The organism is Kineosporia sp. NBRC 101731 (assembly GCF_030269305.1).
Taxonomy (GTDB): Bacteria; Actinomycetota; Actinomycetes; order Actinomycetales; family Kineosporiaceae; genus Kineosporia.
Window position 1 is genome coordinate 1 of record NZ_BSTC01000002.1, and the last position, 57,428, is coordinate 57,428.

Here is a 57,428-nt window from a genome sequence, read left to right on the forward strand (position 1 = left end):
CTCATGGAACCATCCTGGGCCACCGGCCCAGACACATCGACACTCAACGCAGGACTTCCGGATCTCGCCCCGTCAAGGGAAAGGGTTGTTCTGAGCCGCTGGCCTCAACTCACCCTGACAGACGGGGAAGTGCATCTTCAGTCACGTCAGCTCGGACCTTTAACACCGCAGTACTGGGAAGATCCCTAAGCTAGAACCTAGGTGCTACCGGCTCACGCCTGTGAGTGCTGCGTCAGAACTTTCTTTGGCCTCACCATCGACTGCCGGATCGCCTTTTGACATCAGCTTCCGGTCCGCGAGCCACCAGGCTACTAGTGCCATACCTGCCACTCTTCCCATAGATTGCAGGAGAGGGCCGCGAAGCAGGATGAACGAAAACCCTGCAAACATTGGCAATGACACCGCAATAACGGTCACGCGCCCGCTTGCTCGGGCAGCCATAAACATCTCGTCTGCCCGGCGTGCCAGCCAACCAACCGCAGCACCGATGATGATTACGCCGGGCATCCCGAAGTCGATCCACGCTTCAACCCAAGCGGGAGAGGACAGGTTTGTGGTGCCGACATAGATCTGTTCAGATGCAGCCTGACCTACCATCACGCCAGTGTCCAAAGGCTTTCCTGGCCAAAGGGTTCGAGGAACAGCGAATAGCACCGCGCCGAGGATCTGCCGACCGTGAGTGTGCCCGTACCGCTCGCCGTACCATATGCCGTTCGCCGTCATCGTCGACTGGTCGTAATCTTTGGTGCTGATCTTCTCGACTACACCGACAACCTGGATTTGACCCTCCTGGCCTCGGAAATAGTCACTGTAGGGAAAGAGCACTAAGGCCGTAATGATACCTGCGGGAATGATGAAGCGCATCGTCCGAGCCTTGAACCAGGGCATAGCAAAAGCAAATCCTATAAAGATCGTGAGCGCCCAGAACCTGGAACTGCTGATTGGGTTGTTCACAATCACGTTCAACGCAAGCAGCCAGAGTTTGAGTAGCTTCATCCCTGCGCTGCGCTTTTCGGGCTTTTTGTAAGTGATCACGATCCAGGTCACCAAGCAGATGAAGACCGGGACGGTCGCGCCCATACTAAAGAAAGCCGATGTCACCTGGGATCCACCGCCTCGGATCCCGGAATCGTTCATTGCTATAGCCAGGTCAGCGCGTGACTGAAAGAAAGATGCAGGTCCAAGCTTCGCAATATAGGCCAGCGTAATGATACTGGCAATGATAGTCAGAGATTTGAGTCGCGAAAGCGAAATTGGCTTCGCTTGTGTGACATCGAAGACGCGACGTTCGCGTGACCGCAAGTGCTGCCCAACCTCGAACGCGATGGCCCAGGCCAAGATCATGAGCTGCGCTTCGGGCAGAAATTCGATGTTAATCGTCACCGGCCACAAACTCGCGTGAGCCTGAGCGAGTGGAACAACCGCTCCAGAGATGTAAATCATCATCCAGCTGACGATGCTAACGATGCGCAGGTCACCGGTGTAGATGATGGTGGCTAGCCGGGAGACGGCGACGACCAGGATGATGAGTGTGATGGGGACTAGGCTTGGCGGTGCTCCAGGAGGGGAGCCTTCCAAAACCAGAAAACTGACTGGGATGCCCACGCCTGCCATGAACAACAGGCTCGCAATGCCAGGAGCGGTCGATTTTGGAGGTAGTACGAGACGGACGTCCTCCCGCTCAGTTAGTGAGTGCAGATCTCGTCCGCTTGCCCTGGTCAATGCAGTTGCACGCCCCTCCACTATCACCGGCCGTCTGACCGCAACTACCCAGAGTGCCGGATTTCGACTCGCCCATGACCCGCAAGCCCGAGGTTGGGACGTTCGACCGAGCGGAGAGTCGGGTCTTCGGTGGGGCCTGACAAGGCGGCTTGACCCAGCTGCATATCGGAGGCAGAACATGCCGCGCGAGCAGAACCAGATCGTGGTGCCTCAACGATGTCCGTCCCAGTAAGGCGGAGCCATCCCGGCCGTGACGCCATCCAGGATTCGGTCGATCTGGCCTCAACGAAGTCCGTCCCCGTAGGGCGGGAGCCAGCCCTCGTATTGCCGCCGAGTAGACCATCGGGCTCGGCGCCTCAACGAAGTCCGTCCCCGTAGGGCGGAGCCAGTCGCACGGGTTAGCGTCCTTAACATCTTCACACCTTTCCCTCAACGAAGTCCGTCCCCCGTAGGGCGGAGCCAGTGCCGCGCGCTGGTCACAGGTGCCCGGCTCGAGATCGCCTCAACGAAGTCCGTCCCCGTAGGGCGGAGCCAGCGGGCACCACGCTCGAGGCCGGCGCGATCGTCGTGCAGCCTCAACGAAGTCCGTCCCCGTAGGGCGGAGCCAGCGCGGCGGCGACGGCCACCGAGATCAAGCAACGCGAGCCTCAACGAAGTCCGTCCCCGTAGGGCGGAGCCAGCAAGACCGTGACGCAGCCCGTGGTCACCAGGAACGCGCCTCAACGAAGTCCGTCCCCGTAGGGCGGAGCCAGGTCTGGTCGCTGCGTTGACCAGGGCCCCCAGCAGCGCCTCAACGAAGTCCGTCCCCGTAGGGCGGAGCCAGGCGTATCGAGCTTCCTCCACATCGCCGTCTCACCGTGGCCTCAACGAAGTCCGTCCCCGTAGGGCGGAGCCAGCAGGCGCGTGGTGACCCAGGCACTTTCGGATTCCGGGCCTCAACGAAGTCCGTCCCCGTAGGGCGGAGCCAGGACCGAGTTCGTTCTCCGTGGGCGGTATCTCAATCCAGCCTCAACGAAGTCCGTCCCCGTAGGGCGGAGCCAGGGCTCGACCATTTTCACCCCGCTGACCTGCAGCGTCATCTCCATCTGCGAGCGCTCCTTTAATGTGGCTCAGCCTGAAGCTGTGTGTCCAGCTCGTCCATCGCAAAAAGGCCTCCTGACCTGGGCGCGAGCGCTCCAGCGTGAGGGCTTCGCCACCGGAGCGCTCGCGGGCACGGCGAACTGGTGCGGGCATCCGCTCGTCCATCTCCATCATCTTGGAAGGGGTCGGAACAACCCCATGCCGTAGTGGGAGAGCTGGCCGGCGACGAGCAGGCCTTGCTGGGCGGGTGTGATGTCGTCGGTGAACTCGACTCGCAGGTATTGCGCGTCGACGTGTGGCCCGCGTTGTCGTCGTTGGGGCAGTCGTTGGTATACGCCCATGACGGCGGGGCGCTCGTTGTCCGGCGTTGTGGTGGAGCGGCTGATGAGTGACACGTCTTTGATCGAGTCGCCCAGGCCGGGCGCTACGTAGTTCAGGTCGGTGCGCAGGCGTTTCAGGGCGTGGCGTACGGGGTCGTTCTTGCTGTGGCCGGTGGGGATGTACGGGGTGCTGCTGATCCAGGTTCGGCTGGTGCCGGTCCATTCCGGGGGGAGGAGTTCGTTGCCTCCTACGGCGGTCACGAGGACCTCGGTGGGGCGGCGTAGTCGGGCGTTCTGGTGGGAGAAGAGCTTGCGGATGCGGGTCAGGGCTTTCACCTCGTCGTCGGCCAGGCCGCCGGGTGACCAGACGATGATCTGGGCGATGCGACGGTGGGCGTCGGGGACGGTGAGGATATGGGCGTGCTGGTGGGTGCCCTTCAGCGGCTTGCCCTCCTTGTCCAGGCCAAGAAGATTGCTGGGATGGTCTTTTTCGCGGACGCCGTCGAGCTTCTTGGCGGCTGCGGCGTGCAGGAGGTCGGTGATCAGGGCGGTGTCCAGGTAGGCGGGCCGGCCTGGTTCGGCTACGTGGAAGCGCACGACGGTGATGGCCGGGTTGGTGGGGGCCGCGCCTGTCTGGGGCGCGGGGGCACGGGAGGTGTCCGGGGGCGCGTTGCGGTAGCTGATCTGGCGTGAGTCGGCCGGGTAGAGCAGGCCCTTGGTGCGGTGGTTGATGATTCTCGTGGTCAGGGAGTCGATATTGAGTGGTTGTTCCGGGGCCAGGAGGTGTTTCTCGTCGGTGTGGGTCAGGTCGGTGTCATGGGCCAGGGTCTCTTCGGGCACCCAGAGCTCTCCTTGCGCCTCGGCCGCTTTGTTCAGCACTTCCGCGGTGCAGAGGCTGTCGGCCCGCCCCAGGTAGGGCAACGACTCGCACAGGGTGACCAGCGCCTGGTGATGCTCGGGCTTTAGGTCGACGGGCCAGGTGATCAGCAGGGGTTCGCGGGGGTCGATCGCGGCGAAGGCGTCGAGGGTGCGGTCGGTCGACTTCTTGTCGCTGCTGGAGGCCCGGTCGGGGTAGTAGTGCCGGGTGTGGGCGATGAAGTGCTCGGGAACGAGGTACTCCGGCGGATCGGCCAGTTCGGCCAGCAGCTCGTGCACCACCTGCTCGTTCAGCTGGGGCTGGCGTTCCTTCCACACGGCATAGAGAGCCCGCAGGATTCTCCAGGGGGCCGGGGGCAGTTCGACCTGGCCCTCGTTCACGTGGGCGTTCCAAGGTGTGGCGTGGTAGCGGCCCAAGGTGAAGCGGACGGCGACGGTGGTGCTCACTTCTTACCGCTCCAGTGCACGACGATGGGGGCGCCGTCTCCGAGACTCGCTGCTGCGGCCGGGATGGCCTTGCGCAGTTGTGCGGTCAGCGTGTCCAGCGACGGTAGTTCGTTGTCGCGACGGTCGCGGATCTCGGTGTCGACCAGCTCGAGGTCGCAGGCGGTGCGCAGGCGCAGGCCGCCGTCCACCAGCGTCCGGATCTCCCACAGAGCCAGAGTCTCCAGCAGGTGAGTGGCTTCGGCCGGCAATCCGTAGGAACGCAGCAGTTCCACGTCGACCACGAACGAGGCCACGATGCTGGCCGCGGTGTACTCGACGCGGTGGAACGGGATCGAGCCGTATCCCTCGTTCGCGCCACCCAGCGACGACGCGGTCTCGTCGGAAAGGCTGTGCCGCACGAGGTCCGATTTACGGCCTCCCGAAGCCACCTCGGCCACATCGTGCGCCTCGATCACGGCGCCGATGGCCCGGGTGATGCGTGGCTGTGTCGGCCAGTTGGCCCGCCGGCTGACTTTGCCCTTGGAACTGCCGGCGAAGAAAACACCGTGCAGTAGGGAGAACGGGTCGATCGCCAGCACTGCGGCGGCCACAGCCCGGTAGTCCAGCGGAGTCTCGGCCTTGACGCCGATCTTCTCCAGCAGAACGGCGTCACCGCTGCGGCCGTCCCAGTCGCTGTCCCGCACATACGCGGAGAAGATGCGGTGGGCTTCCGTACGGCTGCTGGTGAGGTAGTCGGACTCGTCGGTGGCGGGTGCCCGGCGGATCTCGATGTAGGGCAGGCCATTCAGCAGCTCGACCGGCGCCTGGGCGGCATCGTCCCAGCCGGTTCCTTCGAGCCTGTTGGCCATCGACTGCACCGACTCCACGATCAGGCACTGTTGCGTCTTCAGCTCGGCGCCGATCCGGATCGGACGATCGAACGTCGCGGCACCGAGGTCGGGGAAGCCAGTGGGCTGGAAGGTCGAGCCCAGAACCGGGCGCAGCGCCACATCGAACACGTGACGCTTCACCGTTGAGGTGGTGCTCATTCCTGAGAATCCTCTCGTTTGAACGAAGGCACGATCTGTTGAAGGGCTTCTCGGTAGGCCCCGCTGGTCGCGGGAGCGAACAAAGCAGCGGCCAGACGCACGCCCCCCTTGCCATCAGCTGTGGGCGCGGCGAAGGCGTCTGTCTCCCGGGGCACACCCGCACCGGAGATCCGCAACCGCCGATGGGCTTCACGGCTCACGTCGTTCACCCGTCCCGCGCACAGGCGGGCCGGCCAGGTGTGATCCGGTCTCAGCAGCATCTCTTGAGGGCCGAAGGCATAGAACGGCAAGAGCAGTGCCAACGGACGCGGCCACCACCTCTGGTGTGCCTCTCGCGTGCGGTCACCCGACGCGTCCACCATTCGGGCTGTGTTTTCCCGATCTTCTGAGGTCCAGGCGAAGAGCAGCAGAGCGGTGAGGAGCTGCGCGAACAGATCGTCATCGAAATTGCCCTGTACGAAACGAATCAGTTCGTGCGGAGAGACCGGGGTACTTCCCTGCCACCGGGTGATCCGGCCCTGAACGGCCGGCCTGTCACTGTGGACGAGCGGGTCGGGGAGGGGTGTGTGCGCGAGCCGACGATGCACGTGGCCCAGCCTGGTCGGCATGTCCCGCGCTTCGATCAAGGGTGGACGATTCGACCAGGCCAGCCGCACCCGCGCTCGCGGTCCCTTCCCACTGCCCTGAGTCGGCTGGGTCGGCTCGATTGCCGAGAGGAGACAGCGCAGCGGCGATATCGCTGCCGACTTCGTCTCGTAGGTGGAGGCATAGGCGAGGGCCATCCGGAACTCTGCGCCGGCGGCCTGTTCGGGAGAGTTCTCGAACACTGCTGCGACCCACCCGGTGAGATCGCGCAGAATCAGCGGCCGCACCACTGCACGCACTGCTCCCGAGCGGGAGATCGTGGTGTGCAGCCGGGCAACGGTGCACAGCACGTCGATGATCGCGCCGGGTTTTCCTCGCGAGAAGGCGAGGATCGACGCGTCCACTGCTCGAAGGCCTCTCTGCACTTCTTGCGGCGCATGCGTCAGCGAGCGGAGCTGCTGCCGCCATCGGTCGAGGCCCTGCGTGAGCTGAACGCCGGAGCGGTGCTGCACGGGAACGGTGTCGACCACCACGGCGAAGGGGTTCTGCCCGAAGCGTTCCGCGACCACGACGCGGCGGAATCGGGTGAGGCCCTGGGCCACTCCCCGGCTGGACAGCGCTCGCGCCTGGTCGAGGCCGGTGCCGGCGGTGCGGCCGTTCCACTGGGAGCGTGCCTCACGGAAGATCTGGGTGATCTCTTCGATGCCGGCGGACTCGTCCCATTCGGGCAGCCACAGTTCGGCTTTCACGTCTTCCAGCGGAGCCGCGGTGCCGTAGCCGATGTTCGCCGGCCTCACCTGGAACGGCAGTGCGGTGCCGGTGTTGAGGGTGCCCTGCCGTCGTACGACGCCAGCGGTGAAGAACAGGGCGCCCTCGATGATGAACAGGAACGACCAGGGGTTGAGGAAGCCCTCCTTGTCGAGGTCTTCCCCGCCGCTGGAACTCACTCCCCCGGCCCGGCCGGGATCAAATTGGCCGACCGCCTCCCGCAGATACGGCAGCCCTTCGCGGCCGGTCAGCATCTGGAGCAGCCAGCCGGAGACCGGGCGCGGCGATCGGCCCTGGATGTCGCCGGCCAGAACGGTCAGGGCCCGGTCGATGTAGTTGGCCTGCAGTTCCTGGCGACCGAAGTTGCCGCCGGTGCCGAGAATCCGGCTGAACGCGAGCGCTGCTTCGCCGGAGCTGTTCTGGGCCGCTGCGGCAGTAGCGTCGAGCCAGGCGATGCTCTCGTCGGGAAGCAGGTTGCGGCACAGGGTCATGATCTCTGCCTTGTAGGCCTTGTCCCACAGGTCACCGTTGGCACCGGCCCACCCACGGGCATGACCGGCGCGGACGATGTCGAATCCGGTCTGCACCGCGCTCTTGAGCTGAGCCAGGCGGGGGTCGTCGCTGTCGAGCACCTTCTGCAGGCTGCGTTCGGCCTCGGCGCTCTTGCCGTTACGAGCGAATCCGGAGCCGGAGTTCCACGGCGAGACCAGGGGCAGGGGTTCGTAGACCGCTCCCAACCGTTCGGCGAGCTCTTCTGGTTCTTGCAGGGACTCGGTGAAGAGGGTGAACCGGCCATCGGGCCAGGCCGCCCGGGCCTGAGGATCGATGAGGCGAACGACGGCGCGCCAGACACCCAGAGCCTGCAGGTAGCCCCCGAGTGTGTCGCTGCGGCAGCCCTTGAGGATGGTGCTCACGTCACTCTCCTCCGGCTTCCGGCTTGTCGTATTCCTGGCTGGCCTGCCAGTCCGCGGCTCGGACCAGGGCTTCCAGAAAGGCCAGGCGGAAAGGGCCGAGGTCGGGGCGGTCGCGCAGCCGGCAGCTGCGCTGGGTCCAGGAATCACCGCCGATCTTGAGCGCGCTCGTGGAGATCTCGACCGGGTCGTGCGCGCGGCCATCAGGAGCGATCTGGGGAACCTGGTCGCCATGGTGAACGCTCTGCCGGGCGATGGGGTTGATGCCCAGCCGCACCTGGCCGTGGTGCGCGGCCACCAGGTAGGCGACCAGATCGGACTCCGGCCCGGTGTCATGCAGCATCAGGGCGCCCACCAGCTCGTGCCGCAGCCCGGCGCGACCGTCACGGAATCGGAGCCGGGCGCGGTTGCCGGACTTGGCCCAGAGCAAGGTGCGGTCTGCTTCTTCGGGGAGGTGCTCGCCCAGCGCTGCCTGGAACGCATCATGGGCCTTACCGATGTCGTGCTTCTCCCCCGCCAGCACGACTGCGGCCCAGTGGTCGGGCGACAGATCGGCGCCGGACTCGTAGATGGTTCTCAGCGCATCGGCCTTCCGGCGCACGTCAGCGCCGTGCTGGGCCAGGGTCACTCGCTCTGAGCAGGTTCGTTCAGGGGGCGTCGGTGGGGTGGTGGGCACCAAGGGCACAAGAATGAGGGACGCGGCATCCCACCCGGTCTCGGCGGTGTACCCGCCGTACCTGGTGTCCAGTACGAGGGTGGCTCCGGGCCTGATCTGGTCATCGGTGGCCCGGCGCCATTCGCCGATCGCCTGATCACGCACCCACGCGGAAACCCCCTTGATGCGCCCGGCCTTGCGCAGACCGGCAAGCAGCGACCGCAGCTGCCCGACCGGAACCTGACAGATCTCGTTGCGGTGCATCGCGCGTTCATCATTCGACAACGGCTGCGCCTCGAGATCCCGCCAGGCAACTCCCACCGTGCGCTCGTCCGCGTCCCGCACCCACCGGGAAACGTCGATGTCGTTGCCGTCCAGGTCAGGGCTGGTGTCGAACAGATCGATCAGGTCTTGCCGGCGGAGCACCGAGTACAGCGGCAGGTGCTCATCGACCTGGGCCTCTTGAAGCTGCGTCGAGGTGAGGTGCTGGTCTTCGTGGCTCCGCAGAAACTCGGCGCTGGCCTTGAGATCGGCCTCTTCGTAGGGGTGATGCCCGGCCCTACCCGGTGGCGTGACCCACCACAGCGCGGCCCCGTCGTCGTCACCTGCGCGATTGCAGCGCCCGGCCCGCTGCACCACCGACGACCAGGGCGCTGCCTCGGTGATGAGGGTCTGGCTGGTGACGTCGACGCCGGCTTCGAGTACCTGCGTGGCCACCACGACGGTGCCCTGCTCTCCGGGGTCTTGCAGCAGCTCTGCTGTCTTCTGCGCCCGGTCGAGCGGGCGGAAGCGGGAATGCACGAGGACCAGTCCCGGCTGCTCCTGGTGGGGAAGTTCCCCTATCCGCCTCTGAAGCTCGGCATGCACCTGCCGTGCCCGCTCCACCGTGTTGAGCAGCACGATGGTGCGCGTGGCCCTGACCTGGTGCCGGAGAACATGCCCGGCCAGCGCCTCGGGATACTTCTTAGCCTCCGTGGCCGTGAGCACCAGCTCTCTCACGTGCCGCGTTGCCTCAAGACGCTTCTTCAGTGGCCCTTTCCGATCGGCCGGCGACAGCTCGACGCGCCGGGCGCTGCTCAGCAGGTCGGGGTAGTCCGGCAACCCCGCCATCCGGTCGGAGCGCAGCGTCGCGGACATCCACATCGTGGTCGACGGAAGCGCCGAGCCCAGCTTGCGCCGCAGGCCTTCCAACTGGATCGATGTGCCCAGCCCAGGCCCCATCAACTGCACCTCGTCGAACACGAACTGCGCATCTGTGTGCAGCAATCCGAACGACATCGGCCAGGCCGTGCGCCCTTCCCCATATCCGCGCATCAGCAGCCTGGAGAGAACCATGTCTTGCGTGCCCACGAAGACGGCATCCGCGGCCGGATCAACCTTCCACGCCCGATCGTCGCTTGACTCTCCGCCCATGAGCTGGTGCAACGCCACAGGCGCCCAGCCCAGCTGATCGTGCAGGTTGTTCAGCCAGCGGTCGACAACGCCATGCGTCTGATTCACCAGGGACCGCTGGGGCAGGACAAGAATCAGCTTGCGCGGGGTGGCATCGCGCACCGCCGCCTCCGGATGCAAACGCTTGCGGTAGAGCCAGGGCAGCACCGAGGCCAGCGTCTTGCCCGTTCCCGTCGGAACCGAAAGCAGTTCTGGTAGGCCTTCTTCTGCAAGTCGACACTGGTAATCGTAGGGAACTGCATCCTCGTTGCACTCAGCGCGTTGCACGAAGGACGTGAAGTCCAGGGCCACGCCAACCTCCCGAGCCAAGATCCGGAATCTGATTCCACCGACTGTGCCGACGGAAAAGAGCGCCTGAACAGCGGTTTCGCAGTCCGCGTTACCGTCACTCAGCAAGCTGGATGCAACGTACACGGGCCCACCGACAATCTCGCCGGCTCACTCAAAACCGCCGATGCGAGGACATCTCGACAGACCATGGCACATCCGGGACCACCCCCAAGCTTTGTCCCTGGGGCATCGGGTCTTGGGGATGCCTCCACGTCCTGGCTATCCCGGTAAGGCCAAGCCAGGAGGTACCAGCTGTCTTTAGACCGACGACTGTCATCGTCTCAACGAAGTCCGTCCCCGAAGGGCGGAGCGAGTCGGGTGGGCATCGCGCATCTCGTGCAGGTGAAGCTCCCCTTAACGAAATCCGTCCCCGAAGGGCGGAGCGAGTGGTTTTCGCTGGCCGACGCAGCAGCGCCGAGGTAATCCCTCAACGAAGTCCGTCCCCGAAGAGCGGAGCGAGCAAGACCCTCGCCCTCACCTGGAACGTCCGCAACGCCCCTCAACGAAGTCCGGCCCCGAAGGACGGAGCGAGCCGGTACGCCCAGCAACGTGATGAGCGTGGTCGCCCCCCTCAACGAAGTCCGTCCCCGAAGGGCGGAGCGAGGAGTGCTCGACCCCCGAGATGTGGGTGAGGCTCTGGTCCCTCAACGAAGTCCGTCCCCGAAGGGCGGAGCGAGGGCTCGACCGATATCACCCTGCTGACCTGCAGCATTCCACCCCTGTGCGAGCGCTCCTCGCCGCGGACTCTGCATGAACCTGTCCTCCCAGCACTTCTAGAGCCAAAAAACCTCCTGAGCTGCATGCGAGCGCTCCAGCGTGAAGGTCTCCGCACCGGAGCGCTCGCATACACCACAACCTGATGTGGGCGTCCGCTGCCATCATCTCGCAGCGGGCCGGAACAGCCCCCATGCCGTAATCAATGGTCGACGGCCCGGTTCACGGGACGGCAGTTGGAGGATATGCCCGGACTGAGGCGACGAAAAGGTTTCTGACCTGGGAAGTGTCGATGGCTCGAGCAGATTCGCTCTGGAGCCCCGCAACGGGTCACTGCTCATTCGAGGGTGTCGACTTCCCCATACAACAAAGGACGCGAATCTCAATTGTGCGAACTTGTCATGCCACGTTCGTGCAACTGTCATCAAAAGTTTCACGCGCTGGATGCATCGGAAAACGGGGGGTTCGACGCGAACTTACGCGATAGCACCACCGTTCGCGCTGGGATAGCGATGTCAGCCGAAGATTGCGAATTTCACAAAACCCCAAGACCCTATGACTCGCCTGTGTAGACCAGTAATGTCCATTTTCGCCGGGTGGTTCCATTTCGCCCAACGTTCGTCGGCTCGATCATGGGGAGTTGTTGCTGGATATGCGTAGGCTTATTGCTGGTGCGGCCGTGAGTGTTCTTGGCGTGGGGCTGACCATCGGGGCTGGTGGTTCGGCCCATGCTGATGTCCTCGAAGAGCCGGGTGATACCGCAGGCGGGATTAGTGAGCCCAACACCTGGCCAGACCTTTCGGAGCCCGGTGCGAAGGAAGATCGAGCACAGGCGGAAGCAAAGCTAGCGCTGTCTGAGGCCATTTTCGTGTCTGCGACGGGGACCGGTTCCCAGGCGAGGGTGTCAAAGAGCGTTGCGCAGATGCTGGCCGACTATCAGGCTACCTTCGGCACCAAAGCGTTGAGCGAAGATACGGAGTCGGCACTACTTGAGGCAGCCCGGCCCGGTGGTTCCAGCACCAACTCCGACGGGGTTTCTACCAGAGCTGTGGACGCGCCCGAGCGCACTATATCGATGGCTCAGTATCCTCAGGCCAAGAACTACTATTGCGGACCGGCCGCTGCCCAGGCGCTACTCAAGGCCAAGAACTTTGGTGACAGTGCCGATAGCGGTCTGGCGCTCACGCAGGCCAACCTGGCACGAGATGAATACTTGACCACGGAGAAGAACGATGCGACGACTTGGGCCAGTTTCAGGATGCGCAAGGGCATGAATCGTTGGAGGGGTGACACATTCTTCGTCGAACTACCCAGTCCGTCAGGTTCTCGTTTTCAGTCAGCGGTTCTTACCGCTGTCAGCGGCGGGCACGGCGGTACAGTCGATGCTGTTGAGTATGCGGGCGGTTTGCACTACAACAACCATCCGTCCGATCGCACGATCGGACACTGGACCGCTATCTATGGCCACACCGCGGACGTGGTCAGTGTGAAGCTCGTTGATCCGTCAGCCTCCGATTCCGTTTCCTGGGGCCATCTGCCGGCCGAAAAGTTCCGATACAACACGAAGCAGTTCGCTGACAATTTCCTCGAGGCTAACGGAATGGTCTATTGATCCACGTTCGGCATCTCGCCAGTGCCATTTTGTGCTGCACAGTCGGGCTTGCAGGCTGCTCGGGGGCGTCGTCGGTAGCGGCGCAACCCCCGAGCAATTCTGCGTCGACGGCTGCGCCAAGTCCTGAGACATCGCCTGACCGGCCCCAGATTCAGATCGACCGAGAAATTGCCTTCATGATCGGAGTTTCGGATGCGGCTGCCGCTCAGTTCAGAGGGCCTCAGCGGACCCTGCATCCCAAGGCAGAAACGGCTGACCGAGTTGTTGTACCTACAGGGATCCCTTCAGAAACGACTTTTCTGACGACCGAGACAAAAGTGAACGCAATGAACGGCGCAGGTACTGCCCTCAGTTCATTCAGTCGGGTCGGCCTCTGGAGCGATGGCAAGGGATTCGTCGCCGTAGCCAAGACGGGAAAAGAGACAGCTGGTCCGATGGCGGGGGCAGAACGCCAGGTTATGGGGGCGACTCAGGCCGGCGACGATCTCGTGTGGATAGAAACCCCCAGCACGGATCTTGCATTCCTGGACTGGAGTCTGCGAACCGCCAAGTCCGATGGATCGAAGACCCGTGAACTGGCGCACAGCCAGATCCTCAAGGGCGATGCGCGTCCCCTGACCGTGACAGGTGGCACGTATCCCGTAGTCATCGGGGAATGGGTGTACTGGGCGGCATCGGTCGCCATCACAGCGGATCCCGATCCGGGAACCGCGGAGGATTGGGAGTTCAACATCCTCCGTACGAAGCTGTCAGAGAAGTCCAAGGTGGAGACCGTGGCAAGGAATGCGGTTATGCCGGCCGTGGCCGGTAGGGATCTGGTGTATGCGGCCCGCCAGAGTGAGACGTCGGACTCCTACGAAATTCATCGGATGGCGGTGTCTGGTGATGGATCAGATGAAATCCTCATTCGTGGAACTGTTTCCGGGACGTCGGACATTGTCGACTTGGCGGCATCGGAATCCTACGTTGCCTGGGGAGTTCGCTCGCCTGAGGTAGGCGAGGAGGGGTGGAGCAGAAAGTCTCTGCCCGGTCAGATCTTTGCCATGGATCTGGCCACCGAGGAAGTGAGCACTGTGGTTACGGCCGACGAGGTAGGCAGTGCGAATCTCTCCCTCACCAAGACGGGCGTTCTCTGGGGCAACGGTTCTGGCAACGGCGATCCCACCGAGTACTACCTGAACATGCCTACGCACAAGCTGTTCTCATTGGCCAAGAACCAAGGACACAGCGCCGTCGCAGGTGATCCTGCACATGACACCGTGATGTGGGCTAAGGGCACTGACGCCAAGACGCACCGAAGTCTTTGGCATGTGGCCGAGTTGGAAACCTCGAGCTGAAGCCCCCCGCCGGGCAGGCAATGGCCGGCAGGGACATCTGGAGGCCATGGTCGGCAGAGTGCTTCGAGGGAGTGATTAATGGCCTCTGCCGTCAAGGACGACGTCGGCCAGGCCGATCGTGCCCGGCGGCCGCCTGGTCAGGGCTCGCCGTAGCAGATCGCCCTGACCAGGGCCGTGGCCCGGATCTGACCCCCTCCGTCAGACCCGGGCCTCGTTCAGTAGTCCCGCCTTTCGCAGTTCTGCCAATCCTCGGGCGGCGTTGCTGCGCACGCTCGCATGAGCCATGCCGAGCGTCGCGGCAATTTCGTGGTCGTTCAGGCCCTCGTAGTACCTCAACACCAGCACGGCCCGATGTTTCGGTTTCAACCGGCCCAAAGCTGCCAGCAGTGAATCCCGTTCAGCCAGAACTCCGCTCTCGTCGGGCACCGGACGTTCCCCGATCAGGGCACTGTCAGACAGCGACTCGCGGTGAAACCCCCGACGCCAGAACGACGTCGCCGCGTTGACCAGCATCTGCTTCACATAGGCCTGCGGGTTGAGGGCAGCACTGACCGTGTCCCACTTCAGCAGCACCTTCGCCAGCACGTCCTGCAGCAGATCTTCCGCATCGGCGTTCGACCGCGTCAGACCCCGGGCCATCGACAGCAGCCGCGGCGAGTTGTCCCGCACGAATTCCTCGAAGCCAGGAGCTCGGTCAATCGACGGCTCCTGCCAGGGGCGCCTCACTGGACGGCCCCGGTCGCGCTCGGGAGATCGCTCGTTCCATCACCAGACAGGCGATGCAGTGGCCCCTCTTTTCCAGGTTCTGGCACCTCACCCACCAGCCGGGTGACCGCCGGGAAGAGCCAGGAGAACGTGTTGACAGACGTTCGACTGGCCAGGTCGCCCGCCGCCGAACCAACGTTCAGGATCACCACGGCGTCCCCCACCACCACGACATCGCTCGCCAGCGTCAGTCCCTCGGAGTTGGTTCCCGCCGTCTCGAGTGTCGGTAGATTGACTTCGCCGGACCAGGTCACCCTCTTGGGAGCCTCTCCCGGGGCATTGGCATCGCAACCGACCGATGCTGCCCGTAGTTGGTCGTGGACCTCGGTCGCCAGGTCTGGCCGGCCGGGCCACTGCAACACCGTCTCGGAGACCATCCAGGCCGGTACCTCGGCCTCCCCCTGCGAGACGTAAGTCTGCCTCCACCCCGTCTCTGGAGCCTCGACATCCAGCACCTCGGCATCACCGCAGACGTCCTGCGGGACCTTCTGACCGGAGACGTCTTCAGGATCGTCAAGACCGTCAAGATCGGCCAGGCCGAACGTTTCCCCGTCGAGGTATGGTGCACCGCCCTCAGCGGGCTGGGCGAGATCTTCCGGCCGTAGTAGAGACGCCTTGGTCAGCGGGGGAACGGTCAAGGCCTTGGTAGCGGACGGCGTCGGCCGGGTCGGCACGGTATGGCCTTCGGCTTTCGTCCACCACGGCGAGACCACCATGGTCACTGCGGCAGCCGCGGCCATGGTGACCGCGCCGGACACCAGCGCCTGACGCCGACGATGCTGCCTTCGGGCCCGGCGCTCAATCGCCCCCAGGTCCGGAACCGAGCCATGGGACGACCGCAGCCCGTCCCGAAAGAGGGCTATCACCGGGGCATCGCCCGCAGCAGGATGATCCAGGTCGAGGTCGGGCGGTTCGTCGCCCTGCCATCCACCGTCGTTTGCGCTCATGCCCCTTAGACGCGTCCATAGGCGACTTTTGTGGCAACTTTCTCAGACGATTCACAGGATGGGGCGCACCTCAGTCCGCCGGCACAGGCACCCCGTGGCCGGGCGAGCAGGTGGCATGAGCACCATCAGGGTCGCCCGCTGCTTCGCTCCCGGCATCCTTCATCGGAGGACCACGAACCGCATCACCGCATCGGGGAGCACCGCTCACGTGGGGACGCGCAGCCGATGCGGGGCGCTGGAGCGTTCAGTAGCCGGCGGTCTCCGTCTTTGACGGTCGGTTGTCCGGACCCTCGTGGAGATGGCAGGCGCCCTCGACAAAGAATGTCGTGTTACCGCCCTCCATCAAGGTAATGTTGCCACCCTGACCGTTTTTGATGACCAGATAACGGTTCTGAGGCTCGTCGTCTATGACGACGATCTTGGTGAAGCCGTACTGTGCGGCAACCTCGATGATCTTCTGCCATACCTGTGGCCAGACTGCATCCGGAGCACTTCCCGTAGCGAGGCCAGCGTCGTACCAAGCATGCTCAGCATCATCAATCTGAGCGAACGGCGACAGACATCCGCCGGTCTCGATCTCTCTGGCCTTGGCTACGTCCCATGTCAGCTCGGGCGCCAGGTCGTCGAAGACCTTACGAAGTTCCTTCGCCAGCGCCAGATAGTCCTTCTCCGCCTGTTCGAAGGTGGGGCGCTTCTCGAGCTCAGCCCTGGCCTCTGGTTGCGTCATGGGCGCGCCCACGAGTTTTCTCACCGTTCCTGAGCATCCGGCGCCCGTGAGCGCTAAACCCACTACGAGGAACACCGCACCTACGCGCCGGGTCAGCTGGCCGAGGGGGTTCGCGGAAGTCCACCTTTCATCGGCATCTTGGGTCAGCTGCTCGAAGATGTTATCCATACCCGCTTTGACGCTCTGTTGCGGCTGCGCCGTGATCCCATCAGCGCATAGTCTCGGAGCGTGAAGAAGCTCCGTCTTGCCGCTCGCACATTTGCCCTGCTCTTCACTCGGCTCCGTCTGTTCGTTCAGCCAGTCGGCAATGATGGCTTGACCGCTTGGGAACGTCGACGGCTGGCGAAGCGCTATCTTGCCCGTGCCGGCCGCTTACGATCGCAGTCAAGCATGGATGCTCTAGAGACCCGGATCCGGGTGCGCCGCGCTGCGGGAGAAATTCGCCAATAGAGAGCACCCCAGCAGTGCAGGGCAATTGGAGGCACAGTTGAGCGTCTCCGCCTGACCGGCGGTTCCCACCACTCCAGCTCTCTTCGCCGCGGTGGGCGAACAAGCGTCTCGGCAGCCCTGCGGAACTCGTGCTGCACCGCTGTGCGGACGACCGCTATGCAGGCCCTTTAGGGCCGATATCTCAGCTGCCTGAGCCGAGAGTTCACTCTGTGTGCCGTGTCACCGTATCAACCGTTGTCCCCCTCTACTCAGTGGTAGATAGCGTGTGGTCTTGGATCAGCGGAGGTGGGGAGCATGACCGAAAACTTCGAGGTCTCTGTGAGCGACCTACGCGTCTGCGCGCGTCAGGCCGAAACGGCCGCCAGTGTTGTGGGAAAGCTCGACCCAGGTGCCGATCTCACCTCGGCCTCACACGAGATCCCGGGAGCCGACAGCGTTGCCGCTCTGACACAGGTCGCGTCCAAATGGGACAGCGATCTCAAGCTGTGGCGCGACACCATGCAAGAGTTCAGTGAAGGGCTCGACAGCGCTGCGACCGGATACGAGAGCAGCGACGAGGCGGGCGCCCAGGCGTATGCAGCGCTGAGCCCGGAATACGGTCTCGTGCCGGAGGGCTCAGCTGCCCTGGATCTGAATAGCCGCCCGCCCAGCGCATACGGCTTGAACCCCGATGTTCCCGACCTAGACCTCTCGGTGCTCAAGAGGGGCAATGAGTGAGCGCGGACTGGGCGCAGGTCAGCCTCTGGAGGTCAGCTCCGCTTGAGGAGAAGGCCGAGAGCCTGCACACGACGGAGAACACCCTGGTCCAGCTCGGATACGACATGTTCGGTTCCGGTCTCGGAGTGTGGACCGGCGCAGCCGCACTGTTCGCCGGGATCCAGCGGAACCTTCTGAAGGAAAGCCTGGAAGACCGCATCACTGAGGTATCAGCCGTCCGCCGGGCCTTGCACGATGCATCAGACTCTGTCGCCTCGGTGGAACACGCGGTGAAGGTGGCCACGGAGTACGCGGCGGACAACGGCCTGTGGATCGCCGGCGACGGAACGGTCAACGACGAGCGCGGTGTGACCGTCATGGGCGACAGCTCGGATCAGGACGTCGACTCAGCGCTGGCCGACCGCCAGAGCACCATCAACGAGTGTCTGATGCTCGTGGAGGAAGCAGTACGTCGCGCTTACTACGTCGACCAGGACCTGTTCGCGGTGCTGAACGATGGGGTGCTGAGCGGCAGCCTGGCCCAGCGAGACGCGGCCGACTTCAGGCAAGCGGAGCGCGATGGGGCCGGAGCAGGAAAGCTCGGTCCCTACAAGCCTCCCCAAGACAGCGCGACGCCCGCGCAGAACGCCGCCTGGTGGGCAGCTCTCACCCAAACCGAGCAGGACGGGATTCGGCGGGACCACCCCGAATGGATAGCCAACCGCGACGGCCTCAGCGCCAAGCTACGCAACGAAGCGAATGAAACACTGTTGAAGCGCTACACCGACCAATACACCGCCGAGTACAACGAACTCGACGCGTATTTCAAGGCCAAGATTGCTGAACATCCAGATGCAGAGAGGGTTATCGAGGAAACGGACGACAAGAGTGCCCGTTACCTATGGCTTCGGGAAGAGGTGATGCCAGCACTGAAAACACTGAACAAGATCGCGAGCACCTCGGATGAAACCTCACCGCTCCTCGAACGCCAGATTCTCGGACTGAAAATCCTTCCTGGCGAACGTGTTCAAGCTATCATTGCGGCCGGTGACGTAGACTCTGCCGACAACGTATCCGTCTTCACGCCGGGCTTCACCACGACTACATCGAAGCTCGACGGCTACGACCAGAAGATGCTCGAGCTGAAACGGCGGGCCGAATTCATTGCGGCGAGCAGTGATGACAGCGACGATCAGCCGACCGTGGCAACGGTGACCTGGCTCGATTACCAGGCCCCGCAGTGGAGCACCGTGGCATCGAGCAACTCCGTGCTGTCGGCGCACACCGCTCGTTCCGCGGGTGTCGATCTCGCCGATTTCTACGAGGGCCTCAATGTCTCGCGCGCCGACGATCCTCATCTCGTCGCGCTCGGACACTCGTACGGATCCGCCGTGACCGGTGCAGCCCTGACGAAGGAGTCAGGAATCGATGACGCGGTAGTGTTCGGCTCTCCAGGCCTCCCCATCGAGAACGTTGACCAGTTAAAGCTTCATGGCACTCTCTACAACGAGCAAGCCCAAGGTGACCGGTTCGTAGGAGAATCGTGGGCCACGGGCTTCGACCCGAACTACATGGCCGACACGGTGCAGCTGGACACCGGAGCCAGCACCGGTGCGGACAAGACACCGCTGGCAGCTTCGCACGGCCACAGCGAATACCTCAATAATCGCACCACGAGCCAGAACAACCTGGCTGCCGTGATCGCCGGCCACCCCGAACAGACGGTCGAGAAGAAATGATCTCAGGAGTCGCCGCGATGGAACGGAATCCGACCGAAAACCATCATGGATCAAAGACACCCCGCGCTCTTCGGCGGCTGGCTGGGGTTTCCGTTCTGGTCGCCTTGGCGATCACCGGATGCGGATCAACAGGAAGTTCTGCGAGGTCGGACATGGATCTTCAAAAACAGCTACAGGCGCGCCCCTCCTTCGCCCAGGCCGGCGCGGACTACAAGGCGCTGCTGGAAGAGGTGCGCGATCTGCTCTCAGACGTTGAGCCAGATCTCACCTGGGACAACGACGGCGCACGCCAGAGCGGCGAGAGCTTCTGCAGTGAGCCGTTCACCGACGTTCCGGATGCCCGTTATGCGATCTATGACGTCGGTACCGGCAAGGGAGCATTGCCGGAAGACCGCTGGTCGGAAGTTCAGAACAAGGTAGCCACCGTGGCTGCTCAGTACGGGTTCACCGAGATCGCCCTGGAGAACCACACCCCCGGCAACCTCATATTGGTCATCGCCGGCCCGTGGGACAACACCCTGGAACTGCGCAGCGCCAAGAACACCACCCTCGCCGTCTTTGGAGGATGCTTCATCAAGTCCGAACCCTCGGAAAACCCCTCGGGGTCCTGATTATCCGCACAGCTCATCGACTCGGAACACGGGCCGTGGGTCTCACGATGGTCGAGAAAAACCCTCCACTGCAAAACTTCCTGCAGTTCGCGGAACACACCATCACCGCCTGGCGAAGCCACCTGCCGGCACCCAGGACCTTACCCGAGGCAACCGCGCTCTAAGCAAGACCCACGAATCCCGGCGGGGCCCAGGGCTTTTCCCTTTGCCCCCGGACAAAGACCAGCGCCCACCTCAACGTCCAAGGTGGGCGCTTCTGCCCGTCTGATGCCAGTGCTCGTCGCGTCCGGTGCGGGTGGAACCTATCTACGCCCCAGTTGACTCACTGCCAAATCCGCGCGGCCCAAGTCACCGAAGGCTCTGGGTCGAAGCTGACAGCCCACGACTTGGCCTTCTTTAAAGAGATTTCGTTCAGCGAAGGCGTGACCTGCGATTCCTCGCAAGGGATCGTGAATTCAGCCGTGGGCTCTACCGAAACTTTCACGGTCCCAGCACCAAGACAATTCACCGCCACCCAGACCGAACCCTTCTTGACGTCGATCTGCCAAGACTTCGGAGAGATGCCCACTCCCGACGCCTCGACAAGACTGACAGCGCCAGGATCCGGCTCCGGTATCTCGACTTTTTCGATGGACTGAGTCGGGGTCGTAGCCGCGACGCTTCCCGCAGGGCTTTCGCTACTTTCAGCACCGCCGTGACTGGTCGCGCTTCCCTGCGTACACCCACCGAGAGCGACAGCGAGGCCAATTAGTACGGCCATGCTTCTTATAGGCAAGTTCATGGAAACGGATTCTCGCATCAATGATTTCATTCTTCCCAAACGTGCAATCCGGCCGTTGCCGGAATGCTAGCGGTGGCGCTGGACGACTGACCCTTGTCGCAGTTTGAATAGATGCAGTACTGGTTTCCGGAGGTTTTCCGCCGCCACACGCCGTATGCGACATACGTATCCCCTCCCTAAGTTTTGCGACCAAGCCCCGGCCACTCTCAAACGTAAGATTCTAAATGGGAAAATTAGCTCTAACGAATTTCTGAAGGATTCATTACCCTGTTCATGAAGGGCCTCCAATCGGATACCGAATCCAGGTCGGCTTGCATCAAGGTCTGGACCTCCCCCAAGGACGATAGATCGGCAGGTTCCAAATCATCGGAGTCATGGCCGTCACGAAGATCGGTAGCCGAACGAGCGGTCGCCAGGAGATAGGACATCCTGTTGTGTCGCTCTTCCCAATACGGCACAACGACGAGATACGTCACCCCATCCAATTCCTCATCAGTGAACCACTTCATCCGCTTGGTCAAGACGCTCGACTTCGTGACGCGTGCATACTGCACCGGCCCACGAATCGGCGACCACAGCAACTCTTCCCCAGCCACCGAAGACAGGACATCGCTCGGCGCCTTCTGCACCGCTTCGCTGGCCCCAGCGAGAATCTCATCCGCCGGAGCACCGGTCCGGGCGTAAACAGTGACGGTTGGCGATGCGTCCCCCGCCTCGCCGCCACCCTTGGTCGCTGACGGAGCCTCTGTCGGCACAGGTGAAACTGCTGTGGTCGCTAGGGCAGACGCACTAGCCTCGGCGTTGCCGACCGATCCTCCCCCGCACGCCGTGAGGCCTAATGACACCGCCGCCAACACTGCCGCAAGCCCCAACACCCCCCGGTGACGATCTGATCCTGCAGCCACTACGTGATCCGCACGACCGACGCTAGGCACGTCGCCACCGCTCCGAGCCGACGTCAATCCTGACGCTCATGACTCTCCCCTCCCAGGACATGACGTCCGCACTACAAGCCCCACCCTTTCAACACTACCCAAATCACCTGTACCAGGTGATACGTCTTTCATCACTCCGCCAGCAGCAGCCAAGCCAGTTACACCAGCTCGGTACCCCTTTTTCCGAACGCCGCCGCGCGGCATTACCGTACCCCGGAGGCGAGTCATTACCGTATACGGGACGGCCTTATAGATCTATTCATAAAGGGCCTCCAATCAGACACTGATTCCAGGTCCGCCTGAGTTAGCGAATGAACTTCCCCCACGGAGGACAGATCGGCCGGGACCAGGTCCGAGATAAAATTGGCGTAACCAAGGTCGGTAGCTGCGCGAGAAGTAATAAGGAAGTAAGACATCCTGTCGTTCCGCTCCTCCCAAGTCGGTACCACGACAAGATAAGTAGCCCCGTCCAGTTCCTTGTCGGTGAACCACTCGATCCGTCCGGTCAGGACACTCGACTTGGTAACCTGCGCATACTTCACAGGTCCGCGCATTGACCGAAAGAGCAATATCTCCCCGGCCAACGATGACATCACATCGCTCGGCGTCTTCTGTATGGCCTCGCTCGCACCAGCGAGAACCTCGTCTGCCGGCTCGTCGATACGGGCGAAAACCGTGACAGTCGGCGACGCCCCCTGGGGCTCATCAGCAGCCGAAGTTCCGGAGGCTCCGCTGCTCGAGGGCACAGGGGTCGCTGTCGCCGAGTTGGGCGCCCCCGTTGCGGTACCCGCCCCTGACGAACCCCCACAAGCTGAGCCCCCCAGCACCACGATCACCGCCGCTACAGCCGCCTTCAACGCCGCCCGGTGCTTGTTCACCCGACGCGCGGTCACCGGCTGGACATGACGACCGACGCTAAGCACATCGCCACCGCCCCGAGATGACGTCACCCCTGGCCCTCATGACTTTCTCCTCTCAGACCGTCGCGCCCGCACCAATGGGCACCCGAATATGCAGTGATCCTCGAGGTGTGTCTCTCCCCCTCTGCATGCTCTGCCGCACGAGCTTTAACTACCTTCGCGAACATGGTCAGCGAGGGCGGATCGACCTGAACTCTGTCATCCATGAAAATTCCCCTCCCAAGGTTTGTGGCTATCTTCCCAACCCGTTATACCGCCACACCTTCAAACGTTTCCGTCAGACGACGATGCCGAGCCCGCTTCCGAACAGTTCGCTATTTTGGCCTCGCTTCAAGGTCCTTCGCCCGACCGCAACTCGGAGGGATTTACAACCCTGTCCATAAAAGGACGCCAATCAGACACTGAGTCAATATCGTCTTGAGTCAGCGTCTGAACCTTACCCAGAGACGACAGATCGGCAGGCACCTGGTGTGATGTTTCATTAGCTTCACGGAGGTCGGTGGCCTTACGCGCTGTCACAAGAAGGTACGAAATTCTGTCGTTCCAGTCCTGCCAGTAGGGCGCCACAACGAGGTAACTCACACCATCCAGCTCCTCGTCAGTGAACCACTTCATTCGCTTGGTCAAGACACTCGACTTTGTCACGCGCGCATACCGCACTGGCCCACGTACAGACCTGTACACCAATATTTCGTCGGCAAGCGAGGACAGCACATCTCTCGGTGCTCTTTGCATCGCTTCGCTCGCATCGGCGAGAACCTGGTCCGCTGGAACGTCGGTATGGGCGTAAGGCGTGACAGTCGGCGATGCCCCTTCAACGCCGCCAGGGGATGATGTCGCCGAGGCGGCTCTGGTGGCAGAAGAGGAAGAAGTTGCCGTCGTCGACGTCCTGTTTCCAGCTCCGCCCTCCGACACACCCCCACACGCAGAAACTGCCAGAATCACCACGGCCGCCAACGACGCAGCCCTCAAACCTCTCCAGCGACGGTCCGCTCTTGCCGTGAGCTCGAATTTTTCACGAATGACCGAGAGTTTGGTGAATCCGTAGTCGGCTGCGATCCGGGTGATGTCGGCCTTGATCTGGGGCCAGGTCTTCTCAGGGAAAGGGGCCAGGGCCACGACGTCCCGATCGCCGGTGGGGCCAGCACTCTGGATACCCCGGTCGCCAGAACACTGCCGGCAACCGGTCAGTGAGCTAGACAGGACACTTCCCTGATTCGGCATTCGGCTGTCAGAGCACGGCGCGTGTCGATAGGCGCGATCCCCACTCTCTCAAGCACTCGGTGCACCCGGATTCCGGTTCTCCGCCGCCAGGGCACGCCCCCGATGCTGTGCTGCCTCCTCCTGGGCCGCGACGATCCGATCAGGAACATCCACCTGCCACTGCTCCGACTCGGGACTCACGTTCTCACCACGTCGCACAGCACGACGAGCACCCTCGGGCGCCACCACCTCAGGAGCAGCGTGGCCGCCCTTGAGCAGCTCAGGCAGACCCACCGCGGCCGCCTTCTCGATCTCAAGACCCCCGAACGCCCGCCGCCCGGTCAGGTCGGGCTTGCTCTCCATCGGAACGATGAGCAGCTCTTCGTCGTGCTGCGGACGCGAACGACGCCCTTCGAGCTCTTCCTCCACCCGGCGCTTCTTACTCAACCGACCAAGACTGAACCCCGTACGACGACCAGGCTCCACCCTCGGACGAGCCGGACCCAGCAACTGCTGAGGCATCTCCGGCATGTCACCCAGATACTCCGCACTGTCCTCGCGATAACTCGGACCCTTCTTGGCATCCTCATCATCCTCAAGCCGCCGGCCATCCTTACGCCCGGCACCGAAACCGTTGTTCCCCTTGCCATTCTGGCCAGGGCCACCAGGCATGCCACGACCGTTCGGACCGCCACCCGAGCCCGACATCCCACGGCCGGCACCGCCACCAGCGCCGGGAACCCCGCTGGCACCACCACCCGGGCTACCACCGGAACCGATGCCACCGCGCATCGAATTGATCCCCCGCGTACCCCCGCCACCGGACGGGAATGATGACGTACCACCACCACCGCCGCCACCTAAGCGTCCCAGCAATGAGTTACGCATACCGGCGCCACCCGGCAGTCCAGACCGGCCACCCGGACCACCGGGAAAACCACTGCTAGTCCCCCCACCTCGACCGATCGGCGAACCAGGCACACCACTGGCCGGATTCGACGGGAACGCGGACGGACGTCCGGCAGCACCGTCCGGATCGAAGGTCGTAGGCGTACCGAAACGAGTAGTGGGATTGCTGCTGGAGGGCGTGGAACCCGGACCCGTCGGGGTACCCGGAGACGCTGGATTACCTCGAATCACCGTGGGATGAGAGGTCTGCGGCGTGCCGGACCCAGTACCCGTGCCGGTGCTGTTCCCGGTACCCGTACCGGTTCCAGTACCCGTGTCGGTGCCAGTCCCGGTCCCCGTACCGGTTCCGTCGCCAGTAGCGCCCGGGCGACCGACGACAGTTCCGGGAGTTGTGGTTCCGTCCGTACCGCCGGTCCCGTCGGATCCACCATTGCCACCCGTGTTGCCCGAATCTCCGGTGCTCCCAGTGTCGCCCGTCCCACCGGTACCCCCAGTGCCCCCAGTATCTTTCGGGTCACCCTTCGAGGTATCAGTGCCGTCATCAGTGGACGGCCGGGGTCGGTCAGTCGGGTCCGAATTACGGGTCTTGGTGTCGTTCGGGGTTTTGCTCAAAGTACGACGGGTGTTGGTGCCACCGTTGTTGCCGCCGTTATTACGGCTACTACCGCCGCCGTTCCCGTTACCACCGGATCCGTTGTTGTTCGACGAACCGGAGTTGTTCGCGGATGAGTTCGGTACCGTCTTGGACGTGGTGGGGCCTTGGTACTTATGGCCTTCATTCAGTTGATGAGCGTTGGCGATATAACTATCGCCAAGCTCGTTCATGGCAACTGCAGCCTGCTTCGTATAGCTATCGACAATATTTCTCAGCTGGCCTTCTAGCGCATTGACCTGATCCTGGCTATCAGCAGGATCGCCACCACCCGAACCATTGGCGCTGGCGGGTCCTCCATCAAGAAGAGCGCTGACCCGCTGGATCTCCGTCCGCTTGCTTTGAATATCTCGAAGATAATTTTTATAGATCGTATTGATGCGCTGCTTCGTCGTGCTTACTTCCTCGGCCATGGCCTCCAGCGCCGTCTGATTGCCGCGGGCATAAGTTGCCCAGTCATCCATAGACCACGTGCTGGCACCGACATGATTAAAGAAGCTGGCCGCAGCTTTAGTGACCGACGGGTCCCAGCCCTCTTCCATATCAGTGCCGGCTGCACGCAGGCTGGCACCTAATCCCTCTAGCATATTTACGATCAGGCCCCACGAGGCAGCTGCCTGAGCATGAGTGGCAGAGTTCTGTACGTCAGCGGCGGCCTTGATCTCATCAATGGTCGAATAGGACCAATCAGTACGCCCCCAGTCCAGTCCAGCGAGAGAAGTAGAGTTGCTGTAAAATTGCCCTCTCCTCTGGACATCATCCTTTTCCAGTTGCTGCAGTCTGTAGCCCCAGTTATCGCTCTGGTCCGGCACGTTTCACCTGTCTCAGTCGCCGGAGGAAGGGTCAGGTTCGGGTGCTACGTCGATCGTCCTGCCGCTACTGGTCGTCAGTTCGAAGCCATCATCGCCGTAGCCGGAGTTTTTCGTCGCCGGCATCAGATGTTGCCTATTGTAAATATCTTCCTTGCGAATAAGAACTTCCTCGGGACTATTTCCGGGGGCAACGTAATTATTTTCTTGAACCGGCCCCAAGGCGCTATCCACTCTACGCTGCACTGCAGCATTCCCTTGGTCGCTGTTCAAGTAGTTTACGGCGCAATATTCCGCACCGTTTCCCAGGCTTTCCAATCCAGCAATTGCATCACCCAGCATTGCCTGTATTGATCTCGACAATTCATTATGATAGTCCGCAAAAGTGAGCGCCTCACGGAAATTAGAGGCCTCAACGAACATAGCACCCGAGTACGCGCCAAGGTCTTCCGGATGAGTCACCGCCGCCTCAGCATGATCCGCGGCCAGTGCACTGACAACCTTTGCGAACTTGTTCAGCGAGGCCGGATCGACCTCAACTCTGTCACCCACAGTAATCCCCTCCCAGAAATTAAAGCCCGCGATAAGCCGCTTTCGATATAACCACCAGAATCAGGGCCAAGCTATTTGTGGGGCCGCATCTCGGAGTGGCTCATGATCCTGTCCATGAAGGGCCGCCAGTCAGAAACCGAATCCAGGTCAGCTTGCGTCAGCGTCTGAACCGTTCCCAGGGAAGATAAGTCGGCAGCCTTTGACCACGAGAAGTCATGCGCCTCACGAAGATCGGTGGCGGCGCGCGCCGTTGCCATCAGATAAATTAACCTGGAGTTTGATTCTGACCAGTAAGGGACCACAACAAAGTATGTGACTCCGTCCAACTCGTCGTCCGTGAACAACTTCATCTGCTTGGTCAAGACGCTCGACTTCGTGACGCGTGCATACTGCACCGGCCCGCGAATCGGCGCCCACAGCAATACTTCCCCCGCCACCGTCGACAGGACATCGCTCGGCGCCTTCTGCACCGCTTCGCTGGCCCCAGCGAGAATCTCATCCGCCGGCGCACCGGTCCGGGCATAAACAGTGACGGTCGGCGAAGCGTCCCCCACCTCGCCGACACCCTTGGTCGCCGACGGAATCCCAGTGGGCGCGGGCGAAACTGCTGTGGTCGCTATGGCAGACGCACTCGCCTCCCCGCTGCCGGCCGATCCTCCCCCGCACGCCGTGAGGCCTAACGACACCGCCACCACCACTGCCGCCAGCCTCAACGCCCCCCGGCGACGATCTGATCCTTCAGCCACTACGTGATCCGCACGACCGACGCTAGGCACGTCGCCACCGCTCCGAGCCGACGTCAATCCTGACGCTCATGACTCTCCCCTTCCAGGACATCGCGACCGCACTACAAGCCCCACCCTTTCAACCCTACCCAAATCACCTGTACCAGGTAATACGTCTTTCATCACTCCGCCAGCAGCAGCCAAGCCAGTTACACCAGCTCGGTGCCCCTTTTGCCGATCTATCAACCAGCCCCACTCCCGGCTGCTGCGCCAACAGGCGGCTCCCACCGCGACCTGCAGCCCGACGTCGTCCGGAGCGCTCCGGCGTTTGACCGGACCAACCCCTGCAGCAGATCGTTCTCCGGCATGGCAGTTCTCCTTGCTCGACGGACGGTGGGGACCGTCAGAGACAAGACGCGGCGGGCCGCTGCTGAGTTGCACAGGTTCTTCACTTCCGCGGACAACGTTAAAAGCGAGTGTCATCGCGGACTCCAAGTTTGCGCCAACGCCGCAGGCCAGGGCCTAAAATGATTTTCGATATTGCCTATACATGTTCACCGCAGAAGTATCGGCCCCGAGCATGACCACACCCTGACATGTAGACATTCACGTGGTGGTGTGAAGTGTTGACATTCAGGTATTTCCGGTGATGAGCGATTCAACCGAATCGCGGCCGCCTTTTCTACGTAACTGCTGATATCTGAATCAAAATTTGAGGACAGAACTACCGGGATGGGCGCACGCACCGACTTTGCTTGACCTCATGAAAAGACGCCTCCGCCGAAGTTGCTCATCCGTCCGACCGTAACTCGGATGGGTTCACGACTCGATCCATGAAGGGTCGCCAATCAGACACTGAGTCCAGATCTTCTTGTGCCAACGTCTCAAATTTTCCCAAGGACGAGAGATCGGCAGGGACCTGATCCGCGGTGAAACGGGCCTCCCGAAAATCGGTGGCCGCGCGAGCCGTCATGAGGAAATAGTCCACTCGATTGTTCCGGTCCTGCCAATACGGCACTACGACGAGATAGGTCGCCCCATCCAGCTCATCGTCGGCAAACCACTTCATCCGTTTGGTCAAGGCACTTGACTTCGTGACCCGTGCATATTGCACTGGCCCACGCATCGACCGGAAGAGCAATATTTCCCCTGCCAACGAGGACAGGACATCTCTCGGTGTCCTTCGGATTGCCTCGCTCGCTCCAGCGAGAACCTCGTCTCCCGGAGCATCGGTGCGTGCATAAACCGTGACGGTCGGCGATGCATCCTCCGCCGAGGTGGCTCCCCCAGTAGCCGACGGTTCCCCCGTAGCAGCAGGCGTAGGTGCAGTGGTTGATGTAACGGATGCATTCGTCTCCGCGGAGTCTCCCGATGCACCCCCGCACGCCGAGAGCCCCAACGACACCACCACCGCAACGGCGGCAACCCTCAATGCCACCCAGCGAAGGTCCGGTCGTCTAGCAATCACGGACTCCGCACGACTGACGCAAGGCACATCGCCACCGTCCGAGCCGACGTCACCCCTGGCCCTCATGACTCTCCCCTCCCAGGACGTCGCGACCGCACTACAAGCCCCACCCTTTCAACGCTACCCAAATCACCTGTGCCAGGTGATACGTCTTTAATCACTCCACCGGCGGCAGCCAGGCCAGTTGCACCAGCTCGGTATACTCTTTACAAGCCCTAACGTATGTCCGAGGTTCTGATGGATCGATTCATGAACGGTCGCCAATCCGAAACCGAGTCAAGATCATCTTGTGTCAATGTATGAACTTCCCCCACGGAAGACAGGTCTGCTGGCTCCAAATCCGGGGTAAAATTGGCATAACCAAGGTCAGTGAGCGAGCGAGCAGTGATCAGGAAGTAGGACATTCTGTTGTTCTCTTCTTCCCAAGTCGGTATGACGACAAGGTAGGTCACCCCGTCCAGTTCCTCGTCGGTGAACCACTTGATCCGCTTGGTCAGGACACTCGACTTCGTGACCTTCGCATACTGCACAGGCCCGCGCATGGACCGGAAAAGTAGAATTTCCCCGGCCAACGATGACATGACATCACTAGGCGTCTTCTGTATTGCCGCGCTCGCCCCAGCGAGGACCTCATCCGCCGGAGCACCAGTACGGGCGAAAACAGTGACAGTCGGCGATGCACCCTCGGAATCAACAGCAGCCGAAGTTCCTGAGGCCTCGGTGGTGGACGGCGCAGCAGTCGCCGTCGCCAAGCTCGGCGCTTTCGTCTCGACGCCTGTCCCCGAAGAACCCCCACAGGCCGAAGCTCCCAGCACCACGATCACCCCCACTGTGGCAACCTTCAACGCCCCCCGAATCGCGGTCACGGTCTCCAACCGACCAGCGCTAATCACCTCGTCGCCCACCCGAGTCAACCCTGGTCTCACCCCTGGCCCTCATGACTCTCCCCTCCCAGGACGTCGCGACCGCACTACAGGCCCCACCCTTTCAACACTACCCAAATCACCTGTGCCAGGTGATACGTCTTTAATCACTCCGCCGGCGACAGCCAGGCCAGTTGCACCAGCTCAGGACCCCTTTCCCGGTCCACCAGCCATCCGTGGAACACCTTGATGGCCTCCGGGACTGCCCACAGCCCGAACATCACGAGCCCGAACATCGCCGCCACCGCCACAGTGATCAGACACGCCGTGGCCGCCACCCCCACAGCGACCTGCCGCCCGACGTCGTCCGGGGCGTTCTCCGGCGTTGACCGGCCCAGCCCTTGCAGCAGATCGTTCTCCGGCATGTAGGCGGTACCCGGCTGCCGCGCGTTCCGGTGCGCGCCGGTAGCAAATCTTCTTCCCCTCGACCCCGATGGTGCCGACGCCAGATGACCGCGGTCTGACTCGTCTCGGCCCTGAAACCGGAGGCGGCGGCTGGACGACCTGAATCACCGGAGAACCCGCTATCCGTGGAACACCCTGATGAACTCCGGGACAGCCCACAGCCCGAACACCACGAGCCCGAACATCGCCGTCACTGCCACCGCGATCAGACCCACCGTGGCCGCCACTCCCACGGCGACCTGCCGTCCGACATCGTCCGGGGTGCTCTCCGGCGTCGACTGTCCCAGCCCCTGCAGCAGGTCGTTCTCCGGCATGGCAGTTCTCCTTGCTCGATCGACGGCGGGCGCCGTCAGGGACAGGACGCTACTGGCCGGTGCAGAGTTGCACGGATTCTCTGCCCAGCCATGGGCAGCGTTATAAGCGAGGGTCATCACGGACTCAAAGTTTGCGCCAACGCTGCTGGTCAGGCCCCTCAAAGGGTTTTCGTACATTGACTTTACATATGGGCGGCAGAAGGATCGGCCCCGAGCATGGCCATACCCTGACATGGCCATTCGGTGTTGAGGAGAACTGAATGTCGCGCAAGTCCCTGACAGCCATCCGGCGGCGCCGCACCGTGGCCATCGTGGCCGGCACCGCCATCGTGCTGGCACTGGGAGTCTCGAGTTCGTTCGCCATCGGTAGGAACCACGGCGGGCCTCGTCCGCATCACGGTTCCGGGCACTCCCGGCCCCACCCGAGTGCGACGGCTACGACGGCCCCGACCCCCACGGTGGCACCCACCACTGAGACGCCCGGCACCGATGAGCCGACATCGACGTCCCCGGGCGACGAAACCCCGGGCGACGAGACCGCAACGGCCACCACCGCACCCAGCTCGAGCACAACCACGACCACGTCGCCCGCGGGCGACGCCTCTTTCTGGGGCAGCACCAGCGACATCCCGGCGGCCCAGAACGTACTCCAGGTCAAGGTTCTCAACAAGACCAACGGTAAGTACCCGGACAGCCAGGTCTACTGGACCTTCAACGGCCAGACGCACTCCATCGCCGAGCAGCCCTACGTGGACATGCCGGCCAACGCCGCCGGGCGCATGACGTTCCACCTCGGTTCGCCCGACAGCAAGTACAACGACTTCATCGAGTTCACCGTCGGCGACAACGTGTTCAACGGGAACACCACCCGGGTCGACGCTTTCGGTCTCAAACTGGCCATGCTGCTGCACAACGACGACGGCAGCGAGCAGGAGGTCGGCGAGAACCGGGCCACCTTCGCCGAGAGCCGCGAAGCCACGTTCGGGCGCTTCGCCGCCGCCGTTCCGGCCGAGTTCAAGCACCTGGCTTCGGGAACCGACCGGATCGTCTCCCCCGGTGGTGACTCCGCATTCGCGGCCGGCGGCCAGTACGCCGACTACATGAACAGTTACGCCTCGTCGGTGGGCTCGAACGCGACCACCCAGCAGATCTTCGGCTGCTCCGGGCCGCTCGCCAACGACGCCGCCGGGTGCGCCAACCTGAACCGCCACGTGGCCGACCTTCCCCAGACCGACTGGTCCACGCCCAGCTCGTACTACAAGAAGGCCCCGGCGAACTACTACGCCGAGTTCTGGCACGACAACGCGATCGACGCCAAGGCCTACGGTTTCCCCTACGACGACTACGCCAGCCAGTCGTCGTACATCTCGCACACCGACCCGAAGTACCTGCTCGTCGCGGTCGGCTGGTAGTTCATGGCCGCTGGGCCGTGGCCTACGCCGACAGTACGCTCACACAATGCGACCACTTCGGTACTCCATCAACGTCACGCTGGACGGATGCTGTGATCACGAGGCGATCGTTCCGGACGAGGAACTGCATCAGCGCGCGAACGACAACCTGGCGCGGGCCGATGCGCTGCTCTTCGGCCGGACGACCTACGAGCTGATGGAGGCCGGCTGGCGGTATCCCGCGGAGCCGGGCAGCCGGCCCGCGTGGACGGAACCCTTTGCCCGGACCATTGATGCCGCCCAGAAATACGTGGTGTCAAGCACTCTGAGCAGTGTCGACTGGAACTCGCAGCTGCTGTCGGGCGACCTCGAGACAGCTGTTCGGGAGCTCAAGGATCAGCCGGGACGAGGGTTGCTCACCGGGGGCGTGATGCTTCCGATGGCGCTGGCCGAACTGGGGTTGATCGACGAGTACGAGTTCGTGGTGCAGCCCCGGCTGGCCGGCCACGGGCCGACCTTGTTCCACGGGCTTTCGCAGTATGTCGACCTGACCCTCGTCGACCGGATCGAATACGGTTCGGGAGCCGTTGCTCTGCGCTACGTGCCGCAGTAAGCCTTTCCCTGAAGATGCGTCCATAACCTTCGATTGAGGTTCGGCGCGCGGTCGATGGGTAGGTTGCGGATCGCAATTCGCCGTACCAGCTTGGGAGCCCTGTGTTCACTCACCGTCGGTCGCGAATCACACCGCGCCGCGTCACCCTGTTCGCCGTCCCGATCGCCCTGCTCGTCGCCTCGGGTCTCTTCCTGGGCAAGTCGGTCGCGACCGCCTCCCCGGCGACCACCGAGTCGTCCTCGAGTACGTCGTCCGCAAGCACCTCGTCCTCAGTGACCACTGCCGCCACCACCACCGCGGCAGCGACGAAGAGGGCCAAGCGGCAGCTGAAGCTCGAGAACAAGGTGATCGCGTACACCAACAAGTCGCGCAAGAAGGCCGGGTGCAAGGCCGTCAAGAAGAGCAAGGCCCTCACGAAGGCCGCTCGCAAGCACTCGAAGCTCGAGGCCAAGAACCAGGCCCAGGGCCACCAGTTCCCGGGTGAGGACGACCTGGGCACCCGGATCACGAAGGCCGGCTACAAGGGGTGGACCGGTGCGGGTGAGAACGCCGCCGGCGGCACCGGCGGCGTGTGGTTCGTGAACGCCCACGACGTGATGTACGGCGGCACGTACACCAAGAAGGGCGTCGGTTACACGTCCAGCGGCTGGATGCAGGACAAGGCCCACAAGGACAACATCATTAACTGCTCGTTCACGAGCATCGGTGTCGGCGCCGTCATCGACAGCAAGGGCGCCGTCTGGTGGACGCAGGACTTCGCCAGCAAGAAGTGACCTGAATCAGGTTCGGTGCGGTGACCACGGAGGGTGACCACCTTCGTATGCGTGGAACGTTCGTGGCCACCGCACTACGTGTTCCAGATCCCCGTGGCAGCGGTGAGCCGGGCGTACTCGGTGAAATCGCGTGGGGGCCTGCCGGTCGCTGTCTGAACACCGTCGCAGAGGTAGGCATTTCGTCCGTCGGTGATGCTGGTGAACAGATCTGCGAAGTCTTCGGGCAGGCCCTGCGCGGCCAGAGCCGCCCGGTACTCGTCTCCCGTCACCTGGACGTAGGTGATGGTGCGCCCGGTAGCCGCGGAAAGCTCCTCGGCCACCTGGGCGAACGTGAGAAGCCTCGGGCCCGTCACCTCATAGATCTGACCGGTACGGGGTCCGGTCAGTGCCACCACTGCGGTGTCTGCGATGTCGTCGGCGTCGACGAAGGGTTCCGCGGCCTGCCCCGTGGGTAGCACGATCTCTCCCTCCAGAACTGATTCGAGAAAGAAGCTTTCGCTGAAGTTCTGGTCGAAGAACGCTGAGCGCACGATGTTCCACTCGACCCCGGCTGCAGCCACGGACCGTTCGGCCGCCCTGGCCGCCTCTTCCCCCCGCCCGGACAGCAGAACCAGGCGCTGAACCCCGGATGCCGCTGCACGGGCTGCGAAGTCCTGCACCGTTGCGGTGGCGCCGGGAAACGCGAGATCGGGGAAATAGCTGATGTACACGGCCTGCACGCCGCTCACCGCCGCCTCCCAGGTCTCGCGGCGATCCCAGTCGAAGGGCGTTGCGGCAGAACGAGAACCGCGCCGAACCGGAACGCCCTGGGCACGCAGTCGCTCGGCCACCCGGCGACCGGTCTTCCCGGTGGCTCCGAGCACGAGCACCGGACGAGAAATGGACATCCGGCCGACCGCCGAATCACTCTGAAGCTCATTCATAGTGCTATGGAATCGTGTGCGGCCAGCCGCCGGCCATCGTCCAGACTCTCATCCGGATACGTCAGCGTCTCAGCCCGCAGTAGGCACGTGCTTGCCCGGCACCGTAGATCTTCGGTGCCGGGCCGGATGATGCACGAGCTACGCACCGTGGTGATCGTCGCGCAGGGAATGGATCATGCTCTGCAGAATCCGGAACGCCCCCGCCTGCTCGGCCTCGGTCATGCCACCCAGCATCCGGACCTCGACAGACCGCACGGCCACGGTCGCCTTCTCCAGATTGGCCCGACCCAGCGGCGTGAGCTGCGCGGGAAGAACCTTCCCGACGGGCGCCTCAGCCGGCCGGGTCACGAAGCCCTCCCGCTCCAGGGCCTGGAGCAGCACATTCATCGACTGCCGGGTCACGAACGCACCCCGGGCGAGCTCAGAGCTCGACAGACCCGGCCGCTGGGCCAGCAGCTCGAGGCAGGAGTAGCGCGTCACGTTCATCCCGAGCGGCCGCAGCACCTCTTCCATGGCGGTGCGCAGGGCACTCGAGGCCTCTTTCAGCAGATAGCCCAGTGAGGTCTCCAGGTCGATGCCACCTTGACTCATGTCAGCAGTCTGACACGAGCCACTCTCCAGCACCTGGCCGACTGTCGCAGCCTGCGGTCAGCTCTTCGTGAGGTCCGGATCGGCCATGAGTTCCCGCACCTTCTGTGCGCAGCGACAGGAAACCGCGATCCGGCCCGCCCAGACCAGAGCCTCGTCGAGGGACGACACGTCGACGATCGAGAAACCACCGAGAGTGCCTTCGCCCAGCGCGTAGTCGGCAACCGACCCATCGGTGGAAACGACCTTCGCCCCCTGACCGATCACCCCTCCCCCGAAGACCCAGACCCCCGCAGCGCGAGCCTCTTCGACCACGGCCATCGAGGCTCTGGCCACGTCAGGCAGTTCCTCGGCGGGGAAGGTCATCGCCCCGTCGTCGAACGAGATCAAGTAGCGCGTCATTGGTTGCTCCCGGTTGTTGTCAGGTTTGGCGGTAAGACCGGTCCGGGCCGAAAAAATCATCGGTCGATTTACGTTGCACTTTGAACTGAGCAGGAAGACTGCCGGCGGATGCGTCTTCTACAAGGTCCGCCCGGTCATGACCTCGATGCAGGAACTGCCGGAGATCAACAGGAATATCGCCCGTATCCAGAAGGCCGGTACGAAGCATTACGGCAGCAGAACCCTGAGCAAGGGAAAGCACCCGCTGACCAGGATGACGAACAGCCCCGCCATGAAGACGAACCGCGACGAAGCCTGCCCCAGTTCACCCAGGGAGGCAGCCCCTGAGGGCTTCCAGTGCGACGACTATCCCTTCGCTTCCACCAGCCAGGGAGCGGCGAATGTCCCTGACACAGAATGGGGCTGGTCCTACGTCCCGGAAGGGGAAACAATCGGCAGGGCGGCCTCATCATCCAGTTCTTCGCTCGCAATCGCGTTCTCCGGGGCGATGCCTTCTGGGTACAGCGATCCGGATTATTCGTGATGGACTGCGGTCAGGGCTTCTTCAGCTCCTGGGCCAGCATCACGATGATGCCGCTGGGGCCGCGGACATAGGTCAGCTTGTACACGTCTTCGTAGGTCGCCACGCCACGCAGCGGGTAGCAGCCGTGCCTGGCCGCGATCTCCAAAGCCTCGTCGATGTCGTCGACGGAGAAGGCGACCCGATGCATGCCGATCTCGTTGGGCAGCGTCGGATGCGTCTCGATGGCGTCGGGGTGGATGTACTCGAAGAGCTCGAGACGACCGTTGCCGTCGGGCGTCTGGAGCATGGCGATCTTGGCGTGGTTGCCGTCGAGGCCGACGGCGGTGTCGGCCCACTCCCCACTGACCGTGTCCCGGCCGAGCACAGTCAGACCGAGGTCGGTGAAGAAGGCGATCGTCGCATCGAGGTCCACGACCGCGATGCCTACGTTCTCAAGCTTGATGGGCATACACAGCACGGTATCGGCTCGTTCTCACTTGGTCAGTCGCCGATCTGCTCGGACGGGGTCGGAGCCGCCATTTCCTGCGTCGAACTGGGCAATGCGGCGTTCTCCGCCCCCGCCACGAGCTTCTGGTTACCGGTGCATCGGCGGCGCCGGGAAGGTGTCCGCTCCGGCCGGGGCCAGGGCAGGCATCTGTGACCGGGTTGCCTGGGCCTTGCGGGAACCGGCGTCGATGATCAGGTCGTCCGGCAGCGGTTTGCCGTACATGGCGCAGATCGATGTGAAGACGGCTGCACCAGTGGCAATCTCGAAGACATCGGGAGTCGGGTCTTCGTCTTCTGCGTAGGCGATATGGGTGTTGCGGTCGTAGGCGACCGACCGCCTCCCGTCCAGGCTCACCGCCGTGGTGCTGCGGTGACCGAAGACCAAGCCGGAATGGCCCCACAGTTCGCCGCAGGGCGTTTTCCAGTACTGCAGCCCGAGGCCGTAGCCGGTCGGGTCCTGGCCCGGGGCCGTCGTGTCCACCGCCGTCATCATCTGCTTGAGCTGTACGTCCGGGATAAGTTTTCCGCCGATGAGCGCCGAGTAGAACTTGCTCAGATCACGTGCGGTGGAGACCAGTGCGCCTGCGGTACCGGCCGAGGACAGCGACCACTCGGTGACGTCGTAGTAGTCGTACGGCGTGGTGCTGAGGTCGACCCCGTAGCCGTGCGCGTAATCGGCCGCGGCGGAACGGTCGCGGGCATCATCGGCGAGGAAGGTTTCGCTCAGGTTCGCAGGACGCGCGATCTTCTGTTCGATCAGATCACGCACCGGTTTTCCAGTCAGCTTCCGGAGCATCTCCCCCAGGACGATGTAGTTGGTGTTCGAGTACGACCAGTCGGTTCCCGGCGCGAAGAGGGGATCGAGAGTGAACGCCCCCTCCAGCAAACGCTGCGCGTCGAAGATCGTGGTCGGGTCTTCGAAGAACTCCTCGTTCAGGCCAGGGTCGTCGAGGTAGTCGCCCAGGCCACTGGTGTGCTGCAGCAACATGCGCACGGTGATGTTCGCGCCGTTCGGCACGACTCCCGGCAGATAGGTCTCGACCGGTGTGTCCAGGTCGACGCGGTGATCGGCCACCAGCTGCATCACCAGAACGGCGACGAAGGTCTTGGTCTGGCTGCCGACCTCGTACTGAGACTTGTTCTTCATGCGCTGCCCCGTGTCCCGGTTGGCCAGCCCCGCGGTCGCGGTGCTGATCCGACTGCCGTCGTATACCCGGGTGAGGAAGCCGGACGAGCCCGCGTTCACCACCCCCTGGGCAGTGCGCTGAAGGTCATTCGGTGCAGACTGGGCCGGGCCACCGGTGAGAGCGATCCCGGCAAGTGCACCGACCGCCCCGAAGACGACGAGACGTTTGAGAAGAAGAAGCTTTCCGGGAGGAGTCATCGGATCATCCTTCGTGCCGCGAGGAATCGAGCTGATTGACTACAGAGTTCCCCAGCGCAGCTTTCCCACATAAATATTCGGGTCGACGACTCTCGGGTCCCGCCTCAAGGTGCGGAGTTGGCGCGGCGCGTTGTGGACACGGAGCTGTCCAGCGACCCAGGAGATATGACGCTGGCAATATCGACAAAGACACTTATCTACTTACTTCAGGGATAATGTTTCCCCTCCGAGGTAGCGCCGGGGAGGATGCATGTCGTCGCGCAGTAAGTTCCGTGGTCCCAGATCTCCGCGTCCGTCCTCGGCGCGCACCGAAGAGCCGGCCGATCCCTCCGCCGAGGCGGCTACCACCATTGCCAGTCTGTACCGCTGGTTCCTCACGACATCGCTTGCGGCGTTGCCATTTCTGTTCCTGGTGCTGAAGTCGCTCGCGCTGGCTCGGGGTGATTCCTTCGTCGCCCGGCTGATCGTGCTCCACACCTCGTTGCCCGAGTTCTACGTGGCCCTGATGCTCCACTTCCTCGCCACCGGGGCCGCCCTGAGCATGCTCGGCGTCGCCGCCTTCGTTCACTTCCGGCTGGCCCCGCCCACGCCGGAACGGACCGCCCTCGTCCGACGCCGCTGGATGGCCGCCATATTCGGTTGCCTGGCCGTATCGGTCCTGCTCTCGTACAGCAACCGGCTCTCCGTCATCCTGATCGGCGTCGCGCTGTTCTCCGTGGGCAACATCTCGCAGACCCCTCACCCCGAGAAGAACCCCCGGGCGTTCACCCTGGCACAGGACGCCGGCACCGCGATCTCCGTCATCATCCTGATCGTGCTGGCGTTCTCCACCTTCTCCTGGCTGCCCTGGGAGAGGATCACCATCTCCGAGAGCCAGACCCAACCGCCCTCGGTGCAGGTGGTGCAGGTTCTCACCATGGACGATCACGACCTCACCTACCTGAGCCCGAAAGGCGTACCGGTGATGGTGAACCTCGATCAGGTGAAGAGCCGGGTGCCGTGCTCCGCCCTGGACCTGGGCAAGACCGCCTACGGCTCCAGTGACTCGATCACCGCGCCCCTGTTGACCCGGCTGCTGGGGGCCACACCCCAGAACTCCGGCTGCTCCTGATCCACGGTCCGATACCGCGCAGGGCAGTGCTGAACCCGACAGAAACGCCGCACGCACCGACAAGCGCCTCACCGAATTTCCCCGTGCGCGAACCAGGAACACCGACGGGCGCTGATCAGCGTCGGCTCCAGGCCGGCGGTCGAGGTGATTCGCCGGCGCCGAGAATCCGGGTGGCCGTCAGCGCGGCAGCCCGCATCAGGGGTTCCACCTGCGAAATCGGCATGCCGTCACGAGCCATGAGAATCCCGATGGCCGCCACCACCCGCCGGTTCGCATCGCGCACCGGCACCCCGACGGAGACCACCGGCGAGGTCGGGCGGCGCAGCACTGCCAGGTCGGCGCCGCGGACCGCTGCGATCTGGGCCCTGATGATTTTTGCCGTGGGACGGTCACATTCGAAAGTCGGCCAGCCGTAGTCGTTGCGATGCAGCATGTCTTCCAGCAGATCCGGGGGCGCTGCGGCCAGAAGAATCTGCCCGGTAGCCGTCGGGGCCAGTGGAATACGCCCACCGACATGGTAGTGAAGGGGAAGATCGGCGTGCCCGTCCCGGCGATCCAGGACCACCCCCTCCTCACCGTCCCGGATCACCAGTTGCAGGTGCTGACGAGTGACCGCCAGCAGGTCGTCCAGCAAGGGTGAGAGCGCCGAGCGGAGGGTGATCGGCGAATCTGCTAGCGCAGCGATCTCCCACAGTTGAAGTCCCACGCTGAACTCACCGTTCTCGTTCCGCTCGAGCAGGCCCAGCTCGACCATTTCGAGGGCCAGCCGGCTGGCGGTGCTCGTGGGCAACGCGGCCCGGCGGGCCAGAGGTCCCAGAGCGAGATGGCAGTGGTCGCTGTCGAAGGCGCGCAGGATGCGCGATACCCGTTGCAGCACGGATTCGCCCGCTACACCAGCTTTCATGACGTCCGACCGGCCACGGCCTCCACCTCCTGGTTCGTCATGCTGGCAGGTTTCCCGCTGAGTGGGAATGACGTTCACCCCGGCAGCCTCCGGGAGGCAAGCTGCCGGAAGGCAGAGGGCGAGTTGATGATCCCTCACCTGTTGTGATTCGACGAAGGAGTCGTCATGCACGGTACGGACCCACAGGAGATGGCCGGTCCGGGAACGGCCATGTTGGATCGGCGATCCGGCGATCCGGGCGTATTGTTCCATTTGCTCCTGGCGGCAGTGATGTTCACCGTGAACGGCGCGCTGCTGTCAGTGAGCGTTCTGACCCTTTCGTTGAAGGCGGCCCAGATCGACTCCGGTCGGGCGACGACCGTCCTGTCGCTCGTCGCGTCTGTCGGAGCGGTTGCGACCGTTGTTCTCTATCCTCTCGTCGGGCGGCTCTCCGACCGGACTCCTGGCCGATTCGGCCGACGGCGTCCGTACCTGTTGTTCGGAGCGGTGCTCATCGCTCTGGGAGGCGCGTGTCTGGCCGCTGCCGGAACCATCGCGATGCTCGTCGTCGGATATGTCCTGCTCAGCATCGGCTACGTGAGCACCCTGGTGGTCGCGTCCGCGTTGGTGCCCGACCAGGTGCCGGAGGACCGTCGGGGCCCTTCCTCGGCCATCGTGGGTCTGGGGACGCCTGTGGGCGCAGTTCTCGGGCTGTTCCTGGCCCAGCTGGTCGCATCCGATCTGACCGCCATGATCCTCCTGCCGAGTGGCCTGGCCGCGGCGGCCTGTCTGGCCATGGTTGTCCTGGTGAGCGATCGTCCGTCGCACCGGGTTGAGGCACCGTTGCTCGGCCTGGCCGATGTGCTGTCCACCTACTGGGTAAACCCTCTGCGATATCCGGCCTTTGCGTTCGCGTGGGTCAGCCGGTTGCTGCTCTTCCTCGGCGTTTCAGCGGTCAATGCCTACCAGGCGTTCTACTTGATCATGGTTCTGCACGTCTCCCCTGCAGCGGTCGCCGGCAAGATCTTCCTGGCCACGGTCGTCCTGACGGCCGCCTCGATGGTCACCGCCCCGGTGGCCACTCGCCTCTCGGAGAGAATGGGCCTGCGCAAGCCTTTCGTCATCTCTGCGGCCGTGGTCTTCGCCGTCGGACTCGGGCTGGTCTCCTCCGCGCACTCGTTCGGCATGTTTCTTCTGGCGATGCTGGTGCTGGGAGCCGGTCAGGGTGTCTACCTGGCAGTGGATTTCGCGCTGGTCACCCAGGTGCTGCCCGACCCGGAGAACCCGGCCAAAGACCTCGGGATCATGAACCTGGCCAACACCTTGCCGTCCAGCCTCGTGCCGGCCGTGGCCCCGGCCCTGCTGGCGATCGGTTCGAGCGGGCAGAACTTCACTGCCCTGTTCGTCGCCGGAACCGTCGCCGCCCTCCTCGGGGCCGTCGCCGTCGTCCCCATCCGAGGCATCCGGTAAGTCCTTTCCTCCCAAATACATTCGCTGAAGGAGCATCATGCCCATCCGCTATCCCCGAACATTCCTCTGGGGCGCCTCCACTGCCGGGCACCAGGTCGACGGTGGCGACGACGCCAGTGACACCACCTATCTGGAGCACGTCACCCCGACGGTCTTCGCCGAGCCGGCCGGCGCGGCCTGCCGCAGCTGGGAGCTGTGGCCCCGGGACCTGGACCTGGTGGCCGCCATGGGGATGAACGCTTATCGGTTCTCGACCGAATGGGCGCGTATCGAGCCGGAGCTCGGGCAGATTGATCCCGCGGGCCTGGACCACTACGACGCCATGGTGGACGGGTGTCTGAGCCGGGGTCTGGCACCGATCGTGACCCTGAACCATTTCACCTCGCCGCAGTGGTTCGCCCGTCAGAGCGGCTGGCTGTGGGCCGATGCCCCGGCCCGCTTCGCCGAGCACTGCTCCCGTGTGTTGGAGCGCCTGGGCGACCGGGTGGCGACGGTCGTCACCCTGAACGAGCCGAATCTGCCGGCCACCCTGATGTGGGCGGGTCTGCCCGACTTCGTCGTGGACCTCCAGCGCAAGACGTTGCAGGCAGCCTCCGAAGCTGCCGGGGTGCGTGCCTTCCGGGCGTCCAACGTCGTCGTGCCGGAGGAGCGCAAGGCCATCGAGGATGGTCTCGCGCTGGGCCACGTCGCTGCCCGCGAAGCCGTGCGGGCAGCCGCGCCCGGTGCTCAGGTGGGCCTTTCCCTGGCCGTGACGGACGACCTCGCCTTCGACCTCGCCGGTGAGGAACTGCGTGACCGTAAGCGCAGCGACTGCTACGGGCGCTGGTTCGAGGTCGTCGCCGATGATGACTTCATCGGCGTGCAGAACTACGAGCAGATCGGCCATGACCACAGCGGGGTGGTCCACAGCCCGAACGGCAGCACGCTGAACCAGATGGGAACGCCGGTGGTACCCGAGTCGCTGGCCGGGAGCGTGCGGTACGTGTACGGAGCCACCGCGCTGCCCGTCCTGATCTCCGAACACGGGGTCGCCAGCGACGACGACCAGGTGCGGGCCCAGTTCATCCCGGCCGCTCTGGCCGGCCTCGACGAGGTGATCGCCGAGGGGGTGCCCGTGCTCGGGTACCTGCACTGGACGCTGCTGGACAACTTCGAGTGGGTCTTCGGATACGGCTATCAGCTCGGGCTGCACACGGTCGACAGAGCCACCGGCGAGCGGACGCCGAAGCCCAGTGCCGGAGTTCTCGCCGAGAGCATTGCCCAACGCCGGGTGGAACGGGACTGATCCTTCAGGCGTCGGCCCTGACAGACGTCGACAGGCCCTCGACAGACCTCGACAGACACTGACAGCGGCCCGTGCGCGGGCTGACAGCCCTCGTGGCGATCCTCGATGTCGAGCGCACCTGCACCTCAGGACTGCGCAGCATCTGCCGATTCTCGAACGTCTACCTTCTGCCGGGCCCGGTTCACCGAAGAGCCGGGCGGGCAGAAGCAGCGTTCGCCACGAAAGGGGCGACCGTGACCACCACACCGCCTGAGATCACCACCCCCACGGGCCAGTCGTCGCACACCTACACATCGTTGGGTGCCGCCTGGATCCCTCTGGCCGCCCTCTGCCTGGCCTTCTTCGTCGAGATGGTCGACAACACGCTGCTGTCGATCGCCCTTCCGACCATCGGCCGAGACCTCGGCAGCGGCACCACCGCGCTGCAGTGGGTCACCGGCGCCTACTCCCTGACCTTCGGCGGTCTGCTGCTCACCGCCGGCTCGATGGCCGACCGGCTCGGACGGCGCCGTGTGCTCCTGGTCGGTCTCTCGGTGTTCGGGCTGCTGAGCCTGGGCGTCATCTTCGTCACGAATGCCGGGCAGCTCATCACCCTGCGGGCCCTGCTCGGCATCGCCGCCGCGGCCATGGCACCCATCACCAACTCGCTGGTCTTCCGGCTGTTCGACGACAAGACCCTGCGCATGCGGGCCATGACCATCATGATCATCGTCGGTATGTCCGGGTTCGTGCTGGGCCCGCTGCTGGGTGGCACGGCGCTGGCCCACTTCGAATGGCAGTGGCTGCTGATCGTCAACGCCCCGATCGCGCTGATCGCCTGCATCGGGGTCCGGCTCGGGGTTCCGGCCGACCGCCCCGAAGACCTCACCCAGGACAAGCTCGACCTGCCCGGTGCCCTGCTCAGCGTCACCACCATCGGGCTCGCCTGCTACACGCTGACCAGCGGGGTCGAGCACGGCTGGACCTCTGCCGTCACCCTCGGCTCGATCATCGGAGCCATCGCCGCCGGTATCGGCTTCGTGTGGCACGAGCGCCGCACACCGGCCCCCATGCTCGACCTGAAGCTGTTCTCGAACGGCACCGTCCGGGGTGCGGCCATCGCCCAGATCGGTACGTCGATCGCCATGGCCAGCATCATGTTCGGGCTGATCCTGCACTTCCAGTACGCCTACGGCTGGAGCCCCGTCCGCGCCGGCCTGGCGAACCTGCCGATCATCGTGACCATGCTCGGCGCGACCCCTCTGTCCGAGTGGCTCGCCAAGCAGTACGGCCACCGCATCGCCTGCCTGGTCGGCGCGGTCTTCCTGTCCGGCTCACTGGCCGGGCTCTCCTGGGGCGTCGACCACGGCTACCTGGCCATCGCGGTCTGCATGGTCGCGATGACCATCGGCCTGCGCACCGTCATGACCATCTGCGCCATCGCGCTCGTCGACGCCATGCCGGCCAACCGCACCTCGATCGGCGCGGCCCTCAACGACACCGCTCAGGAAGTCGGCTCGAGCATCGGAACGTCGCTGATCGGAACCCTGATCGCCGCCCTGGTCACCACGCAGCTGCCCGCCGGCACCTGGAGCGCCGACCTCGTGGCCTCGTTCTTCCACGGCGAACGCATCACTTACGCGGTCGTGGCCGTGATCGTCGGCCTGGTGGCAGGAGGCGGCGCGCTCACACTCACCAACTCCCACTCGGTCGAGGAGCCGGTCTGACCTGAGCCACTTCATTCGTGATCATGCAAAACCTCCCCGGGGAGGTTTTGCATGATCACGAAAGGGGTTCAGTGGCTGGAATGGGCCTCCAGGTAGGCCGCGATCAGCTCCTTGGGCAGCGCCCCCCGCACCGAGACCGGATGACCGTTCGCCCTCGCCCAGGCCCGCACCTCGGCCGTCTTCGGCGGGGCGACCGGGGCTTCCGCTGAGTCCGTCACGGGATTCGGGGCGGCCTTCGCGCGCGAGGCCGCCGTCTTCCTCGGAGCCGCCTTCTTCGCAACCACGACGTCGAGCTGTTCCTCCACGAGCGTGAGCTGCGGTTCCACGACCTCGGGCTTGGGAGCAGCCTTGGCCCTGGAGGCCCGGGGCTTCGTCACCGCCTTCGGCGCCGGGGCCACCTCGGTCACTACCCCGGGCTCGGGAACAGCCTCGGGCTCCACCGCAACGGGTTTCACGGCAACGGGTTCCACGGCAACGGGTTCCACGGCAGCAGCGTTCGGCCCGTCGATCTTCGGGATCGACGCCCGCGGCTTACGCGGCGCCCGCGGCTTACGGGCCGGGGCCGTCACCTCAGAAGCCACCATGGTGGACGCGCCAACTGACGACTCCTCGTCAGTCACCTTCGGTTCCACCGGCTCAGCAGCCGGTGCGGGATCCAGCGCCGGCTCGACAACAGACGCTTCAGGAGCCGCCGGTTCCTCGACAACAACCGTCGTCTTCGGCTCCGGAACCGCAGGCTTCTCGTCCTCGGCCACCGCGATAACCGACTCTGTCTCGGGAACCGTAGTTTCCGCGTCCTCCAGCACCGGTGCACCACCGGGAGCCACCGGCTCCGTGACCACGGTTTCCCCGGCCACGGCGGTCGGCTCCGGCTCGGAAACCTCGGGCTTCTCGTGCTCGAGCACCGGTTCTTCGGCCACGACAGCCGACTCGGCGTCGGCGACCACGGGCTCGGGCTCGGGCTCGACCACGGGCTTGGGCTTGGGCTTGGGCTCGGGCTCGGGCTCCGCAGCCACGGGCTCGGCGGCGACAGCCTCCGTGGCCGCGATCTCCGACTCGGAAGTCGCTGCCTTCGGCGCCGGAGCCTCCGGCGTCGTCAGCGTCGGCTCGGTAGCGGGCTCGCGGGAGGCGGCGGGCTGGAGATGGTCGAGCAGGAGGGCGTATTCGTCGGGGGTCACGGTGCGGGTGCCCAGCTCACGGGCTCGGGCGGCACGGGTTCCGTCGACCGAGTCGTCTGAGATCAGCAGGGCGGTGGTCTCCGAGACCGTGCCGACGACGCGGACGCCCAGACCCTGCGACCTGGTCTCCAGCTGCTCACGGGTCTCGGGGTCGCAGCCGGTGAAGACGACCCGGTCGCCGACGCGCAGGGGTTCACCGAGGGCCCAGTTCTCGGGCAGGTCTTGATGGCCGGCCGCCTCACGCGCCCGGCGGGCCTTCTCGGCGGTGGCGACGATATCCTCGACCAGCGGCCGGCCCACCCCGAGAAGGTCGGTGACGGTCAGAAGTTCGGTGTGCTCGTCGGTGGAGACCGTGCCGTCGTCGAGCGCGGCGTAGGTCAGTGCCCGCACGAAGGCCTCGTTCGCCCGCGCGACATCGTCAGATGTGAGCTCCTCGGCGGAGGCGACCCGGGCCAGGTCAGAGGTCTCCTGGGTGGTGACCGATCCGTCTTCCAGCACCTGCGCGAGCTTTTCCAGATAAGCGAAGGTGCCGGCGGGCGCACCCTCGTCCAGCGCGTCGAGCAGAGAGAAGCGCTCGACCAGCGTGAGGCCCGGGGTCGAGTCCGAAGTCGTGTCCGGAGTCGTGTCCGGGCCGGCCTCGGTCGGCGTGGTGTGCTGCGGCTCCAGGGTGGGCCCGTCCGGCCAGGTTACCTTCTGCGCGCGGTCCGGAAGGCCGTCGAGATGAGCGGGCAGCGGCGGTTTTCCGGGCTTGGGGCTGATGAACTCGGCCAGCAGCACCGCGGTGGCACGGGCGTCTTCCAGCGTGGACCCCGGCGTGGACCCGTCGCTGACCGCTGCGGTGTCCAGGGCCGCCGAGACGTCGGCCAGGCGACGACGCCGCAGAGAAGGCAGGTAGTAGGCCGACGCCTCCAGGGTGCTCAGGGTCGGCACCTGCGGCAGCTTCCATCCCGCACGCCGGTACTCGGCCCGCACGAAGGCCAGGTCGTACTCCGCGTTGTGCGCGACGATCGCCGCACCGGCCAGCCGCTGGTTCAGGTCGGGAACGACGTCGGCGAAGGCCGGAGCCTCGGTGTCGAACCGGGTCTCCCACTCGTCGACGACCTGGCCCCAGAGATCGGTGGTGACGACCGCCATCTCCACGATGCGGTGCCGATTCGTGCTCGAACCGGACGTTTTGACAGCGATCACCGCGAACCTGGGCTGATCGGTCGGCGTCCCGCTGTCGGAGGCTCCCGGTTCGACGGAGCGTGCAGGCTGACCTGCGCGGCGTATACGAAATCTGTCAAGAAAACCCATGATGCTCTCCGGATCGCGGTAAAAACGCCGTAGTTGCATCCTGTGATACCACGTTTTAGCAGGTCATCCTGTGCCTAAAGGGGTTCGGGGAAGGTCTCGGGAAAGCCACGATTCACGGGGTCGTCATTCCCCGGACCGCGGGGCGGCGAGCAGCGCGGCCAGGCGGGCGGGATGCGCCAGGTGCGGAAAATGGCCGCTGTCCGGCCAAACCGTCACCACGACATCGGGCCGAATCGCTTCCAGCCAGCTCAGGTATTCCGGCGCCGGGTCACTGCCGCTGATGAAGTGGTAGCCGACCGAGGCGGCGCGCAGGGTCTCCAGGTCGCGGCGCATCCCGGCGTTCAGCTCGGCCGGTACGTCGGATCCCAGGAGCTCCTGCCAGTAGCCGAGGATCAGGTCTTGCCGCGGGGTGGTCTGCGTGCGCACCATCTCCTGCGCCGACGCGGGCAAGAGGTCGATGTGCATACCGGCCAGCAGGGAGTTCCACACCTGTAGATAGTCGGGGCCCCGCAGGGTCGGCTCGACCGAGCGCAGAAACTCGGCGAAAGGCCCGACCAGGAGCGGCTGATCAATATTGATGACGCCGCGGGTGGGATGGGTGGTGGCGTAGCGGGTGGCCAGCACCCCACCCATCGAGTGCCCGACGACCACCGGATCGACGAGACCCGCGTCTTCAATCGTCTCGTGCAGGAGAGCCGTGAGAGTGGCCGAGGCGAAGGAATCCGGGGTGGGCGACTCACCGTGGCCGGGGGCGTCGACCACCAGGACCCGGCGACCGGGATCGATCTGGGCGAGCTCCTTCAGCGTCGGCTCCCACTGCCGCCGGTCGTAGGTGAGGCCGTGCAGGAGCACCAGCGGGGGGCGATGGTCGGACGTCCCGTACAGATCTGCGGCAAGCATGTTCGTCTCCTTCGTGAATGCGTTCATTCAGCGTCGATCGGCGTCGATCAGGAGGCGTAAATCCGGGCCGTACATCTCGTACAGAACGAGGGCTCAGGTGTTCCAACGGGCCGGGCCACCCGGCGCCGCCGCGTAGCGCAGGTACCGGCCCGTGCGCAGGGACGCCCTGAGATGGGCTCCGGCGAGAGGCGCCAGCACCTCCACCCGCTCGACCGTGGCCCACAGGGTGCGGGTGGCGTTCACCCGGGCGCGTTCGGTCTCGGTCGTGACCCGGCGAGAGCCTCCGCCCACGCCGGTAGCGCTCCTCAACTCGCTCAGGACGGCAGCCCGTTCGTGGTGCAACGCGGCGGCGCGGTCCTGGTCGCCGGCCCGGTCAGCGCTCTCGAGCTGCTCGTCGATCGACTGCAGATGTCTCTGGAAGACCTTGCGGGCCGTCTCGTCCAGTACCGGATCTCCATCAGGCACGCGGATCCCGGAACCACCGGCGACCAGGTCCAGCGCCGCGATCTCCTGACCGGGCGCCGACAGCAGCGCCCGCAGATAGTGCAGCCCCCGCCCGTCCCGCAGCCGGGCGCTCTCGCCTCCGGCCTCGAGCAGCCAGGTGTCGCCGTCCCGCGTCAGTCGCCATTCGTTGTCGGTCGGCTTCAGATGTTTGAGGACGCGCGTCAGCCCCAGTCTCTGCGCGGTCGACCGGGCCCGCTCCAGATCGGCGCGGGCCGCCGCCGCGTCGCCGTCCCGGCCACGGGCAGACAGCGCCCGGGCCCGTACCGGCAGGGTGTGCGCGAGCCAGGGCAACGCCCCGATGCGCTGCTGCAGCTCGATCGCGCTGGTCAGGTGATCGACGGCGGCCGAGGTGCGACCGAGGCGAGCGGCCAGGCCGCCCAGTTGCTCGTCGACCGTTCCGGTGATCGTGTTGGCCCCGCCCCAGACCACCAGCCGTCCTTGATACGGAAGCAGCACCTGGTAGAGCGTTTCGGCCTGGTCCTGATCACCGACGCGGGAGGCCACGTGGGCCAGGTCGGCCACCGCCCCCAGCCAGCGCGGACCGGAACCGTTCAGCACCGCCGGCAGCAGGCGATCCAGCTCCAGACCGGCCTCGACGTCACGACCGGCCTCGGCCAGGGCCCAGGCCACGCCGGCCTCGAAGAAGTGCCCCGGTCGCCGCCGCGCCTGTTCCCGCAAAGGCTCGACCACGTCGGCGCCGTCACCGCGCAGGGCGAACACGCTGTAGCGCAGGGTGCCGACCAGGCTGTCGGTGTCGCTCAGACCCATCTGACGACCCCGGACGGCGACCTCGGCGGTGAGGGTCGCGGCCTCGTCGAAGCGTCCGCGGACGACGGCCAGCATGGCCCGCCGGGACGTCACCACCACCGCGGCCTCGGCGTTCCCGGCCAGCTCGGCGGCGCGGCCGTAGGCGGTCAACGCGGCCTGCGCCGAATCCAGGTCACCCAGCTCGGCCAGAGCGGTGAAACGCCAGAACAGTCCGCGCAGCTCCAGCTGGTCGTCGCCGGCCCGGCGGGCCTGGTCGACGATCTCGGAGCCGCAGCTCAGCCGTTCCTGCGCCGCGATCGGGTTCCAGAGAGCATGCAGGCGGCTGTCGAGCACCTCGGCGATCGGGCCAGGGTCACCGCTGGCGCGGGCCAGACCCAGCGCCTCGTCGATCAGCTCCCGCCGCCGCGCGCCGCTGGACGGATCGCTGAGCTGCTCGCGGGCGAGCCGGGCCAGAATACGGGCGCGCTCGGTGGCCGACAGCGGACGCTCGGTCGCCGACTCCAGCAGCCGGATCAGCCCGAAGTCGAGCTCGAGGAACCCCGACCGCGACGGCGCGGTGAGAGCCAGATGCACGAGGGCATCGGTGGATTCGTCGAGTGCGCTCAACTCGTCGAGCAAGCCGATCGCGATCCCGGGAAGGCCCCCGGACACCAGCCGGATGGCATGTACGGCCTCCGCCGTCAGCCCGGGTGCCAGCCGGGCCAGGTCTTGCGCACCCAGGCCCCCCGACGGGTAGCTCCGGCCCGGCCTTGACCGAATACCGGGAGGCCACCAGCACCCCGGTCGCAGCGCCGAGTTCCGGAGGCGGCTGAGGCTCGGCCTCGTCGCCATGATCGATCAGAACCAGGCCGGGCTCGTCACCCACCTCGTCGCGGAAGACACGAACCCCCCTGTCCCGAGCCATTTCAGCCGCCGCGTCGAGCAGAGCCGTCTTCCCGGCCCCCGGCGGCCCGACCAGGAACAACCGCCCGCCCCTCCCCCGCGCCACCCCGTCGACCACCCGCGCCACGGCAGCCAGCTCGTCACGACGTCCGATCAGGTCCACTCCACCCAGCCTAATGTCCGGTGCAGTGGCCAGAGGCTGGAGAAACCGCCCGATCACCCACGAACCCGTTCGCAGGAGACCCATAAGGCTTCGGACGATGCGTAAGGAAATCTGGATTCCGCGTTATGGATCGTACCGGTCCGGGGTCGCAGCATAGGTGTCATGAACAGCACGCAGCAGACAGCGCTCGTCACGGGCGGCAACAAGGGCATCGGGTTCGAGACCGCTCGCCAGCTCGCCCAGCAGGGGTTTACGGTCTGGCTGGGGTGCCGGGATCAGGGGCGGGGCGAGGCTGCGGTCCGGGAACTGGCTCCGGACGGGGACGTTCGGTTCGTCCGCCTCGACGTGACCGATGAGGCGAGCGTCCGGGCCGCCGCCGCGCACATCGGCGACACCAGCGGAGCGCTCGATGTCCTGATCAACAACGCGGGCATCGTGGTCGGTGAGGGCGAAGGCCATGTCAGCACGGTCCGGGCGGAGACGATCCAGCAGATCTTCGACGTGAATTTCTACGGCACCCTGCGGGTCACCCAGGCCTTCCTGCCACTCGTGCAGAAGGCCCGGGCCGGGCGCATCATGAACGTGAGCAGCAGCATGGGGTCACTCACCACCATCACCGACCCCACCCAGCCATGGGGGCAGATGCCGGCCTTCGGCTACTCCTCGTCGAAATCCTTGCTCAACGCGCTCACCGGCTGGCTCGGCAACGAACTCGCCGGATCTTCGGTCAAAGTGAACTCGGTGTGCCCGGGGTACAACTCCACCGACCTGAACGGCCATCAGGGCACGCAGCATCCCTCGCAGGGGGCGAAGGTCGTCGTGCACGCCGCCACACTGCCGGACGACGGCCCTAGCGGCCGCTTCTTCGACGTCAACGGCACGGTGGGCTGGTAGTGCTCACCGCGATCGGGGCGGCTTTCTGATCAGGTGCTCGTACCCGGTGGCGGTGAGCCGGGCCAGGGCGTCGGCGACATGGACGCCGGGGCCTACGGCGACGTCCCTCGCCAGATCTGTGCCGACCAGACCTGTTCGCTGGGGTTCCATTTCTTATCAATAACTTCGGAACCCAAAGCAGGATCAGAGAACCGCACGACCGCGTCCACCACCGAAGCGAAGTCACGGGGTAACCGGTCGTCGAGTCTTTGTTTCCTCACCCAGGCCGCCCAGCGAACCTGCCCCAGCGCCCCGTACCCAGCCAGGACCCGGCTCAGCGATTCCACTTCCACAGAACGATACTCGGCAACGATCTGCATCGACCGCGTGAATTCGGCCCCGTCCACTTCCCGGCTCCCCGTGAGCAGGTAGATGTCTGCGAAGTCGCGCCACCGGGTATTCACCGTTCCCCGTTGCAGCGCGGTCACGACCTTTTCAGCCAGGACCATGCTCAACGGATACCCCGTCACCATGATCACACCACCCAGCAGGCGTGGGACCTCCACCAGACCAGGCTTCGGCCACACCGGATCACCGACGTTCACATCGACGTGAAAGCGCAACCGGGCCGTTGCCAGCGCGCACCCCATCGTCACCCGGACCCCCGCGTACTGATCTTCGTCTCGAATCAGCTCCGCCTCGGCGCCGGTTGCGTCGTAGTGCAGTCCATCGTCGATCTCGATCTCGGCGATCTCACGGATCAGATCGAGAACGGTCTCGGTGTCATTCCCGATCCTGTCCGCGCGGAGATCCACATCCCGGGTCGGCCGACGAGCACCGTAGGCAGCCAGCAACGCACCGCCCTTCAACACCAATCATCAGCCCGCTTCGACGCGGCGATTCGAGCAAGGAAACCTTCCAGCGCATACAGCGCCATGAGCTCTTCGGTGGAACGTTTCTCGCGGCGCCCCAGATTCTGCAGATCCAGGTAGGCGCGCCCGGCGACACTGGCGCGGGTCGGTCCAGTCATAACAGCACCTCCAGAGCATGACGGACTGAGGGCAGGACCCTTGGCCAATTACCGGCTACGACCAACAACTTCTGTGGTTGGGCATCCGCTCGACGCACCCATCGGCGTAGCGCCTCGTACCCCAATTCCGGCCCCTCGGTGCCGCGTAGCCGAAACGCATCAACGATGCTGCGCTCAGCGCTGTACAAGCCGATAGACGTCGTCGCATCGACAGATATCATTTCCCGCCCCACATCAAACGTTGCTCGGTCGAAGTGGTGCCAGGCCACTGGGGAATATACAACCGGTGATCTGACCCCCCGAGGCAGAGCCACATCCGGCGCAGCCGGAATCGCGTCTGACAGTCCGTGCCGGACCAGCGCCGTACTCAAGCACAACGTCGCCAATGGGGCTTTCACCGCAATGGCGATCAGCCCGAGGTCAGCCATTTCACCACCGGCCTGCCGGTACAGGCCCCGGCCCAGCGCCTCGATCTGGCCGGCCTCGCGCAAGCGAGACAGACCACGCTTGCTCAGCCCTCCCGATCGCGCCTGGGCATAGGTGAACGTTGCAGGCAATGTGCCCAGCACCCGGCGCCATTCACCGGACGCTTGAGCTTGCTGACGCCCACCATCAGCCCCGCCCTCGACGTTGTGACCTAAGCGCATACAGGAAGCTTATCCTGTCAACGCTTAGGCCCGCGCGTACTCTCCAGAGCTGCACAAAAACCTTGCATGATCCTGGACGATATGTAAGAAATTGTGAATCTATCCTTATGAATCGTACGATTACACGGGCTGCATGGATGCCAAGAACAGCACGCAGCAGACAGCGCTCGTCACGGGCGGCAACAAGGGCATCGGGTTCGAGACCGCTCGCCAGCTCGCCCAGCGGGGGTTCACGGTCTGGCTGGGTGCCGGGATCAAGGGCGGGGCGAGGCTGCGGCCCGGGCTGAGACGATTCAGCAGATCTTCGACGTGAACTTCTACGGCACCCTGCGCGTCATCCAGGTCTTCCTGCCGCTCGTACAGAAGGCCACGGTCGGGCGCATCGCGAACGTGAGTAGCAGCATGGGTTCGCTCACCAACGCGGTCGGGGCGGCTTTCTGATCAGGTGCTCGTACCCTGTGGCGGTGAGCCGGGCCAGGGCGTCGGCGACATAGGCGTCCGGGCCCACCAGTACGCGGCTGCGCCGGGCGGCCACCGCCCGAATGATGGTGTCGGCCGCCCGGTCCGGGTCGGTGCGGGCCACATGCCGGTCGAAGAACTCCCGTCGGCGTCGGGCGTCGTCGGGACCGGCCGCGCTGGTGGCGTTCCGCATGATCGGGGTGCGGATCCCGCCCGGATAGACCGCGGTCACAGCCACTCCCGTTCCGGTGGAATGCATTTCCTGGCGCAGTGCGTCGCTCCAGCCGCGGACGGCGGCTTTCGCGGCGTTGTACCCGCTGTAACCGGGTGCGCTGATCAGGCCGAAGGCGCTGGAGACATTGACGACGTGCCCTCCTCCGGCGCCGATGAGGTGCGGGAGGAAGGCTTTGGTGACGTGGACGACGCCCCAGAAGTCGACGTCCATCAGCAATGCGAGGTCTTCGACGGTGGAGTCGACCACGCTGCCGGCGTTGATGATACCGGCGACGTTCCAGACCATGGTCACCGTGCCGAACGACGCAACGGATTCGTCCGCCCACGCGTTCACCTCGGCGGCCCGACGTACATCAACCGTGCGATGCTCCACCTTTCCTCCGGCGGAACGGATCTCGGCGGCCACCGCGTTCAGGCCGGGCCCGTCGGTATCGGCGAGGGTGAGAGCGACGCCGGAAGCGGCCAGGCGCAGGGCGATCGCCCGGCCGATACCCGATGCCGCCCCCGTGACCGCGGCCACCTGGCCGCTCGGGAACCTCGTCCTCTGTTGCCTCCCGAAAAGGCCTGTCATGCTTTCTTTTCCTGGGCACGCGGCGCCGAGGTAACCGCAGGCGTCGACAGGGTCGACAGCAGGGCGAGTGCCTGCTCGGCCGGACTGCCCGGGCTGGGGAAGAAGACGTGCAGGGACTGCCCCTCGGCTCCGTTGACGGTGAAGCTGACGTAGGACAGGTCCAGGGGGCCGACCATGGGGTTGCCGAAACGCTTCGTGCCGGAGGTTTTCTCGTGGACGTCGTGGCGGGCCCACAGCCGGCGGAAGTCGTCGCTCTTGAGGGAGAGCTCGCCGACCAGGGCGGTGAGGCGGGGGTCGTCCAGGTCGAGACCGGCGCTGGCGCGCAGGCCGGCGACCGATCCGGCGGCCACGGTCTCCCAGTCGGGGTAGACATCGCGGGCGCCGGGATCGAGGAAGGTGCTGCGCAGCAGGTTCTGCCCGACGGCGAATCCCGGGTTCAGCAGGGTGGCCAGCTGGGTGGCGGCGAGCACGTCGCGAAAGCGACCGACGATCACCGCCGCGTGGCTCGTCCACCCGTCCATCATCGACCCCAGCTCCGGGGAGATGGTCTCCGGCTTCACCCGGCGCCGCCGGGACGGCACGGGGCCGGTCAGGCCGTGGAGATGGAGGGACGCCTGTTCGTCGAGCTGGAGCACGCGGGCGAGGGCGTCGAGCACGGCGGAGGAGGGGTTGCGGTCGCGGCCCTGTTCCAGGCGCGCGTAGTAGTAGCTGCTCACGCCGGCCAGGAAGGCCAGTTCGTCGCGCCGCAGGCCGGGTGTGCGACGCCGGCCGGCGCGGGGCAGCCCGACCGCCCCCGGGTCGACCTGCTCGCGCCGGGCCCGCAGGAACTCGCCGAGTCGGTTGTCGTCCACGCAGTCAGCGTAGGTGGCCCGGGCCGAAGTTGCCTGGCCCTGTCAGGGTGCGCCCGGGCACGGCCTTCTTCCTTCCCGGGGTCGCTCCTAGCGTGAATCGGACCGATCGACGAGAGGACGTGCGCCATGAAGTACCGCCGACTGGGTGACTCCGCGCTGGAGGTCTCCGAGGTTGCCCTGGGGTCGTGGCTGACCTTCGCGGGTGGCATCGAGAAGGACCGGGTGGTCGCCACGACCGAGGCCGCGTTCGACGCCGGCATAACATTTTTCGATACCGCCAACATGTACGGACGCGGTGCGGCCGAAGAGACCTGGGGCGAGATCCTGTCGAAGCACCCCCGGGACTCGTACGTGCTGGCCACGAAGGTGTGGGGACGGATGTCCGACACCGATGCGGGGCTGTCGGGGGCGCAGATCGCCCGGCAGATCGACGCGTCGCTGAGCCGTTTGCGCACCGACCACGTGGATCTGTACCAGGCACATCGCTTCGACACGAGCGTGCCGATCGAGGAGACCGTCGAGGCCCTGCAACTCGTGGTGCAGCAGGGCAAGGCCCGTTACCTGGGTTTCAGCGAATGGACGCCCGCACAGATCCGGGCGGCGATCGACCTGGCCGGTCCCGAGCTGTTCGTGTCGTCGCAGCCGCAGTACTCGATGCTGTGGCGCTCCCCCGAGGCCGAGGTGTTCGGCGTGTGCGAAGCGGCGGGGATCGGGCAGATCGTCTGGTCGCCCCTGGCCCAGGGGCTTCTCACGGGCAAATACCTTCCGGGACGCCCGGTGCCCGCCGGTTCCCGGTTCGCCAGCGAGTCGATGAGTTTCGCCCAGGACATCGTCTGGAGCGAGCAGGCCCTGGAGGCGGTGCAGAGACTGGTGCCCGTGGCTCACGAGGCCGGGCTGAGCCTGCCCGAGATGGCCCTGGCCTGGGCCCTGCGCAGGTCCGAGCTGTCCGCCGTGATCATCGGCGCCTCCCGCCCCGAGCAGGTGCACGCCAACGCCGCGGCCTCGGGCATCGAGCTCACCCCCGAGACCCTCGACCAGATCGACGCCGCGCTCGGCGACGTGCCGGTCACAGGGCCGCGCCTGGCGATGTACGCCCAGGAGGGTGTGCTGCACCGCTGATGAGCGAGTAGAGGCCAGAACGTGACCGCTACCCCTGCGATGGTCTCGTCATCGGCCGGGACGACCGGCCGGAACGAGCATCTGAGGAGATCCCGTGAGCGTCACCACCACCGTGCACCTGAACTTCCGCGGCCAGGCCCGGGAGGCGCTGGAGTTCTACCGGTCCGTCTTCGGGGGCCAGCTGGTTCTGGTCACCCACGCCCAGTCGTACGGCACGACCGACCCGCAGGAGGCCGACCTGATCGGCTGGGGCCAAGTGCAGTCCGAGGACGGCTTCCACGTCATGGCTTTCGACGTGCCCGCGGCCCGGCCGTACGACGCCGGCATCGACCCGCTGTTCGTGTCGATCCGGGGCACCGACGAGGACGAGCTGCGCCGCCACTGGGACGCCCTGGCCCAGGACGCCACGATCAAGGCTCCGCTGGAGCCCTCCGCCTGGGCGCCGCTGTACGGGATGCTCACCGACCGGTTCGGCGTGACCTGGGTGTTCGACATCACCGTGGCGTACCAGGGCTGACCGTGCCCCCTGCTCTCTCATACCCCTGACGACTGGCTCGCCGTCACCGGAGGTTGCCTGGGCGCCCGCCCATTTCACCGGCCCCGGGCCGCCATCGCCTCCCGCGTCAGAGCCATCACCTCCAGCATCAGGCACGAAGGCGCCTCCCCGCCCACTCGACCGGGACGGCGGACCGGGACCACCGCGTCCTCAAGGAGGCCTCGACGATGTGGTCGTGAGAATCGGAGCGCTCACGACGTGTACACCTGGTACATCCGGTACCGGATGTACCAGGTGTACACATTGCTCGGGGTGCCCTGGACAGATCATGGGAGGAACGTCGCCGACGCACGTCCTCGAAGCCGACGCACGTCCCGTCAGCCCACGTATCTCCCGCAAGCCGACGTATCTCCCGCAAGCCGGCGCACAACTCGTCAGCCGACGGCCGCCCGGCGAGTCGGCACCCGTCCGGTCAGCCGATCTTGTCCAGCTCGGCCAGGTCGTCGGCGGTGAACGAAAGTCCCGCGCCGGAGATGTTCTCGTGCAGGTGGGCCACCGACTTGGTGCCGGGGATCAGCAGGATGTTCGGCGAACGCTGCAGCAGCCAGGCCAGGGCGACGGACATGGGCGTCGCGTCGAGGCGGGTGGCCACGGCCGAGAGGGCTTCCGACTGCAGGGGGCTGAAGCCGCCGAGCGGGAAGAAGGGCACGTAGGCGATGTTCTCGGCGGCGAGCCGGTCGATCAGTTCGTCGTCCTGGCGGTAGGCGAGGTTGTACATGTTCTGCACGCAGACGATGGGGGCGATCGACTGGGCCTGCGCCACCTGTTCGGGCCGGGCGTTGCTGATGCCGAGGTGCCGGATCAGGCCCTGCTGCTGGAGTTCGACGAGGGTCTCGAAGGGCTCGGCGATGGAGCCGGGCAGGGTGCCCTCGGCGTTGCCGAGCCGGAGGTTGACGAGGTCGAGGGTTTCCAGGCCGAGCCGGTCGAGGTTGTCGTGCACGGCCTTGCGCAGCTGGTCGGGCTTTCGGGCCGGGGGCCAGCCGCCCTTCTCGTCGCGGTCGGCGCCGACCTTGGTGACGATGTGCAGGAAATCGGCGTAGGGGTGCAGGGCCTCGCGGATCAGGCTGTTGGTGATGTGCGGTCCGTAGGCGTCGGCGGTGTCGATGTGGGTGATGCCTGCCTCGACGACCTCGCGCAGCACGGCGAGCGCGCCGTCGTGGTCGGCGGGCGGTCCCATGACCCAGGGTCCGGTGAGTTGCATGGCGCCGTAGCCGAAACGGGTGACGGTGAGGTCGCCCAGGGTCCAGGTGCCGCCGGGAAGTGAAGTGGGGGACATGTTCATACCTCTGGCTTTCGTGGTGCCTGTCAGATGCCTGCTTCACTATGGGTAGGTAACTTCCTGTCGGGAAGTAGGCACTTGAGGGTGCGTAGGTCACCCCGGAGTTCGTGAGGAGTAGTGCGATGGCCACGACGACGGCGGCTCAGAAGAAGGCGGATGCCAAGGCCGAGTACGACGCCTTCCTGGCGACCTGCCCCAGTCAGAAGCTGCTG

General features: G+C 64.8%; 51 protein-coding genes, 1 pseudogene and 1 CRISPR repeat array (1 of these 53 running past the window's edge). Of the genes and pseudogenes, 19 read left to right on the top strand and 33 right to left on the bottom strand.

The features are described from left to right. Positions 1-204: 204 nt before the first annotated feature. The 5 genes from QSK05_RS07160 to cas3g all read right to left on the bottom strand — a co-directional run bounded on the left by QSK05_RS07160 (position 205) and on the right by cas3g (position 10,135). Positions 205-1,614 (bottom strand): hypothetical protein, encoded by a 1,410-nt coding sequence (locus QSK05_RS07160; protein WP_285595205.1) that lies wholly within the window; start codon positions 1,612-1,614, stop codon positions 205-207. A gap of 607 nt (positions 1,615-2,221) precedes the next feature. Next, a CRISPR array of direct repeats spans positions 2,222-2,763; the repeat unit is 36 nt; unit sequence GCCTCAACGAAGTCCGTCCCCGTAGGGCGGAGCCAG. Positions 2,764-2,972: 209 nt separating this feature from the next. Beyond that, the gene (csb2, locus tag QSK05_RS07165; RefSeq protein ID WP_285595207.1) at positions 2,973-4,445 is read right to left on the bottom strand and encodes a type I-G CRISPR-associated protein Csb2; all 1,473 of its coding nucleotides are present in this window, start codon (positions 4,443-4,445) and stop codon (positions 2,973-2,975) included. Continuing rightward, the gene (gene cas7g, locus QSK05_RS07170; protein ID WP_285595208.1) at positions 4,442-5,473 is read right to left on the bottom strand and encodes a type I-G CRISPR-associated RAMP protein Csb1/Cas7g; all 1,032 of its coding nucleotides are present in this window, start codon (positions 5,471-5,473) and stop codon (positions 4,442-4,444) included. Before cas7g ends, csb2 begins: the two co-directional genes overlap by 4 nt. Continuing rightward, positions 5,470-7,740, bottom strand: coding sequence for a type I-G CRISPR-associated protein Cas8g1/Csx17 (cas8g1, locus tag QSK05_RS07175; protein WP_285595210.1), 2,271 nt, complete (start codon positions 7,738-7,740; stop codon positions 5,470-5,472). Before cas8g1 ends, cas7g begins: the two co-directional genes overlap by 4 nt. 1 nt (position 7,741) lies before the next feature. Then, positions 7,742-10,135, bottom strand: coding sequence for a type I-G CRISPR-associated helicase/endonuclease Cas3g (cas3g, locus tag QSK05_RS07180; protein ID WP_285595211.1), 2,394 nt, complete (start codon positions 10,133-10,135; stop codon positions 7,742-7,744). A 1,447-nt stretch (positions 10,136-11,582) separates the two neighbouring features. Here cas3g and QSK05_RS07185 point away from each other — a divergent pair. Further along, positions 11,583-12,500 carry a hypothetical protein gene (locus tag QSK05_RS07185; RefSeq protein WP_285595214.1) on the top strand — a complete coding sequence of 306 codons (918 nt, stop codon included), beginning with the start codon at positions 11,583-11,585 and terminating at the stop codon, positions 12,498-12,500. 176 nt (positions 12,501-12,676) lie between these two features. After that, positions 12,677-13,837, top strand: coding sequence for a hypothetical protein (locus QSK05_RS07190; RefSeq protein WP_285595216.1), 1,161 nt, complete (start codon positions 12,677-12,679; stop codon positions 13,835-13,837). A 198-nt stretch (positions 13,838-14,035) separates the two neighbouring features. On the opposite strand, the gene QSK05_RS07195 is transcribed toward QSK05_RS07190, so the two are convergent. From QSK05_RS07195 to QSK05_RS07205, 3 genes are all read right to left on the bottom strand, one after another. Beyond that, complete coding sequence (locus tag QSK05_RS07195) at positions 14,036-14,506, bottom strand: SigE family RNA polymerase sigma factor (protein WP_285595218.1); 471 nt, start codon at positions 14,504-14,506, stop codon at positions 14,036-14,038. Positions 14,507-14,559: 53 nt separating this feature from the next. Further along, positions 14,560-15,360 (bottom strand): hypothetical protein, encoded by an 801-nt coding sequence (locus QSK05_RS07200; protein WP_285595220.1) that lies wholly within the window; start codon positions 15,358-15,360, stop codon positions 14,560-14,562. 433 nt (positions 15,361-15,793) lie between these two features. Then, positions 15,794-16,444 carry an LppA family lipoprotein gene (locus QSK05_RS07205; protein WP_285595222.1) on the bottom strand — a complete coding sequence of 217 codons (651 nt, stop codon included), beginning with the start codon at positions 16,442-16,444 and terminating at the stop codon, positions 15,794-15,796. A 576-nt stretch (positions 16,445-17,020) separates the two neighbouring features. Here QSK05_RS07205 and QSK05_RS07210 point away from each other — a divergent pair. The 3 genes from QSK05_RS07210 to QSK05_RS07220 all read left to right on the top strand — a co-directional run bounded on the left by QSK05_RS07210 (position 17,021) and on the right by QSK05_RS07220 (position 19,772). After that, a complete protein-coding gene (locus QSK05_RS07210; RefSeq protein ID WP_285595224.1) occupies positions 17,021-17,443 on the top strand; it encodes a WXG100 family type VII secretion target in 423 nt (140 codons plus the stop codon). Next, positions 17,440-19,161, top strand: coding sequence for an alpha/beta hydrolase (locus tag QSK05_RS07215; RefSeq protein ID WP_285595225.1), 1,722 nt, complete (start codon positions 17,440-17,442; stop codon positions 19,159-19,161). The genes QSK05_RS07210 and QSK05_RS07215 overlap by 4 nt, the downstream gene beginning before the upstream one ends. 152 nt (positions 19,162-19,313) lie before the next feature. Beyond that, positions 19,314-19,772: an LppA family lipoprotein gene (locus QSK05_RS07220; RefSeq protein ID WP_285595227.1), complete on the top strand. Its 459-nt coding sequence runs from the start codon at positions 19,314-19,316 to the stop codon at positions 19,770-19,772. Positions 19,773-20,094: 322 nt separating this feature from the next. On the opposite strand, the gene QSK05_RS07225 is transcribed toward QSK05_RS07220, so the two are convergent. The 9 genes from QSK05_RS07225 to QSK05_RS07265 form a co-directional block, all read right to left on the bottom strand. Further along, positions 20,095-20,340: a hypothetical protein gene (locus QSK05_RS07225; protein ID WP_285595229.1), complete on the bottom strand. Its 246-nt coding sequence runs from the start codon at positions 20,338-20,340 to the stop codon at positions 20,095-20,097. A gap of 452 nt (positions 20,341-20,792) precedes the next feature. Continuing rightward, positions 20,793-21,308: a hypothetical protein gene (locus QSK05_RS07230; protein WP_285595231.1), complete on the bottom strand. Its 516-nt coding sequence runs from the start codon at positions 21,306-21,308 to the stop codon at positions 20,793-20,795. Positions 21,309-22,738: 1,430 nt separating this feature from the next. Beyond that, entirely contained in the window at positions 22,739-23,527 is a 789-nt protein-coding gene (locus tag QSK05_RS07235) for a hypothetical protein (RefSeq protein ID WP_285595234.1), read from the bottom strand. A gap of 153 nt (positions 23,528-23,680) precedes the next feature. Continuing rightward, on the bottom strand, positions 23,681-25,984 hold the full coding sequence (locus QSK05_RS07240; RefSeq protein ID WP_285595236.1) for a hypothetical protein: 2,304 nt from the start codon (positions 25,982-25,984) through the stop codon (positions 23,681-23,683). A 12-nt stretch (positions 25,985-25,996) separates the two neighbouring features. Then, complete coding sequence (locus QSK05_RS07245; protein WP_285595239.1) at positions 25,997-26,533, bottom strand: hypothetical protein; 537 nt, start codon at positions 26,531-26,533, stop codon at positions 25,997-25,999. A gap of 71 nt (positions 26,534-26,604) precedes the next feature. After that, positions 26,605-27,087, bottom strand: a complete 483-nt coding sequence (locus QSK05_RS07250) for a hypothetical protein (protein ID WP_285595241.1) — start codon at positions 27,085-27,087, stop codon at positions 26,605-26,607. Positions 27,088-28,941: 1,854 nt separating this feature from the next. Beyond that, positions 28,942-29,631, bottom strand: coding sequence for a hypothetical protein (locus QSK05_RS07255; protein ID WP_285595243.1), 690 nt, complete (start codon positions 29,629-29,631; stop codon positions 28,942-28,944). 125 nt (positions 29,632-29,756) lie between these two features. Further along, on the bottom strand, positions 29,757-30,014 hold the full coding sequence (locus tag QSK05_RS07260; protein ID WP_285595245.1) for a hypothetical protein: 258 nt from the start codon (positions 30,012-30,014) through the stop codon (positions 29,757-29,759). 159 nt (positions 30,015-30,173) lie between these two features. Further along, positions 30,174-30,368 (bottom strand): hypothetical protein, encoded by a 195-nt coding sequence (locus tag QSK05_RS07265; RefSeq protein ID WP_285595247.1) that lies wholly within the window; start codon positions 30,366-30,368, stop codon positions 30,174-30,176. Positions 30,369-30,628: 260 nt separating this feature from the next. Here QSK05_RS07265 and QSK05_RS07270 point away from each other — a divergent pair, with 260 nt between their 5' ends. The 3 genes from QSK05_RS07270 to QSK05_RS07280 all read left to right on the top strand — a co-directional run bounded on the left by QSK05_RS07270 (position 30,629) and on the right by QSK05_RS07280 (position 33,145). After that, positions 30,629-31,780 (top strand): glycoside hydrolase family 64 protein, encoded by a 1,152-nt coding sequence (locus tag QSK05_RS07270; protein WP_285595249.1) that lies wholly within the window; start codon positions 30,629-30,631, stop codon positions 31,778-31,780. Positions 31,781-31,826: 46 nt separating this feature from the next. After that, positions 31,827-32,372, top strand: coding sequence for a dihydrofolate reductase family protein (locus tag QSK05_RS07275; protein WP_285595251.1), 546 nt, complete (start codon positions 31,827-31,829; stop codon positions 32,370-32,372). A gap of 101 nt (positions 32,373-32,473) precedes the next feature. Then, positions 32,474-33,145, top strand: coding sequence for a CAP domain-containing protein (locus QSK05_RS07280; protein WP_285595254.1), 672 nt, complete (start codon positions 32,474-32,476; stop codon positions 33,143-33,145). Between the two features lie 74 nt (positions 33,146-33,219). Here the strand turns inward: QSK05_RS07280 and QSK05_RS07285 are convergent, their stop codons facing one another. The 3 genes from QSK05_RS07285 to QSK05_RS07295 all read right to left on the bottom strand — a co-directional run bounded on the left by QSK05_RS07285 (position 33,220) and on the right by QSK05_RS07295 (position 35,058). Next, positions 33,220-34,068: an NmrA family NAD(P)-binding protein gene (locus tag QSK05_RS07285; protein WP_285595256.1), complete on the bottom strand. Its 849-nt coding sequence runs from the start codon at positions 34,066-34,068 to the stop codon at positions 33,220-33,222. Positions 34,069-34,206: 138 nt separating this feature from the next. Next, entirely contained in the window at positions 34,207-34,659 is a 453-nt protein-coding gene (locus QSK05_RS07290) for a MarR family winged helix-turn-helix transcriptional regulator (protein WP_285595258.1), read from the bottom strand. 57 nt (positions 34,660-34,716) lie between these two features. Continuing rightward, positions 34,717-35,058 (bottom strand): YciI family protein, encoded by a 342-nt coding sequence (locus tag QSK05_RS07295; RefSeq protein ID WP_285595260.1) that lies wholly within the window; start codon positions 35,056-35,058, stop codon positions 34,717-34,719. 136 nt (positions 35,059-35,194) lie between these two features. Here QSK05_RS07295 and QSK05_RS07300 point away from each other — a divergent pair, with 136 nt between their 5' ends. Next, a complete protein-coding gene (locus QSK05_RS07300) occupies positions 35,195-35,581 on the top strand; it encodes a NucA/NucB deoxyribonuclease domain-containing protein (RefSeq protein WP_285595263.1) in 387 nt (128 codons plus the stop codon). Positions 35,582-35,591: 10 nt separating this feature from the next. On the opposite strand, the gene QSK05_RS07305 is transcribed toward QSK05_RS07300, so the two are convergent. Together QSK05_RS07305 and QSK05_RS07310 are read right to left on the bottom strand one after the other, a co-directional pair. Next, positions 35,592-36,029 (bottom strand): VOC family protein, encoded by a 438-nt coding sequence (locus tag QSK05_RS07305; protein ID WP_285595264.1) that lies wholly within the window; start codon positions 36,027-36,029, stop codon positions 35,592-35,594. Positions 36,030-36,155: 126 nt separating this feature from the next. Next, positions 36,156-37,451 carry a serine hydrolase domain-containing protein gene (locus QSK05_RS07310; protein ID WP_285595266.1) on the bottom strand — a complete coding sequence of 432 codons (1,296 nt, stop codon included), beginning with the start codon at positions 37,449-37,451 and terminating at the stop codon, positions 36,156-36,158. 250 nt (positions 37,452-37,701) lie between these two features. On the opposite strand from QSK05_RS07310, the gene QSK05_RS07315 reads away from it, so the two are divergent. Continuing rightward, positions 37,702-38,562, top strand: coding sequence for a hypothetical protein (locus QSK05_RS07315; RefSeq protein ID WP_285595268.1), 861 nt, complete (start codon positions 37,702-37,704; stop codon positions 38,560-38,562). Positions 38,563-38,677: 115 nt separating this feature from the next. Here QSK05_RS07315 and QSK05_RS07320 read toward each other — a convergent pair whose 3' ends face one another. Further along, positions 38,678-39,466, bottom strand: coding sequence for an IclR family transcriptional regulator (locus QSK05_RS07320; RefSeq protein WP_285595270.1), 789 nt, complete (start codon positions 39,464-39,466; stop codon positions 38,678-38,680). A gap of 165 nt (positions 39,467-39,631) precedes the next feature. On the opposite strand from QSK05_RS07320, the gene QSK05_RS07325 reads away from it, so the two are divergent. The 3 genes from QSK05_RS07325 (at position 39,632) to QSK05_RS07335 (ending at position 43,906) form a co-directional block, all read left to right on the top strand. Beyond that, positions 39,632-40,915, top strand: a complete 1,284-nt coding sequence (locus QSK05_RS07325) for an MFS transporter (protein ID WP_285595272.1) — start codon at positions 39,632-39,634, stop codon at positions 40,913-40,915. 37 nt (positions 40,916-40,952) lie between these two features. Beyond that, positions 40,953-42,200 (top strand): family 1 glycosylhydrolase, encoded by a 1,248-nt coding sequence (locus QSK05_RS07330; protein ID WP_285595274.1) that lies wholly within the window; start codon positions 40,953-40,955, stop codon positions 42,198-42,200. Between the two features lie 233 nt (positions 42,201-42,433). Further along, entirely contained in the window at positions 42,434-43,906 is a 1,473-nt protein-coding gene (locus QSK05_RS07335; protein ID WP_285595276.1) for an MFS transporter, read from the top strand. Between the two features lie 68 nt (positions 43,907-43,974). Here QSK05_RS07335 and QSK05_RS07340 read toward each other — a convergent pair whose 3' ends face one another. The 4 genes and pseudogenes from QSK05_RS07340 to QSK05_RS36260 all read right to left on the bottom strand — a co-directional run. Then, complete coding sequence (locus QSK05_RS07340; RefSeq protein ID WP_285595278.1) at positions 43,975-46,272, bottom strand: Lsr2 family DNA-binding protein; 2,298 nt, start codon at positions 46,270-46,272, stop codon at positions 43,975-43,977. A 231-nt stretch (positions 46,273-46,503) separates the two neighbouring features. Next, positions 46,504-47,280, bottom strand: a complete 777-nt coding sequence (locus QSK05_RS07345) for an alpha/beta hydrolase (RefSeq protein ID WP_285595280.1) — start codon at positions 47,278-47,280, stop codon at positions 46,504-46,506. A gap of 93 nt (positions 47,281-47,373) precedes the next feature. Then, the gene (locus tag QSK05_RS07350) at positions 47,374-49,203 is read right to left on the bottom strand and encodes a hypothetical protein (RefSeq protein ID WP_285595282.1); all 1,830 of its coding nucleotides are present in this window, start codon (positions 49,201-49,203) and stop codon (positions 47,374-47,376) included. 238 nt (positions 49,204-49,441) lie between these two features. Then, positions 49,442-49,681 (bottom strand): annotated as a pseudogene (locus QSK05_RS36260) (ATP-binding protein); the annotation flags it as partial. Between the two features lie 78 nt (positions 49,682-49,759). Here QSK05_RS36260 and QSK05_RS07355 point away from each other — a divergent pair. After that, entirely contained in the window at positions 49,760-50,491 is a 732-nt protein-coding gene (locus QSK05_RS07355) for an SDR family oxidoreductase (protein WP_285595284.1), read from the top strand. A 92-nt stretch (positions 50,492-50,583) separates the two neighbouring features. On the opposite strand, the gene QSK05_RS07360 is transcribed toward QSK05_RS07355, so the two are convergent. Genes QSK05_RS07360 through QSK05_RS07370 form a run of 3 tightly spaced genes read right to left on the bottom strand, consistent with a single transcriptional unit; the run spans position 50,584 to position 52,147 of the window. Then, a complete protein-coding gene (locus tag QSK05_RS07360; protein ID WP_285595286.1) occupies positions 50,584-51,339 on the bottom strand; it encodes a nucleotidyl transferase AbiEii/AbiGii toxin family protein in 756 nt (251 codons plus the stop codon). Continuing rightward, entirely contained in the window at positions 51,336-51,500 is a 165-nt protein-coding gene (locus QSK05_RS07365) for a hypothetical protein (protein ID WP_285595288.1), read from the bottom strand. The genes QSK05_RS07360 and QSK05_RS07365 overlap by 4 nt, the downstream gene beginning before the upstream one ends. Then, a complete protein-coding gene (locus tag QSK05_RS07370; protein WP_285595290.1) occupies positions 51,497-52,147 on the bottom strand; it encodes a type IV toxin-antitoxin system AbiEi family antitoxin domain-containing protein in 651 nt (216 codons plus the stop codon). The genes QSK05_RS07365 and QSK05_RS07370 overlap by 4 nt, the downstream gene beginning before the upstream one ends. A gap of 133 nt (positions 52,148-52,280) precedes the next feature. Here QSK05_RS07370 and QSK05_RS07375 point away from each other — a divergent pair, with 133 nt between their 5' ends. Further along, positions 52,281-52,460 (top strand): SDR family NAD(P)-dependent oxidoreductase, encoded by a 180-nt coding sequence (locus QSK05_RS07375; RefSeq protein ID WP_285595293.1) that lies wholly within the window; start codon positions 52,281-52,283, stop codon positions 52,458-52,460. Further along, positions 52,457-52,588 (top strand): hypothetical protein, encoded by a 132-nt coding sequence (locus QSK05_RS07380; RefSeq protein ID WP_285595295.1) that lies wholly within the window; start codon positions 52,457-52,459, stop codon positions 52,586-52,588. Before QSK05_RS07375 ends, QSK05_RS07380 begins: the two co-directional genes overlap by 4 nt. Here QSK05_RS07380 and QSK05_RS07385 read toward each other — a convergent pair. Further along, positions 52,560-53,411 carry an SDR family NAD(P)-dependent oxidoreductase gene (locus QSK05_RS07385; protein ID WP_352300372.1) on the bottom strand — a complete coding sequence of 284 codons (852 nt, stop codon included), beginning with the start codon at positions 53,409-53,411 and terminating at the stop codon, positions 52,560-52,562. The two genes, QSK05_RS07380 and QSK05_RS07385, sit on opposite strands and share 29 nt — an antisense overlap. Next, a complete protein-coding gene (locus QSK05_RS07390; protein WP_285595299.1) occupies positions 53,408-54,262 on the bottom strand; it encodes a helix-turn-helix domain-containing protein in 855 nt (284 codons plus the stop codon). Before QSK05_RS07390 ends, QSK05_RS07385 begins: the two co-directional genes overlap by 4 nt. Before the next feature lie 126 nt (positions 54,263-54,388). On the opposite strand from QSK05_RS07390, the gene QSK05_RS07395 reads away from it, so the two are divergent. After that, the gene (locus QSK05_RS07395; protein WP_285595301.1) at positions 54,389-55,381 is read left to right on the top strand and encodes an aldo/keto reductase; all 993 of its coding nucleotides are present in this window, start codon (positions 54,389-54,391) and stop codon (positions 55,379-55,381) included. A gap of 94 nt (positions 55,382-55,475) precedes the next feature. After that, the gene (locus QSK05_RS07400) at positions 55,476-55,898 is read left to right on the top strand and encodes a VOC family protein (RefSeq protein WP_285595303.1); all 423 of its coding nucleotides are present in this window, start codon (positions 55,476-55,478) and stop codon (positions 55,896-55,898) included. A gap of 451 nt (positions 55,899-56,349) precedes the next feature. Here QSK05_RS07400 and QSK05_RS07405 read toward each other — a convergent pair whose 3' ends face one another. Beyond that, a complete protein-coding gene (locus QSK05_RS07405) occupies positions 56,350-57,219 on the bottom strand; it encodes an aldo/keto reductase family oxidoreductase (RefSeq protein WP_352300376.1) in 870 nt (289 codons plus the stop codon). Positions 57,220-57,338: 119 nt separating this feature from the next. Here QSK05_RS07405 and QSK05_RS07410 point away from each other — a divergent pair, with 119 nt between their 5' ends. Then, on the top strand, positions 57,339-57,428 hold the 5' end (the start) of the coding sequence (locus QSK05_RS07410; RefSeq protein WP_285595307.1) for a winged helix-turn-helix transcriptional regulator. 351 nt of this gene lie beyond the right edge of the window; 90 of the gene's 441 nt are visible here — the first part of the coding sequence; it begins with the start codon at positions 57,339-57,341; its stop codon lies beyond the right edge, outside the window.

Excerpts from the sequence above, each read along its gene's own strand:
- QSK05_RS07285 (WP_285595256.1), bottom strand. The coding sequence starts at position 34,068 with ATGAATGAGCTTCAGAGTGATTCGGCGGTCGGCCGGATGTCCATTTCT.
- QSK05_RS07355 (WP_285595284.1), top strand. The coding sequence starts at position 49,760 with ATGAACAGCACGCAGCAGACAGCGCTCGTCACGGGCGGCAACAAGGGC.
- QSK05_RS07375 (WP_285595293.1), top strand. The coding sequence starts at position 52,281 with ATGGATGCCAAGAACAGCACGCAGCAGACAGCGCTCGTCACGGGCGGC.
- QSK05_RS07305 (WP_285595264.1), bottom strand. The coding sequence starts at position 36,029 with ATGCCCATCAAGCTTGAGAACGTAGGCATCGCGGTCGTGGACCTCGAT.
- QSK05_RS07160 (WP_285595205.1), bottom strand. The coding sequence starts at position 1,614 with ATGGCAGGCGTGGGCATCCCAGTCAGTTTTCTGGTTTTGGAAGGCTCC.
- QSK05_RS07275 (WP_285595251.1), top strand. The coding sequence starts at position 31,827 with ATGCGACCACTTCGGTACTCCATCAACGTCACGCTGGACGGATGCTGT.
- QSK05_RS07370 (WP_285595290.1), bottom strand. The coding sequence starts at position 52,147 with ATGCGCTTAGGTCACAACGTCGAGGGCGGGGCTGATGGTGGGCGTCAG.
- QSK05_RS07210 (WP_285595224.1), top strand. The coding sequence starts at position 17,021 with ATGACCGAAAACTTCGAGGTCTCTGTGAGCGACCTACGCGTCTGCGCG.
- QSK05_RS07330 (WP_285595274.1), top strand. The coding sequence starts at position 40,953 with ATGCCCATCCGCTATCCCCGAACATTCCTCTGGGGCGCCTCCACTGCC.
- QSK05_RS07300 (WP_285595263.1), top strand. The coding sequence starts at position 35,195 with ATGACCTCGATGCAGGAACTGCCGGAGATCAACAGGAATATCGCCCGT.
- QSK05_RS07345 (WP_285595280.1), bottom strand. The coding sequence starts at position 47,280 with ATGCTTGCCGCAGATCTGTACGGGACGTCCGACCATCGCCCCCCGCTG.
- QSK05_RS07220 (WP_285595227.1), top strand. The coding sequence starts at position 19,314 with ATGGATCTTCAAAAACAGCTACAGGCGCGCCCCTCCTTCGCCCAGGCC.
- QSK05_RS07325 (WP_285595272.1), top strand. The coding sequence starts at position 39,632 with ATGCACGGTACGGACCCACAGGAGATGGCCGGTCCGGGAACGGCCATG.
- QSK05_RS07265 (WP_285595247.1), bottom strand. The coding sequence starts at position 30,368 with ATGCCGGAGAACGACCTGCTGCAGGGGCTGGGACAGTCGACGCCGGAG.
- QSK05_RS07395 (WP_285595301.1), top strand. The coding sequence starts at position 54,389 with ATGAAGTACCGCCGACTGGGTGACTCCGCGCTGGAGGTCTCCGAGGTT.
- QSK05_RS07295 (WP_285595260.1), bottom strand. The coding sequence starts at position 35,058 with ATGACGCGCTACTTGATCTCGTTCGACGACGGGGCGATGACCTTCCCC.
- QSK05_RS07260 (WP_285595245.1), bottom strand. The coding sequence starts at position 30,014 with ATGCCGGAGAACGATCTGCTGCAAGGGCTGGGCCGGTCAACGCCGGAG.
- cas7g (WP_285595208.1), bottom strand. The coding sequence starts at position 5,473 with ATGAGCACCACCTCAACGGTGAAGCGTCACGTGTTCGATGTGGCGCTG.
- QSK05_RS07315 (WP_285595268.1), top strand. The coding sequence starts at position 37,702 with ATGTCGTCGCGCAGTAAGTTCCGTGGTCCCAGATCTCCGCGTCCGTCC.
- QSK05_RS07365 (WP_285595288.1), bottom strand. The coding sequence starts at position 51,500 with ATGACTGGACCGACCCGCGCCAGTGTCGCCGGGCGCGCCTACCTGGAT.
- QSK05_RS07205 (WP_285595222.1), bottom strand. The coding sequence starts at position 16,444 with ATGGATAACATCTTCGAGCAGCTGACCCAAGATGCCGATGAAAGGTGG.
- QSK05_RS07405 (WP_352300376.1), bottom strand. The coding sequence starts at position 57,219 with ATGAACATGTCCCCCACTTCACTTCCCGGCGGCACCTGGACCCTGGGC.
- QSK05_RS07290 (WP_285595258.1), bottom strand. The coding sequence starts at position 34,659 with ATGAGTCAAGGTGGCATCGACCTGGAGACCTCACTGGGCTATCTGCTG.
- QSK05_RS07320 (WP_285595270.1), bottom strand. The coding sequence starts at position 39,466 with ATGAAAGCTGGTGTAGCGGGCGAATCCGTGCTGCAACGGGTATCGCGC.
- QSK05_RS07310 (WP_285595266.1), bottom strand. The coding sequence starts at position 37,451 with ATGACTCCTCCCGGAAAGCTTCTTCTTCTCAAACGTCTCGTCGTCTTC.
- QSK05_RS07270 (WP_285595249.1), top strand. The coding sequence starts at position 30,629 with ATGTCGCGCAAGTCCCTGACAGCCATCCGGCGGCGCCGCACCGTGGCC.
- QSK05_RS07190 (WP_285595216.1), top strand. The coding sequence starts at position 12,677 with ATGATCGGAGTTTCGGATGCGGCTGCCGCTCAGTTCAGAGGGCCTCAG.
- QSK05_RS07385 (WP_352300372.1), bottom strand. The coding sequence starts at position 53,411 with ATGACAGGCCTTTTCGGGAGGCAACAGAGGACGAGGTTCCCGAGCGGC.